General features: G+C 34.1%; 53 protein-coding genes (2 of these 53 running past the window's edge). 26 read left to right on the forward strand and 27 right to left on the reverse strand.

Annotated features, from left to right (window positions below; all coding sequences use genetic code 11):
- From K6T82_RS13030 to K6T82_RS13040, 3 genes are all read right to left on the reverse strand, one after another.
- On the reverse strand, positions 1–1,665 hold the 5' portion of the coding sequence (locus K6T82_RS13030) for a TonB-dependent receptor (protein WP_223706346.1). The gene continues 588 nt to the left of window position 1, outside the view; 1,665 of the gene's 2,253 nt are visible here — the first part of the coding sequence; its start codon is at positions 1,663–1,665; its stop codon lies off the left edge, out of view.
- Between the two features lie 197 nt (positions 1,666–1,862).
- Positions 1,863–2,771 carry an NAD(P)/FAD-dependent oxidoreductase gene (locus K6T82_RS13035; protein WP_223706348.1) on the reverse strand — a complete coding sequence of 303 codons (909 nt, stop codon included), beginning with the start codon at positions 2,769–2,771 and terminating at the stop codon, positions 1,863–1,865.
- Between the two features lie 11 nt (positions 2,772–2,782).
- Complete coding sequence (locus K6T82_RS13040; RefSeq protein ID WP_223706351.1) at positions 2,783–3,136, reverse strand: MerC domain-containing protein; 354 nt, start codon at positions 3,134–3,136, stop codon at positions 2,783–2,785.
- A gap of 93 nt (positions 3,137–3,229) precedes the next feature.
- On the opposite strand from K6T82_RS13040, the gene K6T82_RS13045 reads away from it, so the two are divergent.
- From K6T82_RS13045 to K6T82_RS13055, 3 genes are all read left to right on the forward strand, one after another.
- Complete coding sequence (locus tag K6T82_RS13045; RefSeq protein WP_008465649.1) at positions 3,230–3,622, forward strand: Fur family transcriptional regulator; 393 nt, start codon at positions 3,230–3,232, stop codon at positions 3,620–3,622.
- 74 nt (positions 3,623–3,696) lie between these two features.
- Positions 3,697–5,565 carry an Nramp family divalent metal transporter gene (locus K6T82_RS13050; protein ID WP_223706353.1) on the forward strand — a complete coding sequence of 623 codons (1,869 nt, stop codon included), beginning with the start codon at positions 3,697–3,699 and terminating at the stop codon, positions 5,563–5,565.
- Positions 5,566–5,644: 79 nt separating this feature from the next.
- On the forward strand, positions 5,645–6,298 hold the full coding sequence (locus K6T82_RS13055) for a metal-dependent transcriptional regulator (protein ID WP_223706355.1): 654 nt from the start codon (positions 5,645–5,647) through the stop codon (positions 6,296–6,298).
- A gap of 91 nt (positions 6,299–6,389) precedes the next feature.
- Here K6T82_RS13055 and K6T82_RS13060 read toward each other — a convergent pair whose 3' ends face one another.
- The 9 genes from K6T82_RS13060 to K6T82_RS13100 all read right to left on the reverse strand — a co-directional run bounded on the left by K6T82_RS13060 (position 6,390) and on the right by K6T82_RS13100 (position 13,380).
- Positions 6,390–6,911 carry a hypothetical protein gene (locus tag K6T82_RS13060; RefSeq protein WP_223706357.1) on the reverse strand — a complete coding sequence of 174 codons (522 nt, stop codon included), beginning with the start codon at positions 6,909–6,911 and terminating at the stop codon, positions 6,390–6,392.
- A gap of 14 nt (positions 6,912–6,925) precedes the next feature.
- Entirely contained in the window at positions 6,926–7,447 is a 522-nt protein-coding gene (locus K6T82_RS13065) for a hypothetical protein (protein WP_223706358.1), read from the reverse strand.
- A gap of 14 nt (positions 7,448–7,461) precedes the next feature.
- The gene (locus K6T82_RS13070) at positions 7,462–7,860 is read right to left on the reverse strand and encodes a hypothetical protein (RefSeq protein ID WP_223706360.1); all 399 of its coding nucleotides are present in this window, start codon (positions 7,858–7,860) and stop codon (positions 7,462–7,464) included.
- 167 nt (positions 7,861–8,027) lie between these two features.
- Positions 8,028–8,810 (reverse strand): enoyl-CoA hydratase/isomerase family protein, encoded by a 783-nt coding sequence (locus K6T82_RS13075; protein WP_223706361.1) that lies wholly within the window; start codon positions 8,808–8,810, stop codon positions 8,028–8,030.
- An 11-nt stretch (positions 8,811–8,821) separates the two neighbouring features.
- Positions 8,822–10,237 (reverse strand): sensor histidine kinase, encoded by a 1,416-nt coding sequence (locus tag K6T82_RS13080; RefSeq protein WP_223707095.1) that lies wholly within the window; start codon positions 10,235–10,237, stop codon positions 8,822–8,824.
- A gap of 129 nt (positions 10,238–10,366) precedes the next feature.
- Positions 10,367–10,915 (reverse strand): CopD family protein, encoded by a 549-nt coding sequence (locus tag K6T82_RS13085; RefSeq protein WP_223706363.1) that lies wholly within the window; start codon positions 10,913–10,915, stop codon positions 10,367–10,369.
- A gap of 87 nt (positions 10,916–11,002) precedes the next feature.
- A complete protein-coding gene (hemH, locus tag K6T82_RS13090; RefSeq protein WP_223706365.1) occupies positions 11,003–12,016 on the reverse strand; it encodes a ferrochelatase in 1,014 nt (337 codons plus the stop codon).
- A gap of 85 nt (positions 12,017–12,101) precedes the next feature.
- A complete protein-coding gene (locus K6T82_RS13095) occupies positions 12,102–12,509 on the reverse strand; it encodes a hypothetical protein (protein WP_223706367.1) in 408 nt (135 codons plus the stop codon).
- A gap of 4 nt (positions 12,510–12,513) precedes the next feature.
- Positions 12,514–13,380, reverse strand: a complete 867-nt coding sequence (locus K6T82_RS13100) for a helix-turn-helix domain-containing protein (RefSeq protein WP_255596551.1) — start codon at positions 13,378–13,380, stop codon at positions 12,514–12,516.
- 368 nt (positions 13,381–13,748) lie between these two features.
- On the opposite strand from K6T82_RS13100, the gene K6T82_RS13105 reads away from it, so the two are divergent.
- The 13 genes from K6T82_RS13105 (at position 13,749) to K6T82_RS13165 (ending at position 24,543) form a co-directional block, all read left to right on the forward strand.
- Positions 13,749–14,183 (forward strand): hypothetical protein, encoded by a 435-nt coding sequence (locus tag K6T82_RS13105; RefSeq protein WP_223706369.1) that lies wholly within the window; start codon positions 13,749–13,751, stop codon positions 14,181–14,183.
- A gap of 16 nt (positions 14,184–14,199) precedes the next feature.
- On the forward strand, positions 14,200–14,784 hold the full coding sequence (locus K6T82_RS13110) for a globin family protein (protein WP_223706372.1): 585 nt from the start codon (positions 14,200–14,202) through the stop codon (positions 14,782–14,784).
- A gap of 360 nt (positions 14,785–15,144) precedes the next feature.
- Entirely contained in the window at positions 15,145–16,395 is a 1,251-nt protein-coding gene (hemA, locus tag K6T82_RS13115) for a glutamyl-tRNA reductase (protein WP_223706374.1), read from the forward strand.
- 233 nt (positions 16,396–16,628) lie between these two features.
- Positions 16,629–17,033: a GxxExxY protein gene (locus tag K6T82_RS13120; protein WP_223706376.1), complete on the forward strand. Its 405-nt coding sequence runs from the start codon at positions 16,629–16,631 to the stop codon at positions 17,031–17,033.
- A 164-nt stretch (positions 17,034–17,197) separates the two neighbouring features.
- A complete protein-coding gene (hemC, locus tag K6T82_RS13125) occupies positions 17,198–18,121 on the forward strand; it encodes a hydroxymethylbilane synthase (RefSeq protein WP_223706378.1) in 924 nt (307 codons plus the stop codon).
- Positions 18,121–18,786 carry a uroporphyrinogen-III synthase gene (locus K6T82_RS13130; RefSeq protein WP_223706380.1) on the forward strand — a complete coding sequence of 222 codons (666 nt, stop codon included), beginning with the start codon at positions 18,121–18,123 and terminating at the stop codon, positions 18,784–18,786. Before hemC ends, K6T82_RS13130 begins: the two co-directional genes overlap by 1 nt.
- A gap of 92 nt (positions 18,787–18,878) precedes the next feature.
- Positions 18,879–19,904 (forward strand): uroporphyrinogen decarboxylase, encoded by a 1,026-nt coding sequence (gene hemE, locus K6T82_RS13135; protein ID WP_223706382.1) that lies wholly within the window; start codon positions 18,879–18,881, stop codon positions 19,902–19,904.
- A gap of 77 nt (positions 19,905–19,981) precedes the next feature.
- Complete coding sequence (locus K6T82_RS13140) at positions 19,982–20,650, forward strand: hypothetical protein (RefSeq protein ID WP_223706384.1); 669 nt, start codon at positions 19,982–19,984, stop codon at positions 20,648–20,650.
- A 3-nt stretch (positions 20,651–20,653) separates the two neighbouring features.
- A complete protein-coding gene (locus K6T82_RS13145; RefSeq protein ID WP_223706386.1) occupies positions 20,654–21,031 on the forward strand; it encodes a hypothetical protein in 378 nt (125 codons plus the stop codon).
- A gap of 2 nt (positions 21,032–21,033) precedes the next feature.
- Positions 21,034–21,579 (forward strand): GNAT family N-acetyltransferase, encoded by a 546-nt coding sequence (locus K6T82_RS13150; protein ID WP_223706388.1) that lies wholly within the window; start codon positions 21,034–21,036, stop codon positions 21,577–21,579.
- Complete coding sequence (hemF, locus tag K6T82_RS13155) at positions 21,576–22,481, forward strand: oxygen-dependent coproporphyrinogen oxidase (protein ID WP_223706390.1); 906 nt, start codon at positions 21,576–21,578, stop codon at positions 22,479–22,481. Before K6T82_RS13150 ends, hemF begins: the two co-directional genes overlap by 4 nt.
- Before the next feature lie 144 nt (positions 22,482–22,625).
- On the forward strand, positions 22,626–23,564 hold the full coding sequence (locus tag K6T82_RS13160) for a DUF4421 family protein (RefSeq protein ID WP_223706392.1): 939 nt from the start codon (positions 22,626–22,628) through the stop codon (positions 23,562–23,564).
- Positions 23,565–23,655: 91 nt separating this feature from the next.
- Entirely contained in the window at positions 23,656–24,543 is an 888-nt protein-coding gene (locus K6T82_RS13165) for a fructose bisphosphate aldolase (RefSeq protein WP_223707100.1), read from the forward strand.
- A 70-nt stretch (positions 24,544–24,613) separates the two neighbouring features.
- Here the strand turns inward: K6T82_RS13165 and K6T82_RS13170 are convergent, their stop codons facing one another.
- Positions 24,614–26,479, reverse strand: coding sequence for a hypothetical protein (locus tag K6T82_RS13170; protein WP_223706394.1), 1,866 nt, complete (start codon positions 26,477–26,479; stop codon positions 24,614–24,616).
- 3 nt (positions 26,480–26,482) lie between these two features.
- Positions 26,483–27,115 (reverse strand): hypothetical protein, encoded by a 633-nt coding sequence (locus tag K6T82_RS13175; RefSeq protein WP_223706396.1) that lies wholly within the window; start codon positions 27,113–27,115, stop codon positions 26,483–26,485.
- 270 nt (positions 27,116–27,385) lie between these two features.
- Between K6T82_RS13175 and hemB the strand changes: the two genes are divergently transcribed.
- Genes hemB through K6T82_RS13190 form a run of 3 tightly spaced genes read left to right on the forward strand, consistent with a single transcriptional unit; the run spans position 27,386 to position 29,755 of the window.
- A complete protein-coding gene (gene hemB / locus K6T82_RS13180) occupies positions 27,386–28,381 on the forward strand; it encodes a porphobilinogen synthase (protein ID WP_223706398.1) in 996 nt (331 codons plus the stop codon).
- A 51-nt stretch (positions 28,382–28,432) separates the two neighbouring features.
- Positions 28,433–29,347 carry a hypothetical protein gene (locus K6T82_RS13185; RefSeq protein ID WP_223706400.1) on the forward strand — a complete coding sequence of 305 codons (915 nt, stop codon included), beginning with the start codon at positions 28,433–28,435 and terminating at the stop codon, positions 29,345–29,347.
- Between the two features lie 9 nt (positions 29,348–29,356).
- On the forward strand, positions 29,357–29,755 hold the full coding sequence (locus tag K6T82_RS13190) for a c-type cytochrome (RefSeq protein WP_223706402.1): 399 nt from the start codon (positions 29,357–29,359) through the stop codon (positions 29,753–29,755).
- 67 nt (positions 29,756–29,822) lie between these two features.
- On the opposite strand, the gene K6T82_RS13195 is transcribed toward K6T82_RS13190, so the two are convergent.
- Together K6T82_RS13195 and K6T82_RS13200 are read right to left on the reverse strand one after the other, a co-directional pair.
- Positions 29,823–31,883, reverse strand: coding sequence for a M13 family metallopeptidase (locus K6T82_RS13195; RefSeq protein WP_223706404.1), 2,061 nt, complete (start codon positions 31,881–31,883; stop codon positions 29,823–29,825).
- A gap of 167 nt (positions 31,884–32,050) precedes the next feature.
- On the reverse strand, positions 32,051–34,108 hold the full coding sequence (locus K6T82_RS13200; RefSeq protein WP_223706406.1) for a M13 family metallopeptidase: 2,058 nt from the start codon (positions 34,106–34,108) through the stop codon (positions 32,051–32,053).
- 225 nt (positions 34,109–34,333) lie between these two features.
- Here K6T82_RS13200 and K6T82_RS13205 point away from each other — a divergent pair, with 225 nt between their 5' ends.
- From K6T82_RS13205 to feoB, 3 genes are all read left to right on the forward strand, one after another.
- Entirely contained in the window at positions 34,334–34,999 is a 666-nt protein-coding gene (locus tag K6T82_RS13205; protein ID WP_223706408.1) for an SCO family protein, read from the forward strand.
- Between the two features lie 103 nt (positions 35,000–35,102).
- Complete coding sequence (locus K6T82_RS13210; protein WP_144216515.1) at positions 35,103–35,342, forward strand: FeoA family protein; 240 nt, start codon at positions 35,103–35,105, stop codon at positions 35,340–35,342.
- Positions 35,342–37,441 carry a ferrous iron transport protein B gene (gene feoB, locus K6T82_RS13215; protein ID WP_223706410.1) on the forward strand — a complete coding sequence of 700 codons (2,100 nt, stop codon included), beginning with the start codon at positions 35,342–35,344 and terminating at the stop codon, positions 37,439–37,441. Before K6T82_RS13210 ends, feoB begins: the two co-directional genes overlap by 1 nt.
- A 1,006-nt stretch (positions 37,442–38,447) precedes the next feature.
- Here feoB and K6T82_RS13225 read toward each other — a convergent pair.
- The 3 genes from K6T82_RS13225 to K6T82_RS13235 form a co-directional block, all read right to left on the reverse strand.
- Positions 38,448–39,101 (reverse strand): HD domain-containing protein, encoded by a 654-nt coding sequence (locus tag K6T82_RS13225; protein ID WP_223706414.1) that lies wholly within the window; start codon positions 39,099–39,101, stop codon positions 38,448–38,450.
- A 285-nt stretch (positions 39,102–39,386) separates the two neighbouring features.
- Positions 39,387–40,379, reverse strand: coding sequence for an acyl-ACP desaturase (locus K6T82_RS13230; protein WP_223706417.1), 993 nt, complete (start codon positions 40,377–40,379; stop codon positions 39,387–39,389).
- A 47-nt stretch (positions 40,380–40,426) separates the two neighbouring features.
- Positions 40,427–41,173 (reverse strand): lysophospholipid acyltransferase family protein, encoded by a 747-nt coding sequence (locus tag K6T82_RS13235; RefSeq protein WP_223706419.1) that lies wholly within the window; start codon positions 41,171–41,173, stop codon positions 40,427–40,429.
- Between the two features lie 125 nt (positions 41,174–41,298).
- On the opposite strand from K6T82_RS13235, the gene rnpA reads away from it, so the two are divergent.
- The 4 genes from rnpA to K6T82_RS13255 all read left to right on the forward strand — a co-directional run bounded on the left by rnpA (position 41,299) and on the right by K6T82_RS13255 (position 45,078).
- Positions 41,299–41,703 carry a ribonuclease P protein component gene (rnpA, locus tag K6T82_RS13240; RefSeq protein ID WP_223706422.1) on the forward strand — a complete coding sequence of 135 codons (405 nt, stop codon included), beginning with the start codon at positions 41,299–41,301 and terminating at the stop codon, positions 41,701–41,703.
- A gap of 70 nt (positions 41,704–41,773) precedes the next feature.
- Entirely contained in the window at positions 41,774–42,631 is an 858-nt protein-coding gene (locus K6T82_RS13245) for a DUF4349 domain-containing protein (protein WP_223706424.1), read from the forward strand.
- 2 nt (positions 42,632–42,633) lie between these two features.
- The gene (locus tag K6T82_RS13250; protein WP_223706426.1) at positions 42,634–44,271 is read left to right on the forward strand and encodes a S41 family peptidase; all 1,638 of its coding nucleotides are present in this window, start codon (positions 42,634–42,636) and stop codon (positions 44,269–44,271) included.
- A gap of 3 nt (positions 44,272–44,274) precedes the next feature.
- Positions 44,275–45,078, forward strand: a complete 804-nt coding sequence (locus tag K6T82_RS13255; protein WP_223706428.1) for an OmpA family protein — start codon at positions 44,275–44,277, stop codon at positions 45,076–45,078.
- A 2-nt stretch (positions 45,079–45,080) separates the two neighbouring features.
- Here the strand turns inward: K6T82_RS13255 and K6T82_RS13260 are convergent, their stop codons facing one another.
- The 8 genes from K6T82_RS13260 to K6T82_RS13295 all read right to left on the reverse strand — a co-directional run.
- Positions 45,081–45,632 carry a TlpA family protein disulfide reductase gene (locus tag K6T82_RS13260; RefSeq protein WP_223706430.1) on the reverse strand — a complete coding sequence of 184 codons (552 nt, stop codon included), beginning with the start codon at positions 45,630–45,632 and terminating at the stop codon, positions 45,081–45,083.
- Between the two features lie 160 nt (positions 45,633–45,792).
- Positions 45,793–46,239, reverse strand: coding sequence for a GNAT family N-acetyltransferase (locus K6T82_RS13265; RefSeq protein ID WP_223706432.1), 447 nt, complete (start codon positions 46,237–46,239; stop codon positions 45,793–45,795).
- A 170-nt stretch (positions 46,240–46,409) separates the two neighbouring features.
- Positions 46,410–47,051 (reverse strand): DUF1579 domain-containing protein, encoded by a 642-nt coding sequence (locus K6T82_RS13270; RefSeq protein ID WP_223706434.1) that lies wholly within the window; start codon positions 47,049–47,051, stop codon positions 46,410–46,412.
- Positions 47,052–47,299: 248 nt separating this feature from the next.
- Complete coding sequence (locus K6T82_RS13275) at positions 47,300–48,268, reverse strand: DUF4837 family protein (protein WP_223706436.1); 969 nt, start codon at positions 48,266–48,268, stop codon at positions 47,300–47,302.
- Positions 48,269–48,315: 47 nt separating this feature from the next.
- The gene (locus K6T82_RS13280) at positions 48,316–50,130 is read right to left on the reverse strand and encodes a LysM peptidoglycan-binding domain-containing protein (protein WP_223706438.1); all 1,815 of its coding nucleotides are present in this window, start codon (positions 50,128–50,130) and stop codon (positions 48,316–48,318) included.
- Between the two features lie 110 nt (positions 50,131–50,240).
- The gene (locus K6T82_RS13285; RefSeq protein WP_223706439.1) at positions 50,241–51,428 is read right to left on the reverse strand and encodes a phosphoglycerate kinase; all 1,188 of its coding nucleotides are present in this window, start codon (positions 51,426–51,428) and stop codon (positions 50,241–50,243) included.
- Between the two features lie 159 nt (positions 51,429–51,587).
- On the reverse strand, positions 51,588–52,568 hold the full coding sequence (locus K6T82_RS13290) for a PorP/SprF family type IX secretion system membrane protein (protein ID WP_223706441.1): 981 nt from the start codon (positions 52,566–52,568) through the stop codon (positions 51,588–51,590).
- A gap of 43 nt (positions 52,569–52,611) precedes the next feature.
- Positions 52,612–57,671, reverse strand: the final stretch of a protein-coding gene (locus K6T82_RS13295; RefSeq protein WP_223706443.1) for a T9SS type B sorting domain-containing protein. 11,620 nt of this gene lie beyond the right edge of the window; only the last 5,060 of its 16,680 coding nucleotides appear in the window; its start codon lies off the right edge, out of view; its stop codon occupies positions 52,612–52,614.

Here is a 57,671-nt window from a genome sequence, read left to right on the forward strand (position 1 = left end):
CGTCTCGTAATCTGAAATAATCTTATTGCTAAATCTGGTATAAAAAGCCGTAGTTTCAATTCCCATGAACGTTCCATTTCCAAAATTGATTTTCTGAATGTAATTCAAATTGACATTTACCGATTGCTCTGGTTTCAAATCGTTTTTGATAATTACATCTCTCGAACCCGTTAACGCAGCGTGATCTTCGGTAAACAAATTTACCACACGAAATCCAGTTCCAGCATTTAATCTAAAAATCGTGTTTTCGTTGGCTTTAAATCGATAAGCAAATCTAGGCGTAAAAATAGAACCATGAATCGAATTGTAATCGTAACGCATTCCTAGCAGAACCTGACTTTTTGGAGAAAACGTAATTTCATCCTGAACAAAAATTCCAGGAAGCCAAGTGTTTTCGGCTTCTTTGGTTGCTGGCGTATTGTCGTCGTAATAGGTATATCTGCTCGCAATTCCAGCCAACAAATCGTTTCTTCCGATCTTTTTATCCCAAGTCAATTGCAAAAAACCAATTTTCTGATTGGCGATATACGAAGTTGTTCCGTATCGGCTGTCCTGATAATGAACATTTCCGGAGAACGAGAGCATTAGTTTTTCTTCAAATGGCAATTGGTAACTTCCAATTAATTCGGCTCTTTTGGTATAAATGCTTTCACCGTAGATTTCATCACCTCCTCTGTATTTCTTTTCCCAACGAATGTCTCCGCCCCAGCGATCTTCATACATTCCACGCGCTGCAATCGTAAAAAGGCGATTATTATTTCGCTGAAAACTCCATTTATTAAAAACCGAAATTCGTTCAGAAAGTGTAACATCGGTAAAATTATCTTTGTCTTTATCCACAACCTGATCGTAGTTGAAGTAATTTACCCCGATAATAGAAGTCGCTTTTTTTCCAACATTAAACTTTGTTCCCAAATCGAGATTACTTTCAAAATAAGAAGTTGTGAAATAATCCGCAGAAAAAACCGGAGCATTGGTTGGGTTTTTAGTAATAATGTTGATCAAACCACCAACCGCTTCACTTCCATAAAGAGAAGAAGCAGGACCTTTTACAATCTCGATTCTTTCTACCAAAGAATTCGGAATTCCAGACAAACCATAAACTGTCGAAAGACTACTCACAATTGGCATACCGTCAATCATAACCAAAGTATACGGACCTTCCAATCCGTTTATGTGAATATCCCCCGTGTTGCAAACGCCACAATTGAGCTGCGGACGAACTCCATTTATATTCTGAAGCGCATCATAAATACTTGGCGTTGGGTTTTTCTTGAAGAAAACCGGCGAATAAACCTCAACCGGAACGGCGCTTTCTAATCGTTTCACAGGTTTTAAAGTTCCTGAAACTACTACTTCGTTCAATTCATTTTGATCTTCTTCTAATTCGAAATCTAAATTCAAATTTTCATTTTCCAAAACTGAGATTCTTTGAGTTATGGGTTTGAATCCAGTCGAGGTCACATGAATTTTATATGCGCCTTTCGGAATATTTTGAAACTGATAAATCCCTAAAGAATCAGTTTGTGTTTTAAAGTTTGTATTCAATAAACTAATAGTAATATCATGACCAACAGGAATTGATGTTGTTACTTTTCCTGAGATATTTTGAGAATAGAAGTTTTTGGCCGAAAGTATTAATATTGTCAAAAATAAATATTTCATTATTATAAAATTAAATTTAGACAAAACTAAAAATTAAATTTGACATATAATTATTCTTAAAACAAAAATTTTCAAACTGATTGAATTCAATATGTTAGGATTTTGTTTTGAGGGGAAATTATTAAACCATATAAGTCATGTAAGTTCATTTAAAGCGAAACTTAAATTTTCTTATATGACTTATATGGTTTAAAAAATTATATAAAATCTTCGTCGATAAGTTCTTTATTAATTACCGCTCCAGCGAAAGATCCAGAAGAAACCGCCAACGCCACAGAACGCATTTGTGTTGTAGCATCACCACTTCCAAAAATACCTGGAATGGTTGTTTTCTGCATAAAGTCGACTTTTAAATACCCTTGTTCATTGATTTCGCAACCTAAATCTTGTGGCAATTTACAATGTTGTTCAAACGGAACTCTTGCATAAATGGCTTTTACATCCACTTTTTCTCCATTTTTGAAAACGATATTCGAAACATAACCTTCAGTATGTTCTAGAGAATCGATTTCTTCTTCTAAGATCACGACACCATGTTTTTCTAGCTTTTGAGTTTGTTCCGAAGTCAGCTCTGATTTCCCATTGGTACATAATCTTAAGTCTTTTGTCCAATTCGAAATCAATTTTGCAAATTCAAACCCCATTTCTCCATTGGCAATGATGGCCGTTTTTTCGTTTTTAACTTCATAACCGTGACAATACGGGCAATGTAAAACTGAAATTCCCCAACAATCTGCAAAACCTTTAATTTCGGGAAGTAAATCTTTTACGCCTGTTGCGAATAATACTTTTTTAGCAGAGAAGATTTCTCCAGATCTGGTTATGATTTCAAAACCATTTTCAGTTTTAACGGCTTTTATCGCAATTCCTTTATAAAATTGAACCGTTTTATAAATGTCTACTTGCAGTTTGGCTTTCGCCGAAATAACCGCTGGCTTTTCACCGTCTTGTGTAATAAAATTATGAGAGTGCGGTGTCTGTCTGTTGCAAGGCAAACCGCTATCGATAACCAAAACCTGACGTAAAGAACGCCCTAAACTCATTGCTGCCGAAAGTCCGCTATAACTTCCGCCAACAATAATCACTTCAAAATGTTTCTTTTCCATATTGCTATTTTCTAATGATTTTCTTTCCTATGTAATTTATAATTAACCAAATGTCCGATAATCATTCCAATTCCTCCAAAGTAAATCAAGTCGACATGGATTTCGAATAAAATTTCACTCAAAATACTAATCCAAATCAGCGCCATGGAAACAACTAAAATGGACGATACCAAAAGAGATGATTTTTTTATAATTTTGAGAATTGCAAATAGACCTATCGAAGCAAATAGTAAATCTATAATCGGATTGTGACTTAACCCTAAAGGGAGAATCGTTAAAAGAGGAAAAATCAAACAATGAACCAGACAAATGGTCGCGCTTGAAATTCCTAAAATATCGTAAAAGGACGTGCTTATTTTCTTCATTATGTGTACTTTTGCTTAATGCAGTTTTGTTGCAAATATATACAATTTTTACAATTGCAACATAGTTGCGTTTAATTTTTAATTTCGTAAAAAATGAAAACCACACGTAATACCGCAGCGAAGACGGCAGTTTTAGAGGTGTTTGAAAAATCTAAGACGGCTCTTTCGCATACAGAAATTCACAAACAATTAAATGATTTGTGCGATCGCGTTACGATTTATAGAATTCTAGATCGTTTGATTAATGAAGATGTTATTCATAAAATCTCGAATCTAGACGGAACGGTAAAGTATGCCAAATGCAATCATTCGCATCAGCGTGTACACATTCATAATCATGCGCATTTCAGCTGCGAGAATTGTCATGAGATTACTTGTCTTGAAAATGTAAAGCCTAGTTACATTATGCCGCATAATTATAAAGTTAACGAAATCAATTTTACGTTATCAGGCTTATGTCCGAATTGTTTAAATTCTAACATTTAACTTTTAGGCTCGTCTAAAAATATTGTTCCGCGAATATAATTTTTCTCTATATTTGTGAAAACAATACTTTTACAATGACCAAATCTTTAGAAGAAGTCCACGAATCGGTCTCTACAGAAAATAAAAAAAAAGGTTTTAGAAAAATTTTAGCCTTCTTAGGCCCTGCATATTTAGTAAGCGTTGGATATATGGACCCTGGAAACTGGGCAACCGATATTGCCGGCGGAAGCCAATTCGGCTACACTTTAGTTTGGGTTTTATTAATGAGTAATTTAATGGCTTTGCTTTTGCAGAGTTTAAGTGCTCGTCTCGGAATCGTAACACAGCGTGACCTTGCGCAGGCTTCGAGAGAAACCTATTCCAAATACATTAACTACATTTTATACTTTCTTGCCGAAATTGCGATTGCAGCCTGCGATCTGGCAGAAGTTCTCGGAATGGCAATCGGAATTAATCTGCTTTTCGGAATTCCGTTACTAGAAGCGGTCTTAATTACCGTTTTAGATACCTTTTTACTGCTTTTCCTGATCAATAAAGGAATTCGCAAGATGGAAGCCTTCATTATTGCTTTGGTGGCGATTATTGGCTTCTCTTTTATTTTCGAAATGATCTTTGCAGAACCAGAAGTCCATAAGATCTTTGCAGGACTTATCCCTTCGATTCCAAATTCTGCCGCTTTGTATATTGCTATCGGAATTATTGGAGCAACCGTAATGCCACACAACTTGTACTTGCATTCGTCTTTAGTGCAAACGAGAAAATTCGACAGAACGCCAGCGGGAATCAAACAAGCTTTGAAATACAATTTTATAGATTCTACCATCGCATTAAATCTGGCCTTTTTTGTAAACGCAGCTATTTTAATTCTTGCCGCCGCCACTTTCCATAAAAACGGAATGTTTGAAGTTGCAGAAATCCAAGATGCGCACAAATTCTTAGAACCACTTCTGGGAACAAAATGGGCACCAGCTTTATTTGCTATCGCTTTAATCGCCGCTGGACAAAGTTCAACTGTAACGGGAACGCTCGCTGGACAAATTGTAATGGAAGGTTATCTTCATTTTAGAATTCAGCCTTGGGTTCGTAGAATTATTACGCGTTTAATTGCTATTATTCCTGCGGTAATCGTGATTTTGATTTATGGCGAAAGTGTCACAGGAAAACTTTTAATTCTGAGTCAGGTAATTCTAAGTTTGCAATTGGGTTTTGCAATTATTCCGCTAATCCATTTTGTGAGTGATAAATCGAAAATGAATGGTTTTCATATTTCTAGAACTACACAAGTTGTTTCTTGGATTATTGCCACGATCATTGTTTCTCTAAATGCGAAATTGGTTTATGACGAAATTACATCTTGGTTAGAAAATTCAGATCATCCGACAATTCTTTGGCTAACAGTAGTTCCTTTGGCTTTCGGATTCTTAGCGTTATTGTTATACATTGTTTTCAAACCATTTATTGCCAAATTCAAAGCAAAAACCGTAAATCATTCACCACATAATCTTAACCTTCATTTTTCTCAAAAGAAAACACAAGAAGTTAAAAACATTGCGGTTTCTGTGGATTTTTCGAACGCTGATGAAGCGGCGCTAAATCATGCTTTCGAACTAGGCGGAATGGATGCCAAATACACACTTATTCATATTGTAGAAACGGTCGGCGCTTTAATGTACGGAATCCACATTCACGATCACGAAACGACCATTGATGAAAAATTACTGTTAGAGTACAAAAAAATGCTTTCCGAAAAAGGATTCGACATAGAAACAGAACTTGGTTTTGGAAAACCAAACAAGACAATTCCAGAAATCATTAACAGCGGGAATTTTGACATTCTCGTTATGGGAACCCACGGCCACACTGGATTAAAAGATATTCTTTTTGGAACAACTGTAGACAAATTGAGACATAAAATTTCGATACCTTTGTTGATTGTTAAATAATAAGGGGCAAAGGCTCAGAGGGACAAAGGGACAAAGCCTTTGAGCCTTTGAACCTCTGCAACTTTGAACCTCAAAAAAAATGACTTTTTCAGAAGAAAACTACTTAAAATCGATATATCACCTGACGGCAGCTTTGGAAACCGAAGTCAGCACAAATGCAATTGCGGAAATTATGGAAACAAAGGCTTCCTCTGTAACCGATATGCTTAAAAAACTGGCAGAGAAAGATTTGGTGAATTACAAAAAATACCAAGGTGTTTCTTTAACTGAAAACGGGAAGCTTGCCGCTAAAATGATTGTTAGAAAACATCGTTTATGGGAAGTTTTTTTGGTTGAAAAGCTAAACTTCAGTTGGGATGAGGTTCATGATATTGCAGAACAATTAGAACACATCAAATCAGAGCAGTTAATCAATCGTTTGGATGATTTTCTTGGAAATCCGACTGAAGATCCTCATGGAGATCCTATTCCAGATGCAAACGGCCGAATTATTAAAATCGAAAAACAGCTTTTATCTGAATTAGAAGAAAATCAAACTGGAGTTTGTGTTGGTGTAAAAGATACTTCTTCCGAGTTTTTGAAATATCTGGACAAACAAGAAATCGCTTTGGGTTCTAAAATTGAATTTCTATCTAAAGAATCTTTCGATTTATCGGTCAGAATTAAAGTTAATGGTAGAGAATTATCTATTTCTAATAAAATTGCTTCTAATTTGTTTGTGAAGTTGGTTTAGAATGTAGTTATTCCGCAGAGATACACGAAGATTTTTCGCAGACATACACAAAACAAAAATCCCAAAACCTTTATAGTTTTGGGATTTTTTATTAGTCTTTTATGCTGTAGAGTATTTTTTGAAAATCTCCTTTAAACTTATCTTTATTCTCTTTTCCAGACCAAGAAAGAATTTTATAAAATGCTTTTTTAGTTTCCACAACACCAATTAAATAATAGATTTCCATATTCGCCTCTTTATCAAAAGCTTCAACATCTGTTTCTATAAAATTAATACCATTAATTGTTTTTGAAATTGGATTGAAAATAGTCTTTTTCTCAGTCTCTTTTAAGAAATCTTTCATAAAGCCATCATAAAACTCTTTCGCCGAATTGAAATTTAATTCAACTAATTTCAAATCTTCTTTTAAATCATAAATAACAAAACCATAAAGTTCTTTTACTTCACTTTGATATTCTATTGCAGAATCTTCGTTTAAACCAACTGTTTTATTCATATAATCGGGAATACTTATATCAAAAGTATGACCTGCTTTATATTCTTTCATTTTGGTTTGAGCTAATGTTGTTAGAGAAAGTAATGCAACTGTAAGAAGCGTAATTATTTGTTTCATTTTGAGCTTTTTTATTATTCTTTGTCGTCGTTTTTTTGTTTGTCAATAAACTTAATGATCGTTTTACTATTTGTCATAATTAAATAGCCTGAAAGTGCTTTTAAAAAGTAAAAAATGAGCCACGAAGTACCTGCATAATCTTTAATAAGTTCTTTTTGCTTTACAAATTCATAAATTGTTGAACACAATTTAGGAAGAGCCTCTACAAATACTATTGCTCCGATAACAACTACTGCAATAGAAAGAACTGTGCGATACGGTAAATTTATATCTATCTTTTCTTGAGGAAAATTTTGATCCAGTTTCAACTTGTTGACTATCCATTCTGTTTTGAAAAGAAAAAATCCTGTTATCAGTAAATAAACAAATAGATTTTCCAAAAGTACAGCCCAAACTCCAGTTAAAACATTCCAGTTTACTCCATTTTCAGTAAGAGAAAATGTTGAAGCAAACTGCGGAATAATATAAACACTGTTTATTAAAAGCCACAAACCAATACCTTTTACAATTATTCTCCAAAAAGTTTTAATTTCCATAAAGATAAAGCGTATTATACAATCCCTTTCTCAATCATTTCCAGCATGACCGGAGAAGCATTTTTAAATGTCGGTGCTTGCTCAATAATACTTCCTGCATTCTTTTTATTTACTTTAAAAGTAACGTCATCATTTGTTGTAAATAAAAGTGCTGTTAAAAAAGGATTTTTAATGTGCGTGCCCAAAATTAATAAAGCTTCATCTAAAGTATGAATGCTTTCTACTTCTTCTGTTTTGTATCTGAAAGTAAGCGAAATTGAGAATGTATTATCTTCATTGAGAACCAATCTGAAATAAACATTTTTAAGATCGGTATCGCCCATGGTTTTGGCCAAAGTCAGTTTTGCGAAAGTTCCGCTTTGGATGCTTTCTTTAACTCGTTCACAAAAAAGGGCAAATATTGGTTCGTACATTTTTTAAGATTCTAAGGTTCTGAGATACTAAGAGGCTAAGTTTTTATCCTCTTTGTGCTATATTATTTAACCGCAAAGTTCGCAAAGATTTACGCAAGGTTCGCAAAGTTTTTTAATTTTCCTTGTGTGCTTTGCGTAATCCCTAGCGAACTTTGCGGTTAAGAATTTTATTTCCCTGTAAATTCGGCTTTACGTTTTTCTAAGAATGCTGTTGTTCCTTCTTTGAAATCAGCTGTTCCGAAACATTTTCCGAATGATTTTATTTCGACATCAAAACCATTTTTACCATCTGTAAAATTAGCATTGATTGCTTTTATGGCTTTTCCAATTGCAAAAGGAGCATTTTTAATGATTTTTTGAGCAATTACATTCGTGAAAGATAAAAGTTCTTCTTGAGGCACAACATGGTTTACTAAACCGTAATCTTTTGCTTGTTCAGCAGTAATCATTGCTGCAGTCATAATCATTTCCATTGCGCGGCCTTTTCCAATCAATTGAGGCAAACGCTGTGTTCCTCCGTAACCAGGAATCAATCCTAAAGTAACTTCTGGAAGTCCCATTTTTGCATTGTCTGAAGCAATTCTGAAATGACAAGCCATTGCCAACTCCAATCCTCCACCTAAAGCAAATCCGTTGATGGCTGCAATAACTGGTTTTTTAAGTCCTTCAATAAAATCAAAAAGAGATTCTTGTCCTTCAGCAGCCAATTGTGCGCCTTCAACAATAGTATAATTCGCAAATTCTGAAATATCAGCTCCTGCAACAAATGCCTTTTCGCCACTTCCTGTTAAAATAATAACGCGGATATCATCATTTTTACCCAATAACTGAATCGCTTTACTCAGATCGCTAATTGTTGCTTTGTTTAAAGCATTCAATTTTGTTGGTCTGTTTATAGTAATTGTCGCGATTTTTTCTTCAATAGAAATTAAAAGATTTTCGTAGTTCATGACGCTATATTTTAAGAGTTGGTGATAGGGAGAGAAACTGTAAACGTAGTTCCTTTTCCATAAGTTGACTCAAAGGTAATTGTTCCTTTGTAATTTTCGATAATGTTTTTGATAATTCCTAAACCTAGTCCCATACCGCTGGTTTTGGTAGTAAACTTTGGCTCAAAAATTCTTCCAATATCTTGTTTCTGAATCCCGATTCCGTTGTCTTTTACAGCAATTTCAACATTATTATCTCGTCTTTTTACAGAAACCACAATAGATTTTTGAAACTGACTTTCTGGAATGGCCTGAGTCGCATTTTTAACCAAATTGGTAATGACACGAATCAATTGCGTACGATCCATTTTAGAAATAATCTCTTCTTCTTCTTTTTCGAAAGAAATATAATCTTCATTGAAAATATCCAGAGCCAATTCTACAACCTCAACCACATTTAAGGTCTCATTTTGCTGAGCTGGCATCGAAGCAAAATTCGAAAATGCCGAAGCTACAGAAGTCATCGTATCAATCTGCTGAATTAAAGTCTCCGAGTAATCATTCATTTTCTGTTTGACATCTGGAGCTGAGGGATCAAACTTTCGCTGAAAACTCTGAACCGTCAAACGCATTGGCGTAAGCGGATTTTTAATTTCGTGTGCGACTTGTTTCGCCATTTCGCGCCAAGCTTCTTCACGTTCGCTTTGTGCTAGTTTGATAGCACTGGTCTCGAGTTTGTCGACCATTCCGTTATACGCTTTGATCAAGAAATTGACTTCTTTGCTGTTTGCTTCTAAAACAATTTTCTCATTTTTCTGATCCAGATTGGTTTCTTCCAAACGATCTGAAATAGTTTTAAGCGATTTTGTAATATAAGTGGAAAGGAAATACGCTAACGCGAAAGCCACGATGAGCATAAAAGAATATACTTGGCTTAAACGAATCAGAAACGTATTCAACTCGTTGTCGTAATATCCATCGTCTTCCAAATAAGGCAGGTTCAGGATTCCGAGAGGTTTGAATTTTTCGTCTTTAATTAAACTATAAGAAGATCGATTTTTGACTCCGTCGATAGTTTTAATGTCTACAAATCGCTTTTCTATAGAAGAACGAACCAATTTTAAAATATATTCTGGAATTGGGGGAGGTGCTTTATCAACCGCAAAAGACTCTTTGGAAGATTTTAAAAGTTTTCCTTCAAGGCTGTAAATATTGATTTCAATTTTGTGAATCTGCGCCAATTCGTGGATTTTATCTTTAAAAATCAAATCCAGATTTCCCGTTTTCAGCGGATAAGTAGTTGTAGAAAGCACATAATTAATGTGTTCTTTTACCGCATTTTCTTTTCGTTCTAAACGTTCTTGATGGTATTCTTTGGCCTCAGTTTTAAACTGAATAATCGAAATCGAAGCCAATAAAAAAGATGCCACAACAATCAATACAATCATCGACAGGAAAATCCTGGTACGAAGTGAAAGCATTGTCATTTTGAAGTTTAGCATATTTTTAGTGATTAGTGAATAGTAATTAGTGATTGGTAAAAGCTCAAAGACTATTCACTAATCACTCTTTACTAATTACTTTTTTTCTCTAATTCGTTTGTAAAATCGAAAGCCAAGCATAATTAAAACCGAAAATAAAACAATTCCGATTACGCCGAAAATCCAGTTGATGGCACTTTTTAAAACTACTAAAAAAACAACAGCAAACAAAATAATCGTTGCACCTTCGTTCCATAAACGCATGAAGTTGTTCGAATATTTCACCTCATCATTCTGCAATTGCTTAAAAATCTGATGGCATTTTCCGTGGTATAAATACAAAAGGAAAACGAAGCATAATTTTACGTGCATCCAAGGCATTTTCATCCAAACATGACCTGCATCTGTAAAAAACAGCATCCAAAAAGCAAAAATACTCGCCAAAACTGCCGATGGCCATGTAATAATATACCACAAACGGTAGGCCATAATTTTGTATTGTGCTTGCAAAATTTCTTTTTCTGGCGAAGGTTTTTCATTGGCCTCAATTTGATAAACAAACAAACGCACAATATAAAACAAACCTGCAAACCAAGTTATGACAAAAATAAGATGCAGTGATTTTAGATAATTGTAGTATTCCATTGTTGTTTTTGTTTCAGGTTTCAAGTTTCAGGTTTCTCTCAAAGTGGCTAAACTTGGAACGTGAAACCTGAAACTTGAAACAAAATATTACTTCGCCCAGTCATTAATCCAGTTAGAAACTGTCTGACACCATTCGTCATCGTCATTCAAACAAGGAATTGCCAAGAACTCTTCTCCTCCATTTGCTTCAAAATCTTCTTTGGCACGCATTGCGATTTCCTCTAAAGTTTCCAAACAATCTGAAACGAAAGCTGGTGTTACAACCGCTAATTTCTTGATTCCTTTTGCTGGCATATTGTCAATTTCAACATCCGTGTAAGGCTCCAACCATTTATCTCCCGCTAAACGAGATTGAAAAGTCAGACTATATTTATCTTCTGGAAGTCCTAATAATTTTATGACTTGTTTTGTTGTTTCGTAACATTGGTGACGGTAACAAAATTCGTGCGCCGGTGATGGCGTGTTACAGCATGAACCGTCAATTTTACAATGCGATTTTGTTACATCAGTTTTGCGAATATGACGCTCTGGAATTCCGTGGTATGAAAACAACAAATGATCATATTCAAACCCAACTAAGTGTTTCTGAATTGAATCTGCTAAATTTTTGATGTAATCTGGTTTGTTGTAAAACGCCGGAACATCGGTAAATTTCATATGAGGGAATTTCTTCTTGCGAATTTCTTCTGCTTTAACTAAAATAGTCAAAGTCGAAGCCATTGCATACTGCGGATATAATGGAAAAAGCATTACATCTGTAACTCCTTTATCGTTTAATTCCTGAAGTCCTTTTTCAATCGTCATAGTTCCGTAACGCATTGCTAAAGAAACTGGAACGTTTACTAAAGGCTGTACTTTTTTCTGCATTCTTTCTGAAAGAACAACTAACGGCGAACCTTCTTCCCACCAAATTTTCGCGTAAGCGTGTGCCGATTCTTCAGGTCTTTTTCTTAAAATAATACCACGAACTAATAATGCTCTTAATAAATATGGAACGTCAATTACATATTTATCCATTAAAAATTCATCTAAATATGGTTTTACGTCTTTTGGAGTTGGACTTTCTGGAGAACCTAAGTTTACTAATAATACGCCTTTCATTATGTTTTTTGCTTTTAAGCTTTTGTTTGTTTTTAAAAATTTCGGCAAAAGTAAACGTTGTACTTTATTAGAAATATGATAATTATTACTTTTTAATTATATTCAAATTTGTAAAATCAATAGATGACTTCCTTTGATCCTTACTTTTCATTTTCTCTTCTTTCAAACATTCAATTTCCCCATTCTCTACATTAACATAAGCAGTACTTTTTTTCCCAAAAGAAATTTTTAATTTTCCGCTTCTTATGAAAACAGAATTAATTTCATCTTTTCTTTTCCCACACGTTTTAATAACATCTGCTTTCCACTTAATAGTATCATTTTGAATTGCTATTAAAATTTGATTCTTTTCTTCAATGCAAAAAGTTATCCCGCCAACGTATTCCATTCCTTCCAATTTCCACAAACCATCGTAGTTAATTTTAGAATCACTTTGAGCAGCTAGTTTTAAAATAGAAGAAAATAGAATCAAGAAGAAAACTAATTTTTTCATTCAATTAAACATTCGCATTAATCGACATCAAATACTTTTTAGGTGTTGTTCCGAATTTCTTTTTGAATGCGGCTATAAAATGACTTCCCGTGCTATAACCGATTTTCAATCCTACTTCGTTTACATTATAAGAACCGCTGTCTAATAATTTTCTAGCGAAATCCATTTTATAATCGAACAAGAAACCGTAAACCGTGTCGCCGTAAATTTGTTTGAAACCCATTTTCAGCTTTTTCAAATTCAGACCAATTTCATCTGCCAATTCTTGCAATCCTGGAGGTTCGGCCATATTAGCAATGATAATTTCTTTGGCTTTTCTGATTTTCAAAACATTGTCTTCATCAATCAAAAACGGACATTGTTCTGCATTCGGATCTTCGGTTCTGTTGAAATACAAACTCAACAATTCGTATCCTTTTCCTTTATAATAAAGGTTTTTTATCGAAGGATGGAGATTATAATGAAACAATTGACTCAATACAATCGCCATTGACGGACTAATATTTCCTTCGTTATAATACTTTTTATCCTTATTATCAGGACTTAAAAAAGTAATATAATCGGCTTCTGCAGAAAACAATGCGTGAAATTTCTTTATCGAAACAATTACCGAAATCACCCACGAGTTTGGAGCGAGTTCTAAATGAAGCGGTAATTCTTTCTGCGGATTGTATAAAAGCAGTGATTTTTCTTCTTTCAATTCCAAAGCATAATTGCCTTGATTGAATAAGAATTTGGCATTTCCTTTTATCCCGAAATGAAACTGTATCAATCCTGTACCAATCTCGTGTTGCGCATTAAAAGGTTCTGCACTATCATTCTGAAACCGGATTAGCGTAAAGTCGTCTTCAATTTTTATTTCTTCCTCCATTTTGATTTACTTTATTCAAGTTATACTGTCATTTTGCAGAAACTATAATTTGGCTTTCCAAAATTAAATCTTTTTGATGGGTTTATCGTTTACTTACTTCTAAATTTATAATTTCTTTATTCTTTAAAAGTTTTTCCCTTCTTTTTTATTCTAATTTCTTCAAATCAGCTTAAGTCTTTTTTTGATTTCAAAAATATTAAATTACTGATTATCATTTCATTGTTTAGAAAAAACAAGCGTAAATTATTTCTTACACTATTCATATTTGTTCTAAATTGAGGAATTGTTATCTATTAACAAAACCAATTGTAAAAACCGCACGTAAATGATTCTTAAAAAACTAAATCAATAATTATACAAAAACTTTTATGAAAATTAACAAAACTGTAAAAAGAGGACTTTGGACCGTGTTGGTAGCGGGCGTATTATTTTTTGCCATTTTAATATTCCACATTATTACAGCGAAACCTGCTGTTTATGAAAGTCCCAATTTGCAAGTAAGCAGAATCGATTTTAAAGAAAACATAGATTCTATAAGCGCCAAAAAGATTTGTGCAGATTTAAGATCCATCAAAGGATTAACTTCTGATTCTATTATAGTAAAAAGAAATGTCGTGGTTTATTTCCATAACAATAAAATCACAAATTCTGAAAAAGTGTATAACGAATTAATGAGCAAAGGAAATTATGACGCTCAACGTTATATTTTACCTGCAGGCCTTGCAAATAAAGAAGTTTGCCCTATCGATCAAAATAGTTACAGCTACAAACTATCAAAAAAATTAAATCAGTTTTTTAATTAACCTTTAAATATTTATTATGAAAAATTTTTCTAAAATTACCTTGAGTGTACTAATCGCCGCATCGGCATCATTAGCTTCTTGCAGCAATGACGATGATAAACCAGTTGAAAAAGCTACAATCTATGAGAGATTAGGAGGTTCTGCTATGGTTTCAGATCCGGACAACTCAGGACAAATGATTGAAAAAGGCCGTTTAAGTTTCCGTAAAGTGGTAAATTCAACTATAGGATTAATCGTTGCAGATATTCAATCAAATGCATCTGGAAATTTACAAGCCCATTTTGCACCGCTTTTAGCAGAAACAGGAAATACTCAGGCTACAAATATTGCTAAGCTATCTGACAATCTTACTGATTTCTTTTCCTTTAACACTGGTGGAACAAATGCAGTAAACACTTATTCAGGATTGAATATGGTAGCTGCGCATGATCCTGCTAAAAACCCTCGTATGGGAACAAAAGCTAGTAGTGCAGATTACACAAAATTTGAAGGATATGTTGGTGCTGCTGCTAATAAAAATGGTGTTGCTTCAAACACAGAACTTTACACAGATATCGTTGCTGTTTTGGAGTCGTTAAGAACGCCGATTGTTCAAAAATAATTTCCTTTCCTTTAAAAGCGCTATTTAAAATTTATGATAGCGCTTTTATTAAATACAATTTTCTGATTTATAAAATATCGCAATTCTGAAAGTAAATTACAGTCAATATTTACAATTTACTTTTTGAACCCATAGCGATATTTTTTTTGAAGTAAATTTTAATAATTTATCTCTAGTTATTTAGAACCACTCTAAACAAAACATTTCAAACGACTTGATTTTGCTATAAAAGTGCTGATTTTTAAATAAAAAGACCTGTTTAGAATCAAAAAAACATACAGCGACACAAAAAGTACTTTTAGCGTTATTTTTATCGATGGTATAGTAATAATTTTGTTGCACTTTTATGAAAGTGAATTTATGGAAAACAATAACGTACCGAAACACCTTTATTTTTACTCAGTTGGTCTGAGTTATAAAAAAGCTGATGCTGAGGTCAGAGGTCAATTTAGTTTGGATGCCGTTGCGAAGACTCGCCTTCTGGAACAAGCTAAAAACGATGGAATAGAAAGTTTAATAGTTACTTCAACTTGCAACAGAACCGAAATCTACGGTTTTGCAGAACATCCCTTTCAATTAATAAAACTAATCTGCGATAACAGCAATGGTTCTGTTGACGCTTTTCAAAAGGTTGGTTTTGTTTACAAAAATCAAGAAGCAATCAATCACTTATTTCGCGTAGGAACTGGTTTAGACAGTCAGATTTTAGGTGATTTCGAAATTATATCTCAAATTAAAACCAGTTTCGTTCATTCCAAATCTTTAGGATTAGCGAATAATTTCATGGAAAGACTGGTAAATGCGGTTATTCAGGCAAGTAAAAGAATTAAAAACGAAACAGAGATTAGCTCTGGCGCAACTTCGGTTTCTTTTGCATCAGTTCAATACATTCTTAAAAATGTAGAAGACATCAGCAATAAAAACATTTTGCTTTTCGGAACTGGAAAAATTGGAAGAAATACGTGTGAGAATTTAGTAAAACACACTAAAAACGAACACATCACTTTAATAAACCGTACTAAAGACAAAGCAGAGAAACTGGCAGGAAAATTAAATTTGATTGTTAAAGATTACTCTGAATTGCATTTAGAACTTCAAAAAGCCGATGTTGTAGTTGTGGCAACAGGCGCACAAAACCCAACAGTTGACAAAGCGATTTTAAATCTAAAAAAACCTTTATTGATTTTAGATTTATCTATTCCGAAAAACGTTCATGAAAATGTTGAGGAACTAGAAGGCGTAACTTTGATCCACATGGATTATTTGTCTCAATTGACAGATGAAACTTTGGAAAACAGAAAATTACACATTCCGGCAGCAGAAGCGATCATCGAAGAAATCAAAGAAGAATTTGTGACTTGGATGAAAGGAAGAAAGTTCGCTCCGACAATTAATGCTTTAAAAGACAAATTAAACGCAATCAAAGCTTCGGAGTTAGATTTTCAAAGCAAAAAAATCGCTGATTTTAATGAAGAGCAAGCTGAAATCATCAGTAATCGAATCATTCAAAAAATCACTACACATTTCGCAAATCATTTAAAAGACGAAGATACCATGGTCGATGAAAGCATCGAATGGATCGAAAAAGTCTTCAAAATAAAAGCATCTTAGTTTATATTTTACCATTAAGGACAATAAGAGAATTAAGTCAATCTTTGTCAAGAGAATTAAGTTTTTATTCTGACAATGCTTAATAAAAATTAAACCATTAAGATATTAAGTAAATTAAGACCATTCTTTGTCAAGAGAATTAAGCCAAGCTATAACAAAAGCTTAATAATCTTAAATTCAACACAAAGACTTAATTCTCTTAATGCCCTAAATGGTAAAAACAAAAAAGTTCTATGACAAAAAAAGAGGTTACTCAATTGGCTTATGAAATTACAGGCTATGCTATTAAAGTGCATAAAGCTTTGGGACCTGGACTTTTAGAAAGTATATATGAGAAGTGCCTTAAATATGAATTAGAACGAAACGGATATGATGTAAAACAACAATTATCTGTGAAAATTGATTATTACGATCTTGAATTTGAATCGGATTTAAGAATAGATTTACTTGTTAATGATTGTGTGGTTGTTGAATTAAAAGCGATAGAAACCCTATTGCCAATTCACGAAGCGCAATTATTGACTTATATGAAATTATTACAAAGACCTCAAGGGTTATTGATTAATTTCAACACAACAAACATTACAAAATCAATGAAACCACTTGTCAATGAACATTTTGCGAGGTTAATTGATTAAACATAAAATATTGAACCATTTAGGTATTAAGATAATTAAGTCCAAGCTTTGTCAAGAAAATTAAGCCCAGCTATACTTTTTTAAGCTAACGCAAAGCTTAATAATCTTAAACTCAACACAAAGACTTAATTCACTTAATGCCCTTAATGGTAAAAACAAAAAACATGGCTGAAAAAACAATCAGAATAGGAACGCGTGACAGCGAATTAGCACTTTGGCAGGCACACACTGTAGAGAAAAAACTAAACGATTTAGGTTATAAAACTTCAATTGTTGCCGTAAAATCTCAAGGTGATATTATTCTGGACAAACCGCTTTACGAACTTGGCATTACGGGAATCTTCACCAAAACGTTAGACATTGCCATGATCAATGGCGATATTGATATTGCGGTGCATTCTATGAAAGATGTCCCAACGGCTTTGCCAAAAGGTATCGTTCAAGGTGCTGTTTTACCAAGGGCCAATGTTTTAGATATTTTAGTCCATAAAGGAAATCCTGATTTTACAAATCCAAGCACTATCGCAACCGGAAGTCTGCGTCGCCAGGCACAATGGTTCAATAAATATCCAAATCATACCGTAGTTGATTTACGCGGAAACGTAAACACGCGTATGCAGAAGTTGCAAGACAACAATTGGGACGGAGCTGTTTTTGCTGCCGCTGGTTTAGAAAGAATCAACTTAAAACCTGAAAATTTCATCAATTTAGATTGGATGATTCCAGCGCCTGCACAAGGAGCAATGTTGGTTGTGGCAATGGAAAATGACAATTATACTTTGGATGCACTTTCTCAGTTAAATGATATCGAAACTGAAATTTGTACACACATCGAACGTCAGTTTTTAAGAACGCTTGAAGGAGGATGTACAGCACCAATTGGAGCTTTGGTTACCTATAACGAAGACGAAGACACTTTACATTTTCAAGGTGTTCTACTTTCTATTGACGGAAAACAAAAACTGGAAATCGACAAAACGGTTGATATTTCAGAATGGAAGAAACTAGGTTTCAACTCTGCTCAGGAGATTTTGAATAATGGCGGAACAGAATTAATGCAGAAAATCAAAGAATCTCTGAAAAAGTAATGGCAAACCAAGTTCAAATAGTATCTACAAAAATATTATCTCCTCTTCATAAACAAGAGTTAATGAAATATGGCGTTGAATTAATCGAAGCCGATTTCATTAAAACCGAAAACAAACCTTTCGAATTAAAAGACCTCAACGAAAGCCTGATTTTTACAAGTCAGAATGCGGTTCATAGTGTTTTATCTCATCCCGATTCTGAGCAGTTAAAGAAAAAAAACGTGTATTGCGTTGGACTTAAAACCAAAACGCTTTTAAGCGATAACGGCTTTAATGTTGTGGCTTACACAGGTTATGCTGCAGATTTAGCCGAAATTATCACTTTAATTTACGGAAATGAGAGTTATACTTTTTTCAGCGGTAACATGAGAAGAGATACGCTGCCGGAAGCATTAAAAGAAAACGGAATTAAATTCAACGAAATTCAGGTTTACGAAACTACGCTTCAACCTCAGAAATTGAAAGCAAATCCAGAAGCGATTTTGTTTTTTAGTCCGTCTGGCGTTAAAAGCTATTTGAAACACAACACCATAAATAAACAAATCTGTTTCTGCATTGGAGATACAACAGCAGAAGCATTGTCAAAAATCACAAAAAACATCATCGTCGCAGATCAACCAACAATTGAAGATGTGATCGAAGATGTAATTCACGAATATAAATAGAGCTATACGCTTTAGGCTTTAAGCCGTAAGCATTAAAATTATAAACAAAAACAGCTTAAAGCCTAAAGCTTAAAGCCTAAAGGAAAGAAAAAATGTTAAAAAACGACCTATTTTTAAAAGCATTAAAAGGAGAAACAGTTCAGCGTCCACCAGTATGGATGATGCGTCAGGCAGGAAGATATTTGCCAGAATTTAGAGAACTTCGTGATAAATATGATTTTTTTACACGTTGCGAAACTCCAGAATTAGCTGCTGAAATCACCGTTCAACCAATTCGTCGAATTGCTCCAGATGCTGCGATTTTATTCTCAGATATCTTGGTTGTTCCAAGAGCAATGGGAATTCACGTAGAATTGAAAGACAATTTAGGACCGATTATTCCGAATCCGATTCGTTCTTTGGCAGATGTTCATAAGGTGTATGTTCCAGATGTAAATGATACATTAGGTTATGTTTTCGACGCTGTGAAATTGACTAAGGAAATGTTGAATGACGAAGTTCCGTTGATTGGTTTCGCTGGTTCGCCTTGGACAATTTTCTGTTATGCTGTTGAAGGAAAAGGTTCTAAAAGCTTTGATACTGCAAAAGGATTCTGTTTTTCAAATCCAGCTGCAGCACATACTTTATTGCAAAAAATTACAGACACTACTATTTTATATTTAAAAGAAAAAGTAAAATCTGGTGTAAATGCCGTTCAGATTTTTGATTCTTGGGGAGGAATGCTTTCTCCTGTTGATTATCAAGAATTTTCATGGAAATACATCAACCAGATTGTTGACGCTTTAGCCGATATTACTCCAGTTATTGTTTTCGGAAAAGGTTGTTGGTTTGCTCTTGGCGAAATGGGTAAAAGTAAAGCTTCTGCATTAGGAGTTGACTGGACTTGTTCTGCAAGAAATGCACGTTACTTATCTGGCGGAAACATTACTTTACAAGGAAATTTTGATCCGTCAAGATTGCTTTCTCCAATTCCAACTATCAAAAAAATGGTTCACCAAATGATCGATGAGTTCGGAAAAGACAAATATATTGTAAATTTAGGTCACGGAATTTTACCAAATATTCCTGTAGACCACGCAAAAGCGTTTATTGACGCGGTGAAGGAATACGGGCAATAATAGTTTTCAGTATTCAGTCGCAGTATTCACGTTAGACTGTGACTGAATACTGCGACTGAAAACTTAAACTAAAGCCTATGTTTGCTACTTTAAATTTCAAAAGAAATTCACCATTTTCATTTATTGAATACGGCTTTCAAGCCTATTATGCTTATGTCTTTTTGATGGTTTGGATGCATCCAGAACTTCATCCGGTAAGTTTGATAAATGATTTGGCTATTTTAATGGCTTTTGAGTTTATAATGGTACATTCAGGTGTTTTTATGGCAGTTATGCCTAAAAAATGGTCGCTCTTTGTTTTTTTTCCTTTGTATGCAACTTTTGCCTATTCTTTTAACGAATCGGTTATCAACACCAATATTCTATATATTTACCTGCTAACCGTTTTAAACAGAATGCGATTTGCATTTTCAAATGTAAGTCCAGAAGTTCGAATGACACAAATGGGAAAATCTGCTCTAAGAGCCATTTTCTATTTTTTCCTGATTCTGGCGGTTTGTATCGGAAATGCTATAATACCTCCGTTTGGATTGACACAAGAGTATTTAGAAACATCAGGTTATTTTCAAACCGTTAAGTCAAGCGGATTGTTTATAGAAAAGCCTTACGTACCAATTTGTATGGGATTTATCTATTATGCTTTGCCTGTTTTATATTTTGTTTATCGAACAATAAAAAAACTTGGTCAAACTTCAAAAGGAAAATTAGTTTATAGTCAAACTACATTCAAATCTACTAAAATGTAATTTATGCTGAATAAAGGTTTAAGAGACGAAGAAAGTATACGAATAGAGAACACTCTACGAACTTTACATGCATTAATTTTCGTTCCAAAATTTTGGAATGCTGAAGATACAAGCCTTATTGACGAACAGTTAAAAAGCTTCGGTTTAAGTTTACAAAGAACAATTGAAATACCGGAAGATGAATTAATCATTCTCTTGCAAAGATGTCATTTAGATTGGAATCAGCAAGAACAGTTTGCAGATATTCTAGTTGGATTGTCTCAAGAGAATCAATTTAATTTTTTAGGTAAAGCACTTGTCATTTATCAATACATTCAACAAGAAAGCAAAGTATTTTCTTTCGGAATAAACACCAAAATTTCTTCACTAAAAAACAAATAGAAATGAGTTTTACAGATTGGAAAATAGACCGAATTGAAAATGTTCTTCCCGAAGAGTTTTACAAACTGATTGAAAAGAATAAATCACACATTGAAAAAACTTTTCCGGTAACTTTAGCCAATTCTGACTCTTTAGAAAAAGCACAAAACTTCATTTCGTTCAACCTTGAAAAAGAGAAGAACAAAGAAGCTTTTCATTTTTATGCCCGCGATATTCAAACCAATAAATTAATTGCTTATTTGAATGTAAAAACGATCGATTATCGCATTTCAAAATGTGAATTAGGATATTTTGTTGATGAAGATTATCAAGGAAAAGGAATTACATCGAAAATGGTTTCTAATGCACTTGCCTTTTGCTTCAACGAATTAATGCTGAATAAAGTTTTCATTTGTACTTCCGAAATTAATATTGCAAGTCAAAGAGTCGCATTAAAACACAATTTTAAACAAGAGGGAATATTAAGGGACGAATTTAGAAACGGAGACGGCACTTTGCAGAACTCTGTATATTTCGGACTTCTTAAATCAGAATATATAAAATCATGAAAGACAAATTTTACGCATACATACAAAATTTACAAGACCAGATCTGCGCTGGACTAGAAGCGGTTGACGGAACTACAAAATTCCGCGAAGACTTATGGAAACGCCCTGAAGGCGGCGGAGGAAGAACACGTGTTATTGAAAACGGAAGTGTTTTCGAAAAAGGCGGTGTCAACATTTCAGCCGTTCACGGAAAACTTCCAGAAACGATGCAGAAAATGTTTGGCGTTGGCGAAGCCGATTTCTTTGCTTGCGGACTAAGTTTGGTTCTTCATCCGAAAAATCCAATGGTTCCTACCGTGCACGCCAATTGGCGATATTTCGAAATGTATGACGAAGCAGGAAATGTGATTCAACAATGGTTTGGAGGCGGACAAGATTTAACGCCGTATTATTTGTTTGAAGAAGATGCCATTCACTTTCATCAAACTTGTAAAACAGCTTGTGACAAACACAATCCTGACTTTTATCCAAAATATAAAAAACAATGTGATTCGTATTTTTGGAATGCGCATCGTCATGAAGCTCGCGGTTTAGGCGGTTTATTCTTTGATTATTGCAAAGCAAATGAGCAAATGTCAATGGAAAATTGGTATGATTTCGTAACCGAAGTTGGAAACAGTTTCCTTGAAGCTTATGTGCCGATTGTAGAAAGAAGAAAAAACCTTCCTTACACTCCAGAACAAAGAACGTGGCAGGAAATCCGTCGTGGTCGTTATGTTGAGTTTAATTTGGTTCACGACAAAGGAACTTTATTCGGTTTAAAAACCAACGGAAGAATCGAGAGTATTTTAATGAGTTTGCCTCCGCATGTACAATGGGTTTACGATCATCATCCAGAAGTTGGAAGTGAAGAGGAAAAATTAATCAACGTTTTGGCAAATCCGCGCGAGTGGATTTCTTAATCTAAAAATTGTTTAACACATAGAAACATAGATTTAAAAGATATATCTTAGAGGTAATTTTAGAAAATCATATTTTTTCACATAGCTATGTGGAAATATTTGGAGTGAGACGTCTTTTTAAAAGTATCTAAAAACTATGTATCTATGTGTTTAAAACTACTTTACATCACATTTTTCACCAGCATTTTGGGATGTTTTGCCCAAAACGACTCCTTGAAAAATCCGTATTTTAAATCATACGATGATAAAATTACTGCCAGTATTTATTACTTAGATACTTCGAATAGTTTTGAGATTGCTTCTAGTAATCAGGATCCAAAAATATTTTTAAATCTGATTCCCAATCGAAGAGAGCAGATTGGTTTTAGTTTAAGCTATAAAATCATCGACATTACGATTGGTTTTGCTCCCAAATTTCTTGGCGGAAATAAGGGTGATTCACATTCTAAAAATTTCAATTTCAATACCCGCTTCTACTATAAAAAATGGATGCAGTCTTTTACTTTTATCAATCAAAAAGGATTTTATGTAAGCGAAGATAATCTAACCGCGCAATTACCCCGAATGCGGACCACCAAAATCGGCGGATCTACAGCTTATGTTTTCAATGACAAATTCTCTTTTAAGACTTTAGTCAGTCAAAACGAATGGCAGACTAAGAGTTCTGGAAGTTTCATTCCGACTTTTTCTTTTTATTATACCAATTTAGATTTAAATACGCCCGATACTTCGCCTGGCGATATGTATGTATTTACGCTGGCTCCCTCCTATTTTTACAACTTTGTTATAAGCGATCGCGTTTTAATTGGAGCTGGACTTGCTTTAGGAGCCGGAATTAATATTACTGACGGCGACACCTCAGCTTTATATCAAGCCGATTTCAATTTGAAACTCGCTTACAATAAAGATCGTTTCTTTGGCTTTGCAACACTAAATACAGTCAGCTTTCTGCAAGACGATAAAGTCGACCCAAGATTAAATGATAATATCGCTACAGTAAAACTTTCCATTGGTTATCGATTTGATCCTCCAAAAAAAGTAAAAGAAGTCTACGACAAGGTGAATGAGAAAATAGGTTTGTAAGAAATCTTAACTCAAAATAAGCATGAAGCACAATTAAAATGCTTAAATTACAGAGATTTATAAAAAACTAAAATTCATTGTTATGAAAAATATAAACAACGAACAGTTAAATCTCATGCATTCCGGAAAAGGTTTTATAGCAGCATTAGACCAAAGCGGAGGCAGTACACCAAAAGCATTATCGCAATATGGCGTTGAAGAAAATCAATATTCAAACGACGAAGAAATGTACACGATTGTACATGAAATGAGAACCCGAATTATAAAAAGTCCTTCATTTGACAGTCAATATATTCTTGGTGCTATATTGTTTGAAAACACAATAGATCGCAAAATCGACGGACAATGGACTGCGGATTATCTCTGGGAGAAAAAACATATTGTTCCGTTTTTAAAAGTAGACAAAGGTCTTGCAGAACTTTCAAATGGCGTTCAATTGATGAAACCGATTTCCAATCTGAATGAATTATTAGATCACGCTGTAGAACGAAATATTTTTGGTACTAAAATGCGTTCTGTAATCAAAGAAGCCAATCCAGAAGGAATTCGCGAAGTGGTAAAACAGCAATTTGAAGTGGGTTTGCAGATATTCAATAAAGGATTAATTCCGATTATAGAACCTGAAATTGATATTTATAGCGCCGATAAAGAAAAATCAGAAGCAATTCTGAAAGAAGAAATCCAAAAACAGCTTCATTTATTGGACAATGATGTAAAAGTGATGCTCAAACTTTCTATTCCAACAATAAACAATTTTTATAGTGATTTAATGTCTGATTCTCATGTGGTTCGTGTAGTGGCGCTTTCTGGCGGATATTCACGCGAAGAAGCAAATGAGAAACTTTCAGAAAACAACGGATTAATCGCTAGTTTTTCGAGAGCTTTATCGGAAGGGCTTACAGCAAATCAATCAGATGCAGATTTTAATACTCAAATTGGAAAATCAATCAAAGAAATTTACGAAGCCTCTATTAAATAAAGTCCAATTAGATTCATAAAAAAATCCCTGAAACAAGCCGCTTCAGGGATTTTTATTTTAAGAACTTCCATTATTTAGAAGTCATTTCATCGGCTAAATCCAATGTTTGTAATATGATGTTTTTATCCGATTTAAAAGAGTTCAGTTTAAAAACGAATTTCAATTTATTGTTAATTAACTTTTTAGAAGATTCCATAGAAATATCTGAAAATTGAGTTGAAATCTTTGTCATTCGATCTAACTCTGAATCTTTAGCATTTTTACCAAATGCCTTAATTGTTTGCGCCATATTCATTTTTCCGAAGATAGAATTTTTGCTTAGATCCTTCTTTGATTCCTTTATAAAATTTCCATTTCCTTTAGAAAAATAATCCATTGTATTGGCAACGACCACAACGTCTTTTTCTTTCAAAATAAAAATATTTCCGTATTCCTGCGTTGCTGCCACAGTAAATACATTTCCGTTTTGAGTCAATAATTTTTTACGAACTCCTAATTGCAATAATTTATCTCCAAAAGTTGGATGCGTTGAAGTAAAAATAACAGAAAACAACGGAATCTCTTTTTTTACTTTTTCTTCCGTAATCGTTTCCTGATAATTTTCATCGTAACCGTACTTTTTAGTCAATACCTCAACTTCTTTCATTCCATACAAAAAAGCGCTCAAATCGCCGTCAAATAGTTTGGCAGTGGCTTCCTCATCTACAATTGTCGAAATCAAATCGGTGGTTACAGCAATATCTTCTTTGGTAAATTTTGAACTTTGGAATAAATCGGTCATCAATGACGGGAAATTTTCCAATGCTGCTTTGGTATTGATATGATATGACATATATCCCAAAGGTTTCTCAGCAGGGAAATAATTGAAAATATTTTTATTGATTTTTCGATCACTTATTTTACTTACAACTCCTGCAATCTGTTCTGAATATTCTACAATTTCTTCGATTCGGGCATTATCATTATCAAAATAAAAATCGACATTAATTCCCTTGATAAAATTTCCAAAATTTTTCTGCATCGGCAAATACTTATCATAACCTCCAAATAAAGACATCGGATAACTATATGCTCCGTAAAGGCTCGCAATCGCACCTCCGTAATCTAACCATGATGAAATATCTGCCGCTACATTTATTTTTTCTGAACTTGGTGCAGTGAATCCATTTTCAAACAACGCTTTTATGATGGCACTTTGTTCTTCGGCCAATTTTTTGTCAAACTCTGCTTGTTCCGCAGTATATTGCTCATACGGATTTCCATCATACAAATAATCTTCTTGAACTGAATCTGCTGCAGGAACTGGCGGAATGTTAACGATTACTTCTTCGTCTTTCTTTTGAGACTTTTCAGCAATTTTGGGCGAATTTGGAACTTCATAAACCGTTGGCGCTTCTACAACAACAGCTTGTTCGTATGCTTCTGCAGAAGCAATTGTATCAGATACATAAGCCGTCTCTGCATAATCATACGATTTTACGGGAAGTTTTTTTGTCAATTCAAAAACAACCAAATAATTGTCATTCCAAACAAAAGATCTTTTCACTCCATTTGGTGTAAAAACAGCATATTTTCCAAATTCCTGAATTGAATTATTAGTTCCGTTTGCCCCCTGTTTTTCAATCAAAAATTGCTTAACGGCTTCTTTGTTTTTAATGGGAATTGTGACCTGATAATACGGAACGCTGTCTAAGAAATTTCCGTGAATTGTAATCTTTTGATCCAATTGAATGATGTCGGTATATTTCCTCAAATCAAAATCTGGTTTTTTGCTGATGTATTTTGTGATAATCGGATGATTCAATACTTCATCAATACTGACTTTTTTAGAAAGCTGATTTCCATTGAACTGAACAAAATAATCATGTTTTGCTACATTTTGTCCAAAAGTCAAACAAAAGGCGAATAATAAAATTAAGGTGTAAAAATGCTTCATAAATCAAGGCGTTAATTGGATGGAATTATTCATTAATGTCGATTTTTTAAAAACGCTGTACATACTTTGTTTTAAAAAAACCGTCTTTTTATTTTTTGAAATTTTACTGTTTGCATTGTCAACCGACACTATATCTTTATCGAAAGTATAAATAGAAATAATATTTGCTTCTTCGAGATCTTTCTTTTTCTTCGGATCGTTTACGACTTTTTCTGGAATTGGATAAGATGCAATGCGCTGAAAATTTTTATCGCTTCCGCTAAAGTGAATCTGCTCCCGCTGATTGTTTATTGTATTGACAACGGCATTTAAAGCCTTTAAATTGGCATAATTGAGTTTGATAATGAACACATAATTTTGGAAATCTGTTTTTGTACTCACATTAGATATTCCATCAATTTTTAAAGCTTTGATTTTAAAATCTTCCAGTTTTTGGGTAATTTCCTGTTCGTTCGGAATTTTTACGCCATCGACTTCTTCCAGCCAAATAGCCGATTTGGTTTTAAACCAAGATTTCGAAAAATCGATCATCAAAGTATATTCACCACTTTGATCATCGTGATGTTTGATTCTTTCCGTAATCTCAAAACAACTTGTTAAGAGCAGGCAACAAAATAAAGCGAGAATTTTCTTCATTTCACAAATTTAGACGGAAATATTTGAAAAACCATAATTTGGTTCATTTCAATGTAAAAAATCAAATTTTTAGATAATATTAACGGATTCTGCCATAAGCTAAACGCCTTATTTTGTTCCTTTTTCAGTAACTTTGCATCGCTTTATTAAAAGTAAAAACAACTTCAAAAAATAAAAAACAACTGCGGTTTTAGAAACAAAGATTAATTTAGCTGTTTTTCAAACGAATCAGTCAAAATCTGAATTCTAAAATCTAAAATCTAAAATTATATGTTCCCATTACAAAGAGGCAGAAGATTAAGAGTAAATGAATCGATTCGTTCTTTAGTTCGCGAAACCAGTTTAAGTCCGTCAGACTTTATGTTTCCAATGTTTATTGCTGAAGGCGAAAATGTAAAAGTCGAAATTCCATCTATGCCGGGAATTTTTAGAAGATCTATAGATTTAACGGTTGAAGAAGTAAAAGAACTTTATGATTTAGGAATTCGTGCCGTAAATATTTACGTAAAAGTGAGCGAAAACCTAAAAGACAATACCGGAAAAGAAGCTTGGAATGCTAACGGATTAATGCAACAAGCCATTCGTGCCATAAAAGCTGCTTGTCCAGAAATGATTGTGATGCCCGATGTGGCTTTAGACCCATATTCTATTTACGGTCATGACGGAATTATAAAAAATGGCGATGTAGAAAATGACAGCACTGTTGATGCCTTAGTAAAAATGGCAGTTTCTCACGCAGAAGCTGGTGCAGACTTTGTAGCGCCAAGCGATATGATGGACGGAAGAGTTTTACGCCTTCGCGAAGGTTTGGATGCTGCCGGATTCCAAAATGTTGGTATCATGAGTTATTCTGCTAAATATGCTTCTGCTTTTTATGGTCCGTTTAGAGATGCTTTGGATTCTGCTCCAAAAGAAGCTGATGTTGCTGTTCCAAAAGATAAAAAAACCTATCAAATGGATTACGCCAACCGTATTGAAGCGATAAAAGAAGCTTTGTCTGACGCAGAAGAAGGTGCAGATATGGTAATGGTTAAACCTGGAATTGCATATTTGGATATTGTTCGCGAAATTAAAAACACCGTTCATGTTCCTGTGACTGTTTATCAGGTTTCGGGAGAATATGCCATGATTAAAGCAGCATCTGAAAGAGGTTGGCTGGATCACGACAAAATTATGATGGAGCAATTAATGTGTATTAAACGTGCAGGAGCGAATCTTATTTCAACATATTTTGCAAAAGAAGCAGCAATACTTTTAAATAAGTAATTAATTACAAAAAAATATATATTTTAGCGACAAATTTAATCCCTAAAATATATGAAAAAATTATTACTTTCTTGCATGCTGATGGCTAGCCTAACATCTATAGCACAAGATATTAAATTTAAAAAAGACAAAATCAGTATCGATGGAACTGAAGTTGCCATTCTTGACAAAGTAAAAGTAAATTACAAAATCTTGTCGCTGGATAACAGACCCATTTTCTCTATTGAAAGAAAAAGTGCTCTAATGGCTGACGGATCAACATTTTACTGGTCTGTTCTTACTGATTTAAGCAATAATAAAACTAATGAAATAGTTGATTACGGTAAAGATCAGGGTTTAAGCTTTCAAAAAACGATTGTTGCAAGTGTTTGTAATGATAAATACAAATTTATCAGTGCAGCAGGAATTGATGAAAAAGGAGTTTTGGAATTCATAAACGGAACGCCAACTGATATTCAAAAAGTAATTGCAGATGCTAATCAAAAAACGAATGATCAGATAAAAACGGAGCTTGAAGCTATGTACGCTTTACGCATAAAAGTGACAGATGGAATCATTTACCAAAAACAGGAAGTTTTAAAAGAAAACGGAATGGTTCAGGATTATGTAAAAATCGGTGATGTGGTAAAACAAAATATCACTTTCATGGCAAATTGGCCTCCTAGTTTGGTTTACAAAGTAAACTCAATCTACACTGAAGTTGACAATAACAACAGAGAACAAACAAGAGTTAGAGAAATTGGAGGATGGTATGCAACAAAAACCGGTTATGCTAATCCTAAAACAGGTAAAAACATTAAAGACGAAATCATTACAGCTGACAACAAATATTTCCCTTTAAAAGGAACTCTTACTGACACTGAAAAAATCAATCTTTCTTTCTCAAAAGGAGATAAAGATTTACTTGAAAAACAAATCGTAGCAAAATTGCTATACAATGGCTATAAATTTGAAGCCATGAAATAATATTTAAATATGAATAAAGCAGTATTTTTAGCTGCTGTTTTAGCTTTTGCCTCTTGTAAAAAAGAAGGTTCTGAAAAAACAGATCAGACAAACGAAACTTATTCTGAAGGAGAATCGGCAACAGCCAAAACACCTGAAGCATTAGGAAAACAACTTTTTGAAGGAACTGGAAATTGCTTTGCATGCCATCAGCCCGATCAAAAAGTTATTGGACCAAGCATTAAAGAAATTGCCAAAATCTACAAAGACAAAAACGCAGATATGGTAACTTTCTTAAAAGGAAATGCAGAACCAATTGTCGACCCGAGTCAATTTGAAGTTATGAAAACAAACTTTGCTATTACTCAAGCAATGTCTGATGAAGAACTAAAAGCTATTGAAACTTATATGTACAGTCATTTGAAATAAATGAACTATTATTCATAAAAAAACGGCGCTTTTATCAAGCGCCGTTTTTAGTTTTATAACAATAAGATTACCAGATTTTAACTCGTTTTTCTGGTTCCAAATACATTGGATCTCCTTTTTTAATTCCGAATGCCTCATAAAAAGAATCTAAGTTCTTAATTGGCACAACCGCTCTGTACATTCCTGGAGAGTGCGGATCTGTTTTAACCTGACTCTTAATTGCTTCGTCACGAGATTTTGTTCTCCAAACGGTAGCCCAAGAAATAAAGAATCTTTGTTCTGGTGTTAATCCATCTATTAAACCTGGATTTCCGTGTTTTTTCAAATACAACTGCAAACCATCATAAGCAGCGTTAGTTCCTCCTAAATCTCCGATATTTTCACCTAATGTAAATTTACCATCTACAAAAATTCCAGGAAGTGGTTCTAAAGCGCTGTATTGAGCTGCTAGCTGAGCTCCAAGAGCCGTAAATTGTTTTAGATCTTCTGGAGTCCACCAGTCTACTAAATTTCCGTCTGCATTGTAACGTGCGCCAGAATCATCAAAACCATGAGAGATTTCGTGTCCGATTACCGCTCCAATTCCACCATAATTCACTGCTTCGTCCGCTTGATAATTATAGAAAGGTGGTTGCAAGATTGCAGCTGGGAATACAATTTCGTTATAAGAAGGATTGAAATAAGCATTCACCGTTTGTGGAGACATTCCCCACTCTGTTTTGTCAACTGGTTTTCCTAGTTTAGCTAAATTTTCAGCATAGGCCCATTTTGATAAATTTTTCATATTATCAAAATAAGTACCTCCTTCATTGACATTCTTAAGTTCTAGTTTTGAATAATCTTTCCATTTGTCAGGATATCCAATCTTAACCGTCAATTTGTTTAGTTTTTCAATTGCTTTAACTTTAGTCTCTTTTGACATCCATGGCAAAGCATTGATTCTGTTTTCATAAGCCAGCATTACATTGGCAATCATGTCTTTTGCCTTTGCTTTTGCTTCAGCAGGAAATAATTTTTCTACGTATAATTTCCCTAAAGCTTCTCCAGTTGCTCCATTAATTACTTGTAAAGCTACTTCTTCACGAGGACGTTGTTTCAAAGCTCCTGTTAAGGTTTTTCCATAGAAATCAAAGTTGGCATTTTCAATATCTGTAGTTAAAGTCGAAGCTGATTTGTTTAATAAAGACCATTTTAAATACTCTTTCCAAGCGCCTACTTTCTTTTCAGTGAAAGTTTTTTCTAAAGCAATCATGTAACGAGGCTGTGCAACATTTACAGTATCTACTTTAGCCATTCCAATTCCTGTGAAATATTTCTCCCATTGAATAGAAGGCGTATTCTTTTTCAAATCGGCAACTGCAGTTGGATTGTATTGTTTTCTTCTGTCTCTTCTTTCAACACGATCCAGTCTTGGTGAAGACATTTCTACTTCTAAAGCTAAAATCTCTTTGGCACTTTCTTTTGCTGTTGCAGGAGATTCTCCAATATATTGCATCATACGCGCAATATGTAATTCGTATTTCTCACGTTTTTCTTTAGAATCTTTATCATCAGAATTGTAATAATCCTTATCAGACAAACCTAAAGTTCCCGGACTTAAAGTCACCGTATTTTTATTACTGTTTTTAGCATCGGCACCTACATAAACGCCAAAGAAACCAGAACCTCCTGCAAGCTGCATTTCAGTAATATAGTTTTGAAGATCCGCAACATTTTTAATGGCATCAATTTTCTTCAAATAAGGTTGAAGTGGAGTTACGCCTCTTTTGTTTCTACCAACAGTATCTAAAATAGTATTGAATAAAGCAATCGCTTTACCTTGATCTGTATTCGATTTATACTTTGGATCTTTGGATGCTGCTTTTAAAATAGCTAGCGCATCATTATCTGTCTTTTGACGAAGTTCATTAAAACTTCCCCATGAATTACGATCACTTGGAATTTCTGTTTTGTCTAACCAGGCACCGTTTACATAACGGAAAAAATCCTGACGTGCACTAACTTTAGGATCCATGTTAGAAATATTAATTCCTGGTTCTTTTGGCTTTGTATCTTGTGCCTGAACTGCTGTTAATGAAAACATTGCAGAAACAACACAAAACATAGGTTTAGAAAGCTTTTTAATCATTTTTATTTAGTGTTTTAGTGTATTTACAAACATATTGTTATTATTTCTATTTCTATGTTAAATTTTTCGAATAATTGATTTTAACTTAAAATCTCTTTTTCTTCAAACGTTTTTCAAGAAAAAAAACGGCGCTTAAACAAGCGCCGTTTTATTGCTAAAGCAATATCTTACCAGATTTTAACACGTTTTTCTGGTTCAACATACATTTTATCACCTTTCTTAATATCGAAAGCTTTGTAGAAAGCATCAACATTCTGAATTGGTACATAAGCTCTGTACATTCCAGGAGAGTGTGGATCTGTTTTTACTTGATTTTTGATTGCTTCGTCTCTTGATTTTGTTCTCCAAACAGTAGCCCAAGAAATGAAGAAACGTTGCTCTGGTGTAAACCCGTCGATTAATCCTGGATTTCCGTTTTCTTTTAAGTACAATTGTAAACCATCGTAAGCAGCATTAATTCCACCTAAATCTCCGATATTTTCACCTAAAGTAAAATTACCATCAACGTGAACTCCAGGCAATGGCTCAAGTGCACTGTATTGATTTGCTAGGTCAGTTCCTAAAGCTGTAAATTGTTTTAAATCATTTTCTGTCCACCAGTCTACTAAATTTCCTTCAGCATTGTAACGAGCACCTGAATCATCAAATCCGTGAGAAATCTCGTGACCGATTACAGCGCCAATTCCACCGTAGTTAACTGCTTCATCTGCTTGGTAATTGTAGAAAGGCGGTTGTAAAATTGCAGCTGGGAATACAATTTCGTTGTAAGACGGATTGTAATAGGCATTTACAGTTTGTGGAGACATTCCCCATTCTGTTTTATCAACTGGTTTGCTCAATTTTTCTACGCTTTCTTTGAATTCCCATTTTGATAAATTTTTCATGTTGTCAAAGTAAGTTCCACCTTCAGCAACACCTTTTATTGTTAGAGCAGAGTAATCTTTCCATTTGTCAGGATATCCGATTTTGATTGTGATTTTGTTTAATTTCTCAATCGCTTTTACTTTTGTTTCAGGAGACATCCAAGTTAAACTGTTGATTCTGTTTTTGTAAGCTAAAATTACATTCTGAATCATTTTTTGTGCTTTCTCTTTTGCTTCAGCAGGAAATAATTTTTCTACGTATAACTTTCCTAAAGCTTCACCAACTGTTCCGTTAACAACATTAAGTGCTCTTTCTTCAGCAGGAAGCTGTTTGACTGCACCTCTTAACGTTTTGCTGTAAAAATCGAAACGTGCGTTGTCAATATCTGTCGATAATTGTCCTGAAGCTCCGTTTAATAAATCCCATTTCAAATATTCTTTCCACTGATTTACTTTATTTTCTGTGAAAACAGTTTGAAGCGCCGTCATATATTTAGGCTCAGAAACAATTACTTCGTTTACTTTTGTGATTCCTAAACCAGCAAAATACTCATTCCATTTAATTGCCGGAGTCAATTTCTGAATTTCAGCAATTGTCATTGGATTGTATTGCAAACGATTATCTCTTCTTTCAACTCTCGTTAATCTTGGTTTAGACAATTCTATTTCTAAAGCTAAAATTTCGGCAGCACTTTGTTTTGCTTTTTCTGGAGATTCTCCAATAAATTGAAGCATTCTTGCAACGTGTAATTCATATTTTTCACGTTTTTCTTTAGAATCTTTATCGTCAGAAGTATAATAATCTTTGTCCGGAAGACCCAATTGGCTCGGAGCAAGATTGATAGAATTTTTAGAACTGTTTTTATCATCAGCACCGATGTAAATTCCGAAAAATCCTGAACCACCCTCTTTTTCCATTTCGACTAAATATTTCTGAACGTCAGCAATATTTTTAATAGCATCGATTTTCTTTAAATAAGGTTTTAAAGGTTCAATTCCTCTTTTATTTCTTCCAACAGAATCTAAATAGGTATTGAATAAATTAACTGCTTTTCCCTGATCTGTATTCGATTTGTATTTTGGGTTTTTAGAAGCATCTTTCAAAACCGCCATTACATCTTTATCTGTTCTTTTGATCAGTTCATTAAAACTTCCCCAGGTTGTTCTATCGCTTGGAATATCCGTTTTATCCAACCAAGTTCCGTTTACATATTTAAAAAAATCTTCACGTGGACTGACTTTTGTATCCATGTAAGATACATTTATACCTGGTTCTTTTGGAGCATTTTGGGCTTGAACCGCAGTTATGGATAACATTGCAGATAAAACACCAAACACAGGTTTAGCTAATTGTTTTTTCATAAAAATTTAGAGTTTAAGGGAAAATACAAACTTATTGTTATTATTTCGAAAATTATGTTAAAATTCTAACTGTAAAGTCAGAAAGAAGCATAAATTTCACAAAATGAAAATTCGAAACTAAATTATAAGTCTGTAATTTCTTTAAATGTTACAAAAGCCTGTTAAAAAAATAACGCAGTCAGGTTTTAAAATCTGCTTTTTGTATTTTTGCGCCAAATTATTTTTATGAAATCGCTTTTATATAAGTACCGTAAATTCTTTATTGTTTTAATAGTATTTTCGGCTGTTACGATATCTTTGTTTTACTCGGCTTTAAAACCTAAAAAGACGCTTCCAATCTACAATCCGTCTGATGTAAATCCTGAATTGGTAGACAGCACCATTCAATATAAAAGCAAATACCACACGATTGCCGATTTCTCTTTTGTAAATCAAAACGGAGATACTATTACACAGAAAAATTACGAAGGAAAAATCTACGTAGCCGATTTCTTCTTTACCACTTGTGGCTCAATTTGCCCAAAAATGACAACTAATTTAGAAGATGTCCAAAAAGCGGTTATAAACAATCCGAAAGTAATGCTGCTTTCTCATACGGTTTTTCCAGAAGTTGACAGCGTTTCGGTTTTAAAAGAGTATGCTATAAAACATCATGTTGTAGACAGCAAATGGAATTTGGTTACCGGCGATAAAAAAGAAATCTACAGTATGGCCAGAAAATCGTATTTGGCTGTTAAGTTAGGAAGACCAGATCAGCTTTATGATATGGTTCATACAGAGAATTTTGTTTTGGTCGATCAAAAACGTCGCGTTCGTGGTTTTTACGACGGAACAAATAAAGAAGATATAAAACGTCTTTTAGACGACATTGATTTCCTTTCTCAGGAGTAAAATGCCTTATTTTTAGAAAGTTTTAGCATTTGTGTAACCATAAAATGCCTGTATATATAGAATAATTACCTATTTTTGCAATCTAAATTCAATCTAAATAAGCTTGCAAAATACAATACACACTCTGAAAAAAGGCGAAAAAGCCATTATCAAAGATTTTGATATCGATCTTATTCCACTTAAATTATTAGAAATGGGTTGTCTGCCTGGCAGCTTAGTTGAATTACTACAAGTTGCTCCTTTTGGTGATCCTTTATATCTAGACATAAATGGTTCGCATGTTGCCATTCGTATTGAAACTGCTCGTGAAATTGAAGTTGAACTTATACAAAACAATTTATAATGAGCGTTCAGAATATCAATGTTGCCCTTATCGGAAATCCAAATACCGGAAAAACTTCTGTATTTAATCAGTTAACAGGTCTTAACCAACAAGTTGGAAATTACCCTGGAATAACGGTGGAGAAAAAAATGGGTTTCTGCAAATTACCCAATAATGTAAAAGCCAATATCCTAGATTTACCTGGAACGTATAGTTTGAATGCAAGTTCGATGGATGAAAGCGTGGTTATTGAACTTTTATTAAATAAAAACGACAAATTATATCCCGACGTAGCGGTTGTTGTAACAGATGTTGAAAATCTGAAACGAAACTTACTGATTTATACTCAAATAAAAGACCTTGAAATTCCGACGATTTTAGTTATCAATATGTCGGATCGTATGGAACGAAAAGGAATTACTTTGGATATTCCTTATTTAGAAGAAAAACTAAAAACAAAAATTGCTTTAGTAAGTTCTCGTAAAGGTTTAGGAATTGATTATTTAAAAGAACTCATTGTTTCTTATAAAACCATTCCGCATGAACCTTGCTTGAATGCTTCTGTAATTGATCCTGAATATTTTGAAAAATTACAACACGCTTTTCCAAACCAATTGATGTACAAATTATGGCTTGTGATTACGCAAGATGTCAATTTTTCTAATTTGGACCGAAATGAAGTTCGAAACACATTCACCAAATCACATTCAGAATTAAAACGTCTTCAGCAAAAAGAAACCATTAAAAGATATCAATTTATCAATGATGTTTTAAAAGGCGGTTTGAAAGTCGATGCTTCGATGGCAAAAGATGTTCGCGCCAAATTGGATCGTATCTTAACACATAAGGTTTTTGGTTATTTGATTTTCTTTGCGATTTTATTCCTGATTTTCCAATCTATTTTCAGTTGGTCAACGATTCCGATGGATTTTATTGATAGCACTTTTGCTTCTTTGAGTAGCTGGGTTGCCGAAGAATTACCAAGCGGAATTTTAACTGATTTGCTTTCGCAAGGAATTATTCCAGGAATTGGCGGAGTTGTTATTTTCATTCCGCAGATTGCCGTTTTGTTCTTATTTATTTCGATTTTGGAAGAAAGTGGTTATATGAGCCGTGTAGTATTCTTAATGGATAAAATCATGCGTCGATTTGGACTTTCTGGAAAAAGCGTTGTGCCTTTGATTTCTGGAACAGCTTGTGCAATTCCGGCCATTATGGCGACCCGAAATATTGAGAATTGGAAAGAACGCCTTATTACGATCTTAGTAACACCATTCACAACTTGTTCGGCAAGATTACCCGTTTATGCGATTATCATTTCGCTTGTTGTACCAAGCAAACGCGTTTTCGGATTTTTGAATGTACAGGGATTAACCTTAATGGGCCTTTATGTTCTAGGATTTTTTGCCGCGATTTTGTCTGCCTATATTTTGAATAAAGTTTTAAAATTAGAATCTAAAACGTATTTCGTAGTCGAAATGCCAAGTTATAAAATGCCGCTTTTCAAGAACGTAGGAATTAATGTGGTAGAAAAAACCAAAGCCTTTATCGCCGGAGCCGGAAAAATCATTTTGGCAATTTCTATTATTTTGTGGTTCCTAGCTTCTTACGGACCTGGAAAAGAATTTAATGATGCTGAAAACATCGTAAAAGAAAGATTTGCCAATACTACTTTAGACGAAGCGCAATTTGAAAACGAAGTGAATTCTCAAAAACTAGAGAATTCTTATATCGGATTGATGGGAAGAGCAATCGAGCCGGTTATTCAGCCTTTAGGTTACGACTGGAAAATTGGTATTGCCTTAATCAGTTCGTTTGCAGCACGTGAAGTTTTCGTTGGAACTTTAGCCACTATTTACAGCGTTGGAGACAGCGACAACGAATCGACCATAAAAAGCAAAATGCAGGCAGAAGTTCGTCCTGATACAGGAGAGAAAGTTTTTGACTTTCCAACCGGAATTTCGCTATTGTTATTTTATGCTTTTGCGATGCAGTGCGCCAGTACATTGGCCATTACTAAAAAAGAAACCAATTCATGGAAATGGCCTGCTATGCAATTAGTTTTCATGAGCGGATTAGCTTATTTTGCCGCATTAATTGCGTATCAACTTTTAAAATAAAAAGTTATGTTTCAAGAAATTATAGCCTTTACCATATTAGGATTAGCCATCGCTTTTTTGATCAAAAAGTTTTTCTTTAAATCAAAAAAGAAAAAAGACTGTGGCAATGGAACAGATTGTGGATGTTCATGATCTAAGAGACAAAGGAACAAAGGCTCATAGTTATAAAGTAAAAAAGCTTCGCAAAGATTTTAATTTCTTTTCGAAGCTTTTTTTGAAAACTGCACTTAGAAAAGTCCTTTTTTGATGGTTTAAAAGCTTTTAAGGGCCTTCAGAACTTTTTTTTAAAAATACTTTCGCAAAATAAATTACATCAAAGTGACAAAATTCGAAAAAAAAGAAATCATAAGAGGTAGAAGAATCACAAGAATATTGTGGTTTTCATTTGGCTTTCTATGTGCTTTTGGACTCATGTGTCTTTTAAAATCAAGATTATAAATCATATTTAAAAGACATTAAAAAATACCATAAAAAGAGTTTCACTAAGGATATTCCTAATTCAATTCTGAAAACTGGGGCAAAACCTATTTTTGTCACTCCCACACAGAAATTAAAAGCTAAGATAAAAAAAGCCCCAGCGGGGCGACATATTTGTAGATAGATGTGTCGCCCCGCTGGGGCTTTTTTATTCGGTGTTTTGAAAAATATCCTATAAACATTTCGCTCCGCCGGAGATGAAAACTGTAACAGAAAACCTGGTTGTGGGATGTTCTTGATTATTCAGGGTACAAAATTGCAAAGTTCATAGCGACAAAGTGAAAAAAGTTAAATGTCTTATTATGATATTTTAAAAACCGAAACTACCCTAATAGTATATTTACTACAATTATTTTTGTTTTTTAATTTCATTCAAATGACACAAGAAAATAAAATAGAAATAATTAGAGACAATAGAGTTGCTCGATTATTATGGTTTACGTTAGGATTTTTCTGCGCATCAATTATTACTTATTTCGCAATGAAAGGCGTTCATTAAAAAATAAAAACTGAGACTGTGACTGAAAACTTACTTCAATCCCTCCCACTCAGCATAAAACTGAGCAAGGAAAGATTCCATGAAACGATGTCTTTCGGCGGCAATTTCTTTTCCTTTTGCAGTATTCATTTTATCTTTTAGCAATAAAAGCTTTTCGTAGAAATGATTTATCGTAGGAGCATTGTTCTTTTTGTACTCCTCTTTTGTCATATTGGTTACAGGAGCAATTTCAGGATTATATAAAGCTCTGTTCTTAAAACCACCATAATTAAACGCTCTTGCAACACCAATTGCACCAATTGCATCTAAGCGATCGGCGTCTTGTACAAGATCCAATTCGACCGAAGAGAACTTTCTTTCGAAATTTCCGCCCTTATAAGAGATATTTTCAATGATATTGACAACATGAATAATTATCTCCTCAGAAACATTTTGAGCCTCTAAAAACGCTCTTGCTGTTTTTGGGCCAATAGTTTCATCTCCGTTATGAAATTTACTATCTGCAATATCGTGCAATAAAGCGCCTAATTGTACAACAGTCAAATCACAATCGGTATCTTTTGCAATTAGAAGTGCATTTTTATAAACACGTTCAATATGAAACCAATCGTGTCCACCTTCGGCATCATTTAGTTTTTCTTTTACAAAAGCAATGGTTTTAATAATCAGTTGTGAAGCATTCATAAAGGCTTTTTTATTATGTTATAAAAAAATGTTGATTGTCAAAGATTCAAAATCTTCAACAATCAACAATATGTTTTTTTAATTAAGGCAACTTTGTTGCTTTAGCTTATTTTTCTCAAATTCTAAACTCCAATTCTCATTTTATGTCTTCCTGAGCGAAGTCGAAGGACGCACAGTAAAGATTTAGCATGAGATCCTTCGACTTCGCTCAGGAGGACAAACTTTGGGTAAAATTGCTTATTTAAATTTTAAAATTCCAATTTTAAAAAATGTAAAATCAGAAATCTACAATCTCGCAGGTTCCACCCATTTAAAGATGTGTGATTCTTGTGGAATTACAATCCTTTCAGAGATTTTCGCCATACGAGCAGGCAGTTTCATTAAATAGTCACGCGCTTTTTCTGCTTCGTCAGTCAAATTAGAAATTTTATCAATTTCCCATTTGTTCATTAATTTCTGCATGATTTCTACGTAATCATTAGCTGTGTAAACTCCGATACGCTGTGCCGAATCTGAAAATTGCTCAAAAGCAGTACTGATTTTTTGTCCAGATTCTCTCAAGAAGTGAGCCGGCATCACGATTTTTTGTTTCATCATGTATTGAAACGCCAACATCATTTCGCTTGGGTCTACTTGGAAAATTCTAGTTACAAATTCGCTGTATGCATGGTGGTGACGCATTTCGTCTCCTGCAATCATTTTACACATTTTAGACAACTTGTTATCGCCAAATTTCTTTGCGATTTGCGAAACTCTATTGTGAGAAACGTAAGTTGCTAATTCCTGGAAACTAGTGTATACAAAGTTTTTGTATGGATCAGATCCAGTTCCAATATCAAAACCGTCGTTGATCAAATGCTGTGTTGTCATTTCGATTTCACGCATGTTCACACGACCAGACAAATACAAGTATTTATTCAAAAGATCTCCGTGGCGGTTTTCTTCTCCGGTCCATTGACGGATCCATTTAGACCAACCGTTTCCACCATCTTCTACTTGGTTTACACCTTCAACATCCATTAACCAAGACTCATATGTAGGTAAAGCTTCCTCAGTGATTGTATCACCAACAAGCGTAACCCAGAAATCGTATGGAAGTTCTTTAGCGATTTCACGTAGTTCTTTTACCTCTTCAAAGAAATTTTCTCCTTCAGAATTTGGTAAAAAATCAGACGGTTGCCAAATTTTTTCCACTGGAATTAAATACTGTTCAACGAAGCTATCCACGTTTTTTTCCAAAAACTGCATTACTTCTAATCTAATGTTTTTTATAGACATTACTTATTTATAGATTTGGGTTTTACATTTTAGCTCGGGACTAAAACTTAAACCTGTTTATACTCATTTATTCCTTCTTTAACTGCTTTTTCAGTAATCTCCATCAGCTCTTCAAATTTGTAATCTTTGACTGCCAAGGCTGGATGAGCTGTAAATTTCAGGTGATTTCCTAAACCAACAGGAAAAAAACCAAATTTTACCATTTTCCAAGAATTATTGATACTCACTGGCACAACATATGCAGATGGCGCATATTTGCACAAAATTTTTAAGCCGCTTTGAGCGAATTCTTTTGGAACACCCGTTTTACTTCTTGTTCCTTCCGGAAAAATAACGGCAGATCTAGTATTTTTTTCGATATATTCAGACAAGCCTTTGATAACTGGTATCGCTTGTTTAGGGTCTTTTCGGTCTATTAGCACAGAACCTCCGTGTTTCAAGTTATAAGAAACACTTGGAATTCCGCTTCCTAACTCCTTCTTACTTACAAATTTACAATGAAAACGTCTAAAATACCAAATCATTGCCACGATATCGTACATACTTTGGTGATTTGCCACAAAAATAATCGGCACTCCTTTCGGAATTGTATCCCTATTTTCGATCGTATATCTTGTTCCCACAAGATTGGTGCATCTTAGAAGGAAGAAGTTTAAATAATCAACACTTTTTTTGTGAGCTTGGTAACCAAAAACATTTAAACAAATCCATTGAATTGGATGAAAAACAGCCAAACACAAACCAAATAATAAATAGTAAATTACCGATATTGGATAAGATATAATTTTTTCCATGCTTCAAAAATTAATGCGCAAAAGTAATAAATATATTTTTAGACTTATTAAAATTGAAAACAATAACCGTTTTTCTGGTTTAATTGTACCTTTGTAGCAAAATTTGCAAATTTTTTCTGAATTAAATGAACTTTACTTACCCTAAAAACGAGCGTTTAAAAAGCAAAACCACAATTGGATTACTGTTTTCTGAAGGAAAATCGGTATCTAAATATCCGCTTCGTTTGGTTTACCGTCAAGCGGAAGAAAATTCAGAAGAAACTACTAAAATTGGTGTTTCGGTTTCAAAGAAATATTTTAAGAAAGCCGTTGATCGAAATTACTTCAAAAGAGTTTTGAGAGAAACCTATCGATTGAACAAACATTTACTTTTAGATAATCTAGATCAGCCGTATTCTATCATGCTTTTTTATCAAACCAAAGACCGATTGTCTTACGAAGAAATCAACACCAAAATGATTCAGTTGTTTGAGAAATTCTCACTTCAAATCAATAAATCGGAAGATTCTGAAACAAAAATCGAATCGTAAATTCCAAAACGTAAGATTAATAAGCAACTTAGACAAAAAAATCGTAGTTTTAGCTCTAAATTGAAATTCTATGCGACATATTTTCTATTTAGTTGTTTTTGTTTTAATTCTTTCTGGATGCAATAAAGCTGATGCTTCTTATGAAGACAACATGATTGTTTCTGCTGTCAAAATACCTGCAAAAGCAGAAAGTGTTGCTTATGACAGAAAAGATGATGTTGCATCTCCACAGCAACCACCTCCACCAGCTCCAAAAGATAAACAACAAATCGAGCAAAAAATCATAAAAGAAGCGACTTTAAAATTTGAAACTGATAATTTAGAAAAAGCTTTCGCTCAAATTCAAAAAGCGGTTGCTAATAGTAAAGCAAGAATTATCAATGATTCTGAAGGAAAAGATTTTGCAACCCAATTTAGAAATCTTACTATAAAAGTACCAAGTCAGAATTTTGACCGTTTTATAAATGATGTTTCAAAAGGTGTTTCCTATTTTGAAGTTAAAAATATCTCTGCACAAGATGTTACAGAACAATATATTGATTTAACTTCTCGATTAAAAACAAAGAAAAAGCTCGAGGAACGTTATCTTGAAATTTTAAAAAAAGCGAACAAAGTCAGTGAGATTTTAGAAATTGAAGAACAAATTTCGAATATTCGCGAAGAAATTGAAGCCAAAGAAGGGCAACTGAAATATCTAGAAAGCCGCGTTTCTGACAGCACAATTACGATTGAATTTTATAAAACAATAGCAGAAAAAGAAGGAGTTAAAATATCATACGGTTCCAAACTTTGGAGCGCGATTGAATCTGGATTCTATAGTTTGTCCGATTTATTGCTTTCCTTATTAAGCGCTTGGCCATTTGTCATTTTATTTGTTGTATTTGCCTATTTTATTAGAAAAAGATTAAAAAGAAGAAAAAAAGAATAATCATGTATCCGTATTTCAAAAAGAAATTTATTATACCAGTCGCTGCGGCGGGAATGTTGTTTGTTGGAACCAGTTTTAAAGAAGATTTTTTTGAAATTGCCAAACAGATCGAGATTTTCACCACTTTATTTAAAGCAGTAAATACCAATTACGTAGACGAAACCAATCCGGGCGATTTGATGGACAAAGCGATCAAAAGCATGTTGGCGAGTTTAGATCCGTACACGGTTTATTTTAATGAGCAGGATGTTGTTAATTTTAAAATCAACAATACGGGAGAATATACTGGAATAGGTGCTTTGATTTCTAGAAAAAAGGACCGTTTGATTGTTCGCGAACCTTATAAAAATTATCCTGCCGATAAAGCAGGACTTAAAGCGGGTGACGAAATTATCCAAATTGGTGACATTTTAATTGCCGATTTTAAAGACGATGCTTCACAATTATTGAAAGGAACAAAAAATACCAAAATCAACATCAAATACCTGCGTCAGGGAAAAACGAATACTACCGTTTTGGTTTTGGATGAAGTAGATATCAAATCGGTTCCGTTCTATGGAAAAATTGATGATAAAACAGGATATATTGTTTTGGCACATTTTAGCAGAAAAGCTTCAGCAGAGGTTAAAGACGCATTGGAGAAATTAAAAGCTGATGGAGCTACGCAAATCGTTTTAGATTTGAGAGGAAATCCTGGAGGTTTATTAAACGAAGCAATTGATATCTGTAATTTGTTTGTTCCGAAGAATGAAGTAATAGTAACAACCAAATCTCGAATTGAAAAACATAATAATACTTATAAAACACAAAAAGAGCCAGTTGACACACAAATTCCGTTAGCGATTTTGGTAAACGGAAGAAGTGCATCGGCATCTGAAATTGTTTCGGGTGCTTTGCAGGATTTAGATCGCGCGGTTGTTTTAGGAAGTAGAAGTTTCGGAAAAGGTTTGGTTCAGCGTTCGGTTGATCTGACTTACGGAACGCAGTTGAAAGTAACCATTTCTAGATATTATACTCCGTCTGGAAGATGTATCCAAGCTTTGGATTACGCCCATAAAGATAAAAATGGTGTTGCACAGAAAACAGATGCTAAGAATTTCAACGCTTTCAAAACCAGAAAAGGAAGAACGGTTTATGATGGCGGAGGAGTTTTACCAGATATTGAACTGGAAGAAACAAAGACCAGTCCGATTGCAACCGCTTTAATTAAAAATGATGGTGTTTTTGATTACGCAACCAGTTATTATTATAAAAATCCGAATTTGGGAGATAAGATTCCAACTATCTCAGATGCAGATTATAGCGCTTTCAAGCAATTTCTGAAAACCAATAAAATCTCTTTTGATACTGAAACCGAAGTGGCTTTGAGAAATACTTTAGCTGCAGCTAAAAATGAAAAAATAGATGAAACAATTGCTCCTGAATATCAACAATTATTAGCCGCTTTAGAAAAAAGCGAAAGTACTTTATTGGATAAAAACCAAAAAGAAATTAAAAACATGATTCAAGAAGAATTGATTAAAAGATACCAATATCAGGAAGGTTTGTATCAGTTTTACATTAAAAATAATTCTGAAATCAAGAGAGCAGTAAACGTATTAAATAATCAGACAGAATATAAAACGATTTTAAAAATGTAGTGAATGAAGCTAACCCTCGCCCTACTTCTTTTATCTTTTTATACAGTACCGGCGCAGCAAAAACCTGTTGAAACAATCTATTTTGAATTTGATAGATACGATTTAACAGCCAAACAAATTAAGGTTGTCTCCGACTTTATAAAAAACATAGACACATCAAAAGTGGAGTCGATAGAGATTTATGGCTATTGCGATGACAGGGGGACAGATCACTACAATTTTAAATTATCGAATAAACGGGCCAATACGATTCAGAACCTACTGATCAGAAAAGGATTTAATCCGGATAAAATTGTCATTCGTGAAGGAAAAGGCCGGATTGTTGTAAAAGCAGATACGATCGAGAATCTTTACGAAACCCGTTTACATAATCGGCGGGTTGATTTAATTGTAGTTAAAAAAGAGGATTTTGGAAAAGGCATTATTACTTCCTTCAAAGACAATTTAAAAGTTGGCGATAAAGTTTGTCTCGAATCTATTTTGTTTGATATTGGAAGTGCAAAACTAACCAGCACAGCAAAAAAAGAACTGGACAAAGTTGCGACAACACTTCAAAAACATTTAAATCTAAAATTTGAAATCCGCGGTCACGTTTGCTGTACTCCCGAGATTTATCACGACGGAATAGATCGGGCAACCAAAGAAAGAAGGCTTTCTTGGAATCGGGCCAAAACCGTTTTTCATTATTTAATTTCCAAAAAAATATCCAAAAGCCGCATGACCTATGTTGGATGCGGCAATAAATATCCACTCGGTAAAGGCGATAAATACGACCGTCGTGTGGAGTTTCTGATTACTCAGATCTAGTTTTAACGTGGCGGTGCAGGTCTGTTAGAAACTGTATTATCTGACTCTAATATTTCCTTTCCATTCAAAAATTTATTGATTACTACTTCATTCAAAGTGTAAGGTTCACCAATCCATCTTATAATTCCTTTATTATCAATTAAAAATGTTTTTGGAATAGCATAACTTCCCTGATCATCATCGACAACAAAATCGGTTAATGCTTTTTTAGTCTGATCGCTTACTACTATCGAATTAAACTTAACGCGTTCAAGTGTCTTTTTCGTTTTTTCAGGAGATTCGTCTGTTATGGAAATAAAAACGAAGTCTTTATTTTTCTTATAATTTTCTTGCAGTTTGTTAAGATTTGGAACTTCTGCTAAACAAGTTGTACACCAAGTAGCCCAAAACTCCAGTAAAATATATTTTTTATCGAAATTTTTGTCTTTCGGCTCATTTTGAAGATAATTGGTAATATTCAATTTAGGCGCTTTATCACCAACTTTATATTTTAGCTGACTAAAAGTTTGATTTGAAACCACGAATGCAAACAATAACAGGATGGCATTTTTCATGTTTGATTTTTATTTCTAAATTAAATAAAAATCAAATTGAAAATCATCTAACACAAAAGCATTACATGGCTAAAAAAACAAAAAAAGAGCGTAAGTCTTTTAAAAATTGGACTTGCGCTCTTAAATGAAAAATTCGTTTGATGTGTTTTTGTATGAATAATCAACCACGAATCATATCAATATGTTCGATATCATCTTCCAAATACATTTCACTGATTTGAACAAAACCATGACTTTCGTAGAATTTTTTCAGATATAATTGAGCCGCAATAGTAATTTTATCTTTTCCGAAATTAGATTTAATTCCTGCAATGGCTTCACGCATTAAATCATGACCCCATTTTCTGTCTCGATAATTTTCATCTACAACCACTCTTCCTATCGAAGCGTTATCGAAACTGATTCCCGCATCAAATAAACGAGAATAAGCCACAATTTTACCCTCAAACTCTCCAATCAGGTGTAATGCTTTCTTGTCTTTTCCGTCAAGATCTAAATAGACGCAGTTTTGCTCCACTACAAAGATCTGACTTCTCAATTGAAGCAAATCGTATAACTCGGTAACAGTTAATGCCTCAAAAGGCTTTATTTTCCATTTTAATTCCATTATTATTTTTTATGTTTTGCCACGAAGGCACTAAGGCGCTAAGTTATATTATTTTTTTAGCCCGCTAAAACTTCTCATACAAATCGAAAAGGCACAAAGTTATATCTCATAAAAATAAACTTTGCGCCTTTGTCACTTTGTTACTTTGCAACTTTGTCCCTTAGAAAAAACTATTTTTTCGTCATTACAATTTCCATGCTTTTATATTCTGATCCGTTTTTGACATCGTACATTTCCATTTTTCTTGTCTTTGGATCTACGATGGTATAAACTTCCCGATAAGGCGTTTTTTTACCATTAACCGGATTTACCATTTCACCTTTTAATTCCATGCTTTTTTTGCCCTCATCGTATTTTCCCATTGCAACCATCATTCCCGTTCCCATATTGTCAATGAAAGTGGTGGTGTATTCTTGACTGGCATTATTGTAGGCTAAAGTGCTTTTTCCTTCAAAAGGTTGTCCCATCATGGTTCCTTTATAATCGGCTTCCTGATAACGGCCGCCTAAAATCATTCTGATTACGGCTACTGATGTTGCTTTTTCTGGTTTTCCGTTTGCTTCTGACCAAAATGTCATATCACAATTCCATGTTCCAACTTCATCTGCCATCATCTTATGTGGATTTCCAGGAGTTGCATATTCTTGCCAAGCTTTCATTTGTGCGGCAGAATCTACTGGTTCTTCAATAAGGGGTTCTTCGGTTTTCACAGCTAGAGAATCATTTGCTGTTGCAACTTCTGTCTTTATTTCTTTTTTACAGGAAATAAAACACATGGTTATAAGCACTAATGTGATGGTTACTTTTTTCATAACTATTTGTTTTAATGTTTGTTACAAATAAAGTTACGGATTTTTTTTTTGTTTCAAGTTTTAGGTTTCAAGTTTCAAGTTGATATGCTTTGTCATTGTTACGCAGAGGTCACAGAATTTTGCGCTGAGAACGCTGGATTTTTTTATGAGAAGGCGAAGGTCGCAGAGAGTTTGAAACTTGAAACCTAAAACTTGAAACCTGAAACTTGAAACCTCAAACTTGAAACTTGAAACTTGAAACTAAATTTCTAACGTTTGTCGACTTTAACTGTTTTTATGATTGCTTCCAGTTCTAACATTAGGTCACGTTCTTGGTGTGAAGGTGAATAACAAAATCCTTCGATTACTAAAACTCGATTGAAGGTTTTGTCTAAAATTGCATAATTAATGAAAGGTCCAGTCATGAAGTCATTTTTTAGCTCCCAGGTTCCTTTTGTCTCATACGCATCTTTATGGTCTAATTCTATTTTTGAAAAATAAGGCGCATAGGCTTCGCTGGTAATCATTTGTGTATTCAATTCACGACCTTTAATATATTTTCCAACGGAATCGCGCATTTTTACAATGGCGTTTATGACGTCTTTTTTCTTCTTGAAGTTGTTAATTGGAACTTGGTACATCAATAAACTTGTGTTTCCACTGATGATTTCTTTTTTTAACCAAATAAATTTCTTCTTGTGCAACATGTATTCATAACCAGTTGGAATCTGAATACTGATGTGAAATTTATTTTTTATAATGGTTTTATTTAATAGTGACGAACTATTGTCTTCCTGAATTTTTTTAAGCTCTGCGTCGTGAATCTCTTTTATAATCTCTGCAGAATTATCTTCTATACTACAAATAAGATCATCCACAGATTTTCCGTAAATACGAAAAGTATTGTGAGGCAAGTCTTTATTTCGAATGATTTCGAATTTATCTACTGGTGCTTTTTTAACGACAATAATACTTCGGCTGTCGGTTACAAAGCCTTCCAATAATCTGGCTGGATATTGATTGATGGTAAAAAGCGGTTCTTCTTGGGTAAGTCCAAGAACCGGCGAAGCAAATTTATTTCGAATACTATCGCCTACTTCTCCATACCACAACTGATCATCAATAATGACAGAAATAGTATTTGTTTTTCCAGAAACTGTTTCATTTTGTTTTTCACCTTTAAAACAAGAAACCAGAAAAAATGGAAGTAATAGCAATAAAAAATGGGTTTTATTCATTTTCTTAATTTATGAAATAAAACCCAAATTTAAATAAGATTTTGTATTTATCCGTTTATTTTAAGTTTCATTCCCGGTTTAATATCTTCATCTTTAATACCATTCCATTTTTTAATATCTGAAATTGTTACTCCAGGATATTTTTTAGAAATGCTATATAAAGAGTCTCCTTTTTTAACGTAATAATCTTCACCAACGTTTTTAGAAACTGCTTTTTTCTTGAATGAATCAACCGAGTTTGAGGCAATTGCCGTTGTAGCAGGTTCTTCAATAACTATCGCTGCTTTCGAAATAATTAGGGTTTTACCTAAACCAATATTATTTGAAGTTAGATTATTAAGCTCTTTTAACTCCGCAATAGTCGTACCGAACTTTTTGGCAATGCTTCCTAAATTGTCTCCGGCTACTACAACATAGTCCATATCAACGGCTGATGGTTTGTTTTTTTCATCAGCAGATGCAATAGCTTCTTCTCTTTTTTCTACAATTGGAGCTGCTTTAACAGGAGTTTCTTCTTCAGATTTAATTTTTAAACTTCTACCGATTGCAACAGCATTCGTTTTTAAATTATTCCATTTTTTAATTTCGCTGATGCTTACATTGTACTTAGAGGCAATGGCTCCTAAGTTATCTCCTTTGCGAACTTTATAAAATTCGAAATCGCCACTTTCAATAGTTGCTGGTTTTGCTGGTGCTGGTTTTGCTTTTGGTGCATATTTAACCGCCAATCTAGACGATGTAGACTTCATCTCAGCATCATACTTTACGTAAGCATAAATCTGTGGTTCATTAGAAACAAATGTTGCTATTTTATCTTTTGGAAGACGAATAAAATGTTGTTCTCCTTGATAAAAAGGAACAACTTCCATTTTATAAGAAGGATTTAAAAGTTTGATTTGAGATTGCGGCATATCTAATAAATCGGCAATCTGCTTGAAAGACATTTGATTTTTTACACAAACAGTATCGGTTTCAAAATTTTTAACCACTGCTCTTTCCGGATTAATTCCGTGTTCTTTGTGGTATTCAAAAAGATACATTGTTGCTAAGAAAGCAGGAACGTAACCTTGAGTTTCTCTTGGAAGATAATTACGAATGTCCCAGTATTTTGTTTTTCCACCAGAGCGACGAATTGCTTTGGTAACATTTCCTGGACCTGAGTTGTAAGAAGCCAAAACCAGTTCCCAGTCGCCAAAAATATTGAACATTTTGCTCATGTATTCTGAAGCTGCTGCTGTAGCTTTAAGAGGATCGCTTCTTTCGTCGATATAAGAGTCGATTTTAAGAGCGTATTGTTTTCCGGTTCCGTACATAAACTGCCAAAGTCCCGTGGCGCCCATTTTAGAAACTGCTTTAGGATTTAAAGCAGATTCTACAACGGCTAAATATTTTATTTCCAAAGGAACGTTTTGTTTGGCAAAAGCATCCTCAAAGATTGGGAAATAATATTCTGATAAAGCCATTAATCGAGAAAACGATTTTTTACGGTTCTTGAGAAATGACTTTATTATATTTTCTAAACCTTGATTGTATTCGATTTCAAAGGGTGATTTTTCATTCATCAACGCCAAACGTTGCTTTAGCAATTCGGTTGGCAATTCTTCATCGACAGTTACATCCTTATTGATGGTTTGAATGTCTTTAGTTAAATCGTCGTAGATATCTAGACTTACTAATTCATTCATCCAAAGACTATCTACTTTTGAAGCTAATTGGTCTCTTTTGAATGTGCTTTTAATAGAATCTAAATACGACAACTTAATGTCTTGCTTGATCTCTTTCGAAAATTCTGCAGATTCCTGCGCGAACATCGACATAGAGAACAAAGCTGTCACCACTAAGGATATTTTCTTTACAATCATATAACATTATTTTAAAATTCTGTAATTCAAACAATTACAAGAGTTGTATTTTTGCAAATCTAAGCCCTTTATTGAAGAAAAGTATTTAAAAAAATGTTAATTGTGATTTTTTAGTCTAAAATCGCAGCGATTCCAGGTAAAACTTTCCCTTCTAACATTTCTAGCATTGCCCCACCACCAGTAGAAACATAGCTCATTTTGTCTTCAAATCCGAACTGTTTTACAGCTGCAACAGAATCTCCACCACCAACTAATGAAAATGCTCCATTTGCCGTAGCTTCTGCGATATAATCTCCTAATGCGATCGTTCCTTTAGAGAAAGTTTCCATTTCAAAAACTCCTAATGGACCATTCCAAAGAATAGTTTTTGATTCTAAAATTACTTTTTTGAAGTTTTCTCTAGATTTTGGACCTGCATCTAAACCTTGCCATCCGTCAGGAATTGCAGTTACATCTACAACCTGAGTATTTGCAGTGTTTGAGAAATCGTCTGCAGCAATAACATCAACAGGAATATGAACCTGAACGCCTTTTTCTTTTGCTAATCTTAAAATTTCAAGAGCTAAATCTAATTTGTCATCTTCGCAGATAGACTCACCGATTTTTCCTCCTTGCGCTTTGATGAAAGTAAAAGTCATTCCTCCTCCAATAATCATGTGATCTACTTTATCTAAGATATTTTCGATAACAGTAATTTTAGAAGAAACTTTAGAACCACCAAGTACAGCAGTTACAGGTTTTTCACTGTTTTTAAGAACTTTATTTAAACTGTCAATTTCTTTAGCCAATAATGTTCCGAAACATTTATCGTTTGGAAAAAATTGTGCGATAATTGTAGTAGATGCGTGTGCTCTGTGAGCTGTACCAAATGCATCGTTTACATAAATATCTCCAAGAGAAGCCAATTCTTTAGCGAAAGCAACATCTCCAGCTTCTTCTTCTGCGTGGAAACGTAAATTTTCTAATAAAAGAACTTCGCCTGGTTTTAAATCTTTTGCTGCTGTTTGAGCTGGTTCTCCAACGCAGTTTTCAGCAAATTTTACCTCAACTCCTAAAATTTCAGAAGCGGTACTTAAGATATGTTTTAGAGAATATTTCTCTTCTGCTCCTTTTGGTCTTCCTAAATGTGACATTAAAATCACACTTCCGCCTTGAGCTAGAATAGCATCAATTGTTGGCTTAGCTGCTTCAATACGTGTTGTATCTGTTACATTAAAATTTTCATCCAATGGCACGTTGAAGTCTACACGGATAATTGCTTTTTTATTTTTAAAATCGAAATCATTTAAAGTTTTCATCTGCTAATTTTTTTTAATTTTTTGAAAGAATAACAAATATAGAACTTTTACGGTACTCTAAATTTCAAAAAAGCAAAAATAATCGATCAATAAAAACGAAAACGTTGTAAATTATGAAAACAAACAAAATTATTCTCAAAGATGATAAAAATTACCTGTCTAATCGTGAACCGGACTTTGTGTACACGGACAGTTACTGATAGATTGCAAGAAATCAAATCCGATTGTAATCGAATGTGTTCCTGAATTGTAGCTTCCAAGTCCATTAAACATCATTTGGTAAGAATACGCAAAATAGAATTTTGACTTCATAAAACCAGCCATAGGTCCCGCAGCCAGAGGTTTCGGGAATTGGTCATTTAAGAAACGATATGAAACTCCGATCCAGTAATAATCTTCATAACGGTTGTAACGTCTGTATTTGAAGTTGAAATCGGTTGTAGAACGCTGGTCACTCGCAAAATATTGCAGGAATACAGATGGTTCGTATTCGATACGTCTGTTTTCTCCATCTTTAAAAGTAAATCCAGAATATACCTGAAAGTTAGAAAGTAAATCTGGCTCGTTTGTTCTTTCCTTAGTCAAATTTTTCTTTAAAACGTTATTGGCGTTAAAACTAAGGTAAAAACCTTTGTAACGATACAAAGCACTGATGTCAAAGTTATTATTTGATGTCTGACGATTGTCTGTTACTGATGGATCTACTCCTCCGGGAGCTCCATTTACATCTCCGGTAAAATTACCAGTCTCTAAACGAAAACTATTGAAATTGTACGAAATACCAAAAGACAGATATTGTTCTGAATAATAATCTAGGATAAGGTGATGCGCAAACGAAATTTTAGCTCCTGTTTGTTTGGTATTACCGTTGCTGTCATTATACAATGACAAACCAACTCCAGAACGATCAAGAACACGAAAATCGGCATACAATGATTGGTTGTCTGGTGCATCTTTAATTCCGACCCACTGTGTAAGACCATTGGCTCTAATACGAAGATTATCTCCAATACCGGCATAGGCAGGTGAAAGAATAAAAGGGTTATCAGCCAAATACTGAGTAAACACTGGTAGGTTTAACTCTTGGCTGTAACTTGTTGTTACAGCCATGAGTACTAAGGATAAAATAAACTTTTTCATTGTAATAATTTTTTTAGATAACATCATTGGGGCTATAATTTTGTTATCTGTATAATGTGAAGTGTCCAACAAACTCTCTTGGATCTTTCGGATCATTTAACTTAAGAACGTACCAGTAATCACCTGTTGGTAATTCGTTTCCGTTGTATTTACCATCCCATTTTTGACCTACGTGGTATTTCGCTACTACTCTACCATATCTGTCATAAATATCGAATGTTAATTCTTTATAAGCTAATGCACCACAATCAGGTCCTATCGTTGTATTTGAACCACTACCGTTTGGAGTAAAGTAGTTTGGCATACAGAAGTCATAGAAAATACCATGAACAATTATTGTTGCCTCACAACCATTTTTGTCTCTTACGGTTACCGGATAATCACCTGTTTTATAGATTCTATATGTATTAGATGATGAGAATGCTTCTCCGTTAAAACTGTACTCATAAGGAGCAATACCTCCGAAAGCTTTCACTTGAAGAACATTGATATCTTTACTAGCATCTGTTACATCTACTAAACCAACTTCTGCAACTGCATCTATTGTAAATGTTGCAGTTTGTTTTTTACAATCGTTAGTATGTCTTGCAATTATAAAGTGAGTTCCAGGAGCTACGTTTGTAAAGATATTGCTCGGTTGGAATACACCACTATTATCTAATGAGTAATCTACATCTGCCGGATTTGTGTTAGAAGCATCAATTGTTACTACCACCATATTTGCCTGTGCATTGTTCACACAGTCGTATGTTACCTCAGCAGTTGGGTTAAGTATAACGGCTTTATCCATATTTACTTCGACCATTGTTGTACAACTTGCATCTTTAATATAGACATTATGCGTACCTCCTTTAATATTAGTAAAGTCATGTCTTGTACCATTGTTCAATGCAACATAAGTACCATTTTCATTGTCAAGACTAATGCTGTAAGGTAGTCTACCACCTGAAACCTCGATAGTAAATGCTCCGTCATTGTCTCCATCACATATTTCTTGAATGATAGGACCAACTATTTTACCTTCTAGAACATTTGGTTCTTGAATCTCACGCTCTATAATTACGAAACAAGAATTTTCATCCTGAACTATAATTGTGTATTTACCAGGAGATAAACGATCAAATACAAATTTATCATCAAACTGACCTAAGTTTGGCGAAATAGCATATTTGATTACTCCTGTTCCACCAGTTGCGGCTATAGCGATTTTACCATCATTTGCACCAAAACAAGTCGCATCTGTTACTGTAGGTATTGCTAATAATGCCTCATTAGGCTCATCAATAGTTATTGTTTCAGAATCGTACTGACAATCATCACTATCAACACGTACTATGTAAACTCCTGTAGGCAATAAATCAAAATAACCTTCTGGCTGAGCTGGTCTTAATTGATTACCTGAAGCATCTAAAAGAGTGTAAGAATAATTTCCTAAACCACCTCCAGCTACAGCATCAATAACTGCAGTTGAACTTCCTTTACAATACACCTCTGCACCTGATAGATCAATCTCTAAACTTAAAGGTGTTATTGGAGCTATATTTATGTTATTAGAAATAATTCCGATACATCCATTAGAATCTCTAACGTAATATTGGTGATCTCCTAAACCTACCGAGAATGTTATTGATGTTCCAAATGAACCTGCAATTGTATTGAAAGTCTGATCTAGACTATAGTCATATGGTCCGTTTCCTCCTTCTGCACTTAATGTTACTGTTGCGTCTACTTTACAAGTTACACGTGTTGCAAGAGTTAGCGAAGCTTTAACTTTTGATGGCTCAGTTATTTCGATTTCAGCACTAGGCTGTGAGCTACAATTAATCTCATCAATTACTGTTACTGAATATCTACCTGCTGGTAAACCAGAGAAGACAGGACTACTTTGAGCATCTGTAGAGATTAAAGGATCACTTGAAAGGTAATTTAAAATATAATAGTAATTACTTTCCTGTCCACCTGTTGGAGGATCAACTGTAATTTCTCCAGTCGCATCTCCATTACATGATAAATCTGCCACAGTTGCATGAGCTGTAAACATAATTGGATCTGGATTTTTAAGCGTTACAGTAGTTGTAGCTATACAACCATTTACATCCTTAACATTTATTGTATAATCTCCTGCTGTCAAGTTTTCGAAGTATGATTGAGTAGAATATGCTACATTAACTGGTCCTACCAATTCGTATAGATAATCTCCATTTGTCCAACCACCTTGAGCACTTGCAGAGATAGTTCCGTCATTTCCTGGATCACAAGTGATTGGTGTATGAATTTCAGCAATCTGTAATGTAGACACTGGTTGATCAATTGTAAAGTCTGTTTCAACTTGACAAGTTGGTGTTCCTACCAACGTAGCAGTTACATGGTAAATACCTACAGTTAAATTTGGAATATTAACTACAGTACCTAAAGATCTTCCACTAAGGTTAACTGGTCCCGTAATTGTATAATCAAAAATTCCTGCATCATCTGTTGGATCAACTTTATTATCTACGAAAGTTAAATCTACATTTCCAGTCGCTGTTCCGAAACAAGAAACATTTTTAATGTTTTGTGCTACAATATCAAATGTATTCGGTTCATCTACATAATGAATTGTTTTTAATACACATCCTGTTACCGGGTTTGTAACTGAAATAGTGTATGTTCCTACCGTTAAGTCAATAAATTGTCCATTAGCATTTGTTATTGAAGGATAAGCTATTGCATTAGTTGTAGCAGCAACTATAGTATACTGAAGTGGTACTGCCGGACCACCTGTAAATGTTACATTAACCTGAATGTCTTCTTTATTGATACAAGTAATTGCTTTTGTAACTGTTACCGCAGGATTAGCAAAATCAATAGCAATAAATGGATTGATTCTCGCTGTTGTAGTTCCAACACATCCTTTATCATCATATACATTAATTACATAGTTTCCTCCTAATAAATCTGACTCAGTGAAAACAGGATTATCACCTCTTTGAACTGCTACCGGATTTCCATTTCTGAAGAATTCATACACAGAATAATTTCCTGAACCACCTGTTGGTGTGTTCACTGTAATTGTTGCATTATTTTCTTTGTTACCAGCTGTACATCCGTAATCTGCTACGACTACATCTGATACTGTAATAACTGGCGGTTCAGTTACTACTATAGTTTTGTCAACTGGACATCCTTTACCTGAAGTTACTGTAACTGTATAAGATCCTTGAGGAAGATTTGTAAATACATTTCCAACTAATACCATTCCTAATGGAGCAGGATTAATTGAATAAGTATAAACAGGATTGTTATTTACCGTTGCTGTTGAAGCAGCCATTTTTACAGTAATTGTTCCAGTACTTCCTCCACTACAAATTACTGGAGCTGATTCTAAAGTGAAATCAATCGCAGTATTCGGTATGTCAATAGTAACATCAATAGTTTTTGTACATCCTGTTCCAGTATCTCTTACTGTAAATTGGTAGTTACCTGGAACCAAATTACTAAATACAGGTGATGTAACAAATGGATTACCATTCTGACTAAACTCATAACTTGGTGTTACCGTACCTCCAGAAGGTAATAATGTAACTACTCCTTGGTTTCCGTTACAGATTGGAGATGTTGTTAAGTCGTATCGCAATTGCAACGGTGTTAAAATAGTTACCGGAGCTTCTACAATACATAAATTTTCGTCTCTTACATATACTTTGTAATCGCCTGGTGAAGTAACCACTAATACATTGTTGTTAAGCTGCCAAGTATTTTTGTCTAAACTATATTCTAAATTTGATGTAAATCCGTTGGCGGTTACAGTAATTTCATAACCTGTCGCACTAGGACAATGTGTAGGTACTACACTAGTAATAGCTGGCATTGGGTCTTGTGCAATATTTACTGTAACGAACGCGAAACATTCGTTTGCATCTTTTACATAAACATCATAAGAATCAAATGCCGGAGCAATTTTAGCCGTAGCAATTTCTATAGTTGTAAATGCTTTATAATCACCAATTGCAGGAATAGTTGGCGGCGTTGTTGTAGGCACCACTGCATATTTAAAATCTCCTGAACCACCTACAATTGTAGTAGGATCTATAGTAATTACAGCAGTTTTATTAATACAATTTTGATTTTTAATGGTTGGATTAAATCCTGCTAAACTTAATACTGGTGGTTCTGTAATTTCTACATCATTAGAAGTTATTGTACAGCTTGGATACGCCGTTTCTGTAACTACTACTCTGTAGTTTTTACCTTCAGCAAAACCGAAAGGAATTACAAATGGATTTGCAGTCGCACTATCTCCAGCTCCTGAAGTTAAAGCAACAGGATTTGCACCGTCATAAACCGCATAATTATAAGGTCCGTTATAATCGATAACATTGATTTCAATCGCACCAGTATGATTTCCATTACAATCTACGTTAGCAGAAGCAACAGCATTAACTTTCGCAATATTGAAAACAGGAACTTCATAAGCAGCAGATTTGATGCTACATCCTGTATTATTATCTAATACTTCAAATTCATAAGTACTACCTACTGTTACAGCATCATACGTAAATGTATTTCCTGTAACTGTTGTTGGCCCCGCGATTAATGCACCATCTTGGTATACATTGTATGTAAATGCATTTGGTGAATTACTACCTCCAGTTATAACTACATTTATTTCTTGTTTGTTGTTAACACAGTCAATATCAGGACCAAAAGTACCAACTACAGAAATAAATTTCGGTAAAGGATCTAAAACAGTAGCTAATTGTGTTGTTTGAACACAACTATTTGAATCTTTTACATAGAATGTTGGATTCTGAGTTGCTCCTGTATCACTTAATTCAAATGTATATCTATTGTCTGCAGGTACACTATTACTTGCAAAATAATTGATACCATCTCTACTAAAACTATATGTTCCAGTACCGCCGCCAGCAGTAACAACCGCAGTTGTTTTAGTTGGGTCAACTGCACAGCTAAATGCTGTTGCTGTAGCCGAAGCTGTAACAACTACTGGATCTGCTATCGCAACATTAACATTAGCCTCACAATTTCTTTCTGAAGTAACGCTTACGTTGTATTGTCCTGGAGTCAATCCTGTAAACAGATTATTATTAACCTGAGTTATAG

Source organism: Flavobacterium potami, from assembly GCF_020026915.1.
In the GTDB taxonomy this organism is placed as follows: domain Bacteria; phylum Bacteroidota; class Bacteroidia; order Flavobacteriales; family Flavobacteriaceae; genus Flavobacterium; species Flavobacterium potami.

What these genes read in the sequence shown, in the direction of transcription:
- K6T82_RS13185 (WP_223706400.1), top strand. Translation starts at nt 28,433, where the DNA reads ATGAAAAAATTATTACTTTCTTGCATGCTGATGGCTAGCCTAACATCT.
- hemF (WP_223706390.1), top strand. Translation starts at nt 21,576, where the DNA reads ATGAAAGACAAATTTTACGCATACATACAAAATTTACAAGACCAGATC.
- K6T82_RS13145 (WP_223706386.1), top strand. Translation starts at nt 20,654, where the DNA reads ATGCTGAATAAAGGTTTAAGAGACGAAGAAAGTATACGAATAGAGAAC.
- K6T82_RS13175 (WP_223706396.1), bottom strand. Translation starts at nt 27,115, where the DNA reads ATGAAGAAAATTCTCGCTTTATTTTGTTGCCTGCTCTTAACAAGTTGT.
- K6T82_RS13190 (WP_223706402.1), top strand. Translation starts at nt 29,357, where the DNA reads ATGAATAAAGCAGTATTTTTAGCTGCTGTTTTAGCTTTTGCCTCTTGT.
- hemE (WP_223706382.1), top strand. Translation starts at nt 18,879, where the DNA reads ATGTTAAAAAACGACCTATTTTTAAAAGCATTAAAAGGAGAAACAGTT.
- K6T82_RS13245 (WP_223706424.1), top strand. Translation starts at nt 41,774, where the DNA reads ATGCGACATATTTTCTATTTAGTTGTTTTTGTTTTAATTCTTTCTGGA.
- K6T82_RS13290 (WP_223706441.1), bottom strand. Translation starts at nt 52,568, where the DNA reads ATGAAAAAGTTTATTTTATCCTTAGTACTCATGGCTGTAACAACAAGT.
- K6T82_RS13120 (WP_223706376.1), top strand. Translation starts at nt 16,629, where the DNA reads ATGACAAAAAAAGAGGTTACTCAATTGGCTTATGAAATTACAGGCTAT.
- K6T82_RS13045 (WP_008465649.1), top strand. Translation starts at nt 3,230, where the DNA reads ATGAAAACCACACGTAATACCGCAGCGAAGACGGCAGTTTTAGAGGTG.
- hemA (WP_223706374.1), top strand. Translation starts at nt 15,145, where the DNA reads ATGGAAAACAATAACGTACCGAAACACCTTTATTTTTACTCAGTTGGT.
- K6T82_RS13075 (WP_223706361.1), bottom strand. Translation starts at nt 8,810, where the DNA reads ATGAACTACGAAAATCTTTTAATTTCTATTGAAGAAAAAATCGCGACA.
- K6T82_RS13110 (WP_223706372.1), top strand. Translation starts at nt 14,200, where the DNA reads ATGAAAAATTTTTCTAAAATTACCTTGAGTGTACTAATCGCCGCATCG.
- K6T82_RS13285 (WP_223706439.1), bottom strand. Translation starts at nt 51,428, where the DNA reads ATGAAAACTTTAAATGATTTCGATTTTAAAAATAAAAAAGCAATTATC.
- hemC (WP_223706378.1), top strand. Translation starts at nt 17,198, where the DNA reads ATGGCTGAAAAAACAATCAGAATAGGAACGCGTGACAGCGAATTAGCA.
- K6T82_RS13130 (WP_223706380.1), top strand. Translation starts at nt 18,121, where the DNA reads ATGGCAAACCAAGTTCAAATAGTATCTACAAAAATATTATCTCCTCTT.
- hemB (WP_223706398.1), top strand. Translation starts at nt 27,386, where the DNA reads ATGTTCCCATTACAAAGAGGCAGAAGATTAAGAGTAAATGAATCGATT.
- K6T82_RS13260 (WP_223706430.1), bottom strand. Translation starts at nt 45,632, where the DNA reads ATGAAAAATGCCATCCTGTTATTGTTTGCATTCGTGGTTTCAAATCAA.
- K6T82_RS13060 (WP_223706357.1), bottom strand. Translation starts at nt 6,911, where the DNA reads ATGAAACAAATAATTACGCTTCTTACAGTTGCATTACTTTCTCTAACA.
- K6T82_RS13265 (WP_223706432.1), bottom strand. Translation starts at nt 46,239, where the DNA reads ATGGAATTAAAATGGAAAATAAAGCCTTTTGAGGCATTAACTGTTACC.
- K6T82_RS13230 (WP_223706417.1), bottom strand. Translation starts at nt 40,379, where the DNA reads ATGTCTATAAAAAACATTAGATTAGAAGTAATGCAGTTTTTGGAAAAA.
- K6T82_RS13085 (WP_223706363.1), bottom strand. Translation starts at nt 10,915, where the DNA reads ATGGAATACTACAATTATCTAAAATCACTGCATCTTATTTTTGTCATA.
- K6T82_RS13100 (WP_255596551.1), bottom strand. Translation starts at nt 13,380, where the DNA reads ATGGAGGAAGAAATAAAAATTGAAGACGACTTTACGCTAATCCGGTTT.
- feoB (WP_223706410.1), top strand. Translation starts at nt 35,342, where the DNA reads ATGAGCGTTCAGAATATCAATGTTGCCCTTATCGGAAATCCAAATACC.
- K6T82_RS13065 (WP_223706358.1), bottom strand. Translation starts at nt 7,447, where the DNA reads ATGGAAATTAAAACTTTTTGGAGAATAATTGTAAAAGGTATTGGTTTG.
- K6T82_RS13170 (WP_223706394.1), bottom strand. Translation starts at nt 26,479, where the DNA reads ATGAAGCATTTTTACACCTTAATTTTATTATTCGCCTTTTGTTTGACT.
- K6T82_RS13250 (WP_223706426.1), top strand. Translation starts at nt 42,634, where the DNA reads ATGTATCCGTATTTCAAAAAGAAATTTATTATACCAGTCGCTGCGGCG.
- rnpA (WP_223706422.1), top strand. Translation starts at nt 41,299, where the DNA reads ATGAACTTTACTTACCCTAAAAACGAGCGTTTAAAAAGCAAAACCACA.
- K6T82_RS13280 (WP_223706438.1), bottom strand. Translation starts at nt 50,130, where the DNA reads ATGATTGTAAAGAAAATATCCTTAGTGGTGACAGCTTTGTTCTCTATG.
- K6T82_RS13080 (WP_223707095.1), bottom strand. Translation starts at nt 10,237, where the DNA reads ATGATTGTATTGATTGTTGTGGCATCTTTTTTATTGGCTTCGATTTCG.
- K6T82_RS13035 (WP_223706348.1), bottom strand. Translation starts at nt 2,771, where the DNA reads ATGGAAAAGAAACATTTTGAAGTGATTATTGTTGGCGGAAGTTATAGC.
- K6T82_RS13150 (WP_223706388.1), top strand. Translation starts at nt 21,034, where the DNA reads ATGAGTTTTACAGATTGGAAAATAGACCGAATTGAAAATGTTCTTCCC.
- K6T82_RS13195 (WP_223706404.1), bottom strand. Translation starts at nt 31,883, where the DNA reads ATGATTAAAAAGCTTTCTAAACCTATGTTTTGTGTTGTTTCTGCAATG.
- K6T82_RS13095 (WP_223706367.1), bottom strand. Translation starts at nt 12,509, where the DNA reads ATGAAAAAATTAGTTTTCTTCTTGATTCTATTTTCTTCTATTTTAAAA.
- K6T82_RS13225 (WP_223706414.1), bottom strand. Translation starts at nt 39,101, where the DNA reads ATGAATGCTTCACAACTGATTATTAAAACCATTGCTTTTGTAAAAGAA.
- K6T82_RS13255 (WP_223706428.1), top strand. Translation starts at nt 44,275, where the DNA reads ATGAAGCTAACCCTCGCCCTACTTCTTTTATCTTTTTATACAGTACCG.
- K6T82_RS13040 (WP_223706351.1), bottom strand. Translation starts at nt 3,136, where the DNA reads ATGAAGAAAATAAGCACGTCCTTTTACGATATTTTAGGAATTTCAAGC.
- K6T82_RS13160 (WP_223706392.1), top strand. Translation starts at nt 22,626, where the DNA reads ATGTGTTTAAAACTACTTTACATCACATTTTTCACCAGCATTTTGGGA.
- K6T82_RS13055 (WP_223706355.1), top strand. Translation starts at nt 5,645, where the DNA reads ATGACTTTTTCAGAAGAAAACTACTTAAAATCGATATATCACCTGACG.
- K6T82_RS13200 (WP_223706406.1), bottom strand. Translation starts at nt 34,108, where the DNA reads ATGAAAAAACAATTAGCTAAACCTGTGTTTGGTGTTTTATCTGCAATG.
- K6T82_RS13140 (WP_223706384.1), top strand. Translation starts at nt 19,982, where the DNA reads ATGTTTGCTACTTTAAATTTCAAAAGAAATTCACCATTTTCATTTATT.
- K6T82_RS13275 (WP_223706436.1), bottom strand. Translation starts at nt 48,268, where the DNA reads ATGAATAAAACCCATTTTTTATTGCTATTACTTCCATTTTTTCTGGTT.
- K6T82_RS13270 (WP_223706434.1), bottom strand. Translation starts at nt 47,051, where the DNA reads ATGAAAAAAGTAACCATCACATTAGTGCTTATAACCATGTGTTTTATT.
- K6T82_RS13050 (WP_223706353.1), top strand. Translation starts at nt 3,697, where the DNA reads ATGACCAAATCTTTAGAAGAAGTCCACGAATCGGTCTCTACAGAAAAT.
- K6T82_RS13070 (WP_223706360.1), bottom strand. Translation starts at nt 7,860, where the DNA reads ATGTACGAACCAATATTTGCCCTTTTTTGTGAACGAGTTAAAGAAAGC.
- K6T82_RS13235 (WP_223706419.1), bottom strand. Translation starts at nt 41,173, where the DNA reads ATGGAAAAAATTATATCTTATCCAATATCGGTAATTTACTATTTATTA.
- hemH (WP_223706365.1), bottom strand. Translation starts at nt 12,016, where the DNA reads ATGAAAGGCGTATTATTAGTAAACTTAGGTTCTCCAGAAAGTCCAACT.
- K6T82_RS13205 (WP_223706408.1), top strand. Translation starts at nt 34,334, where the DNA reads ATGAAATCGCTTTTATATAAGTACCGTAAATTCTTTATTGTTTTAATA.
- K6T82_RS13105 (WP_223706369.1), top strand. Translation starts at nt 13,749, where the DNA reads ATGAAAATTAACAAAACTGTAAAAAGAGGACTTTGGACCGTGTTGGTA.